Below are 50,550 nucleotides of genomic sequence, written 5' to 3' on the forward strand. Positions count from 1 at the left end.
CCGCGTGATCGCGGTGCGCTTCTCGACGTGCGCCCGAAGGGACTCGAACCCCCAACCTTCTGATCCGTAGTCAGATGCTCTATCCATTGAGCTACGGGCGCGCGGCCCCGCAGGGCCGGAGACGACGATACAGGCCACGGGCCCGCAGGCCCAAACCGTGGTGCCGTGACCCCAGACACGCTCGTGGCAGGATCGCGCGCATGGCGACGGCAGGCGCAACCACCGGACGACTCGGCACCGGAGGCGGCCGCTGGGGCATGCGCGCCGACGTGCTGCGGCACGGCGACGGGCGCGACAGCAGCCGGGTCGGCTACGTCGAGCTGTTCTTCGACCTGGTGTTCGTCTTCGCGGTGACCCAGCTGTCGCACAGCCTGATCGCGCACCCCGACCTCACCACGCTGCTGCACACGCTGGTGCTCGGGTGGGCGGTGTGGTGGCTGTGGATCGACACCACGTGGGTGACCAACTGGCTGGACCCGGACAAGGTCCCGGTGCGCGCGATGCTGTTGGTCCTCATGCTGCTGGGCCTGCTCATGTCGAGCGCCATCCCCGAGGCGTTCGAGTCCAAGGCCCTGCTCTTCGCCGTCCCGTTCGTCGCCATCCAGCTCGGCCGGACCCTCTTCACCGTCTGGGCGATGGGCCGGCACTGGCCCGAGAACGCCGTCAACTTCGTGCGGATCACCGTCTGGCTCGGCGTCTCCGGGGTCTTCTGGATCGCCGGCGCCCTCGTCGACGAGCACGCCCGGCTCGTGCTCTGGGTGATTGCCGCCCTGCTCGACCTGGCCGGCCCCCGCGCCCTGTTCTGGGTGCCGTTCATGGGCCCGACGGACCCCACGACGTGGGCCGTGCGCGGCGACCACATGGCCGAGCGGGTGTCCCTCTTCCTCATCATCAGCCTGGGCGAGTCGATCATCGTGACGGGCACCGCGTTCGCGGAGCTGGACGTCTCGGCCACGACCCTGCTCGCGTTCCTCGCCGCCTTCGTCAGCACCGTGCTCATGTGGCTGCTCTTCTTCGACCGCTCCGAGCAGTCCGCCACCGCCTACTTCTCCCGGCAGTCCGAGCCCGGCATGGTCGCGCAGACGGCCTACACCTACGTGCCGTTCCTGCTGATCGCGGGCATCGTGCTCACGGCGGTCGCCGACGAGCTCGTCCTGCTGCACCCGCTCGGCCACACGAGCACGTGGACGGCCGGCCTGGTCTGCGGCGCGGCGGCGGTCTACCTGCTGGGCAACGCCTTCTTCCGACGAGCGACCGGCGGCCGGTGGTCGGCCCCGCACCTCGCGGGCGTCGTCGTGGTGCTCGCGGTGTTCCTGCTCCGCGACGCCCTGACGCCCCTGGCCCTGAACTGGGTGTCGAACGCGGTGATGCTCGCCGTGATCGTCGGCGACGTGATGCTCGGACGACGGCGGCAGGGATGACGAAGGCCCCCGCCGGCACCAGGTGCCGACGGGGGCCTCGGGCCGGTTCGCTCAGGCGCGAGCGTTCCGGCGGACGAGCACCAGCGTCGCGCCGGCGATCAGGGCGATCGCCGCGACGAGGCCCGGGGCGAGCAGGCTCGCACCAGTGCTGGCCAGCGCGGCCGGGCGAGTGACGGTGATCGCCGCCCAACCGACGATCGAGCCGTCGGCGGCGGTGACGACCACGCGGTGCGCACCGGCGGTCAGGTTCGCGGGGAGCTGCGCCGTGAACGTGCCCGAGGCGCTGACCGTCCTGGTGCCGAGGAAGGTCGGCGTCGAGAAGACGTAGGCGCCCAGCGTCTGGCCGGAGTAGGACGCATCGACGCGCACCGTGATCGTGCCGCCCGGCACGAAGGAGCCCGTGACGGTCACGCCGCTGTGGTTGGTGGTCGTGAGGTCACCCTCGGCCGGTCCGGCGGTTGCGCCGGCGGTCGGAGCAGCCGTCGTCGGCGCGGACGTGCTCGGCGTCGCGGGCGAGGTCGTCGTCGGGTCCGGCGTCGGGGTCGCCGCCGGCTCCTCGTAGCCGAACGTCGACGTCGTGCAGCCGACGGTGACGGAGTTCACGGTCGTCGAGGCGGCGGCCGGGTTGGTGTAGAGCACCCGCACGGCGGTGACACCCAGCGTGGGGTTGGCAGCGACGATGTGGGCGAAGGTGTCGAACGTCGCATAGCCGAGGCCGGACGCGACATTCAGCGCGGTGGTGCTCCACCACTTGCCGTTGTAGCTCGCCTCTTTCTCGTAGACGAGGTCGGCGCCGTTGGACAGCGTCAGGTGCACGCCGAGGTACTGGCTCGAGGTCGCGTCGAAGTCGACGACGCTCCCCATGTCCGCCAGGGTGCCGTCGACGTCGTGCTGGACGCCCGCCTCGGCCCAGTCGCCCGGGACGTCGATCCGGATGCCGCCGTCGACCCAGGTGACGTCACCGTCGCCGAAGGCGGTCCAGCCGTCGGCGTCGAGGTTCGTCGACGCGACCGCGTCGGGCTCGCACACGGTGGAGAGGGCGTCGGAGAACGTGGTGGTGACGCAGCCGAAGGTCACCGAGTGCACGGTCGTGACGGAGCCCGCGTTGTTCTTGCCCTGGCCGAGGCCGTTGGCGATGACGAGCGCCTGCGGGTACATCTCCGAGAGCGCCGAGAGCGTGATCGGCTGCGCCTGGCTGCCCGGCGCAGGGTTGGCGATCTTCGACGACCACCACTTGCCCTGCTCGATCGACGTGTACGTCTCGATCGAGCCGGTCCCGCCGAGCGGGGCGCCGTTCACGTAGGGCTCGTAGACGAACGTCGCGAAGCTGCCGGGGACGCCGGTCGTGAACACCTCGAGGTCGTAGGCGGCCTGCGGGCCACCCGTGTTGCTCAAGGAGTACCCGAGACCCGTCACACCGGCGAGCGGCACGGTGCGGTTGTGGAACCAGTTCTGCTTGTCCGACGCCGTCGGCGTGCTGAACACGAGGCCGTCCGCGCTGGGCGTCGGCGCACCGTCCTCGGTGCGCCAGTCGGCGTCGCTCGCGGAGGAGACGGCGAAGTCGGTGCACGCTGCGCCGATGCCCCCGACCCCGGTGTCGGTGGCGGCGAACGCCGGCGCGACCGCGAAGGCGCCCGACAGGCCGAGCGCCGTCGCCAGGATCAGTACTTTCTTGCCTCGCATGGAAACCCTTTCGAAGATCGACGGCGCGTGGTTTTCGTCGCGCGATCGGCATGCCTGTTCGCGCGTGAATTGCGCGCGACCGGCGTGCCCGCTCGCGCGGGTCGCCGCGCGATCGGCATGGTGCGGGCCACCATATGGGCGCCGGAGGCAACCAGATGACCCTGGGCCGCTCGGCAAAAGCACCCATCGGCGGCACACCCAGACATAGACGCGCCCGGCCACCGGGTGAACTTGGGGCCGGCTGCGTCGCACGCCCGGGGCTTTTGTCGTGGCCCGGGCCTTGTGTCGCATTCGAACGGCCGCGGGCATGCGAGCCCGGGAAATGTGCGACGACGACGAAAGCCCGGTCCGAGGACCGGGCTTTCGGGGAGCGGAGACGGTGGGATTTGAACCCACGGAAGGCTTACGCCTTCACGACCTTAGCAGGGTCGCGCACTAGACCGGGCTATGCGACGTCTCCAGGACCAGCACAGGGTACCCGTGCGGGTGGCCGACCTCCAAAGCGGCTCCTGACCTGCGACGGGGGGCGTTTCATTCCCGCCGACGGCCGTGAACATCGCCACAGCTTGCGGACCGCAACTTTCTGAGGAACGGCTGAGAGGATCGCTGCAGACCCGGCCGATAACTCGTTGACCGGCCCTGGCGGCACTGCTGTGCTGAGCCCGGGCGCCCGGCACGTCGGGTCCGCTCCCGGACCGTCCCGCGGTCCCCTCTCTCCCCTGGCGACGCCGCCCCCCTCTCCTCATCGGAGTTCTCCATGTCCGAGCCTGCCCTCACGTCCGTCGCGGTCACGCCGTCCGCGACCGAGACCCCCGACCCGCGGCGCTGGCTGATCCTCGGGATCATCGCCGTCGCGCAGCTGATGATCGTGCTCGACTCGTCGATCATGAACATCGCCCTGCCGTCCGCCGCCAAGGACCTCGGCATCGCGTCGGCGGACCTCCAGTGGGCGATCACGTCCTACACGCTGGCCTTCGGCGGCCTGCTCCTGCTCGGCGGGCGCATCGCCGACTACCTCGGCCGCAAGACCACGTTCGTGATCGGGCTGGTCGGCTTCGCGTTCGCGTCCGGCCTCGGCGGAGCCGCGGCGACGGAGGGGCTGCTCTTCGCTGCGCGCGCTCTGCAGGGCGCGTTCGCCGCGCTGCTGGCCCCGGCCGCCCTCGCGCTCATCACGGTCACCTTCACCGAGGGCCGGGAGCGCGCCAAGGCGTTCGGCGTGTTCGGTGCGATCTCCGGCGGTGGCGCCGCGATCGGCCTGCTGCTCGGCGGGGTGCTCACCGAGTACCTCAACTGGCGCTGGTGCCTCTTCGTCAACCTGCCGATCGCACTGGTCACCGGCGCGCTCGCGGTCCGCTACCTGCGCGAGTCGAAGGCCCCCGGCGACACCAAGCTCGACGTCCCTGGCGCCATCCTGGCCAGCCTCGGCCTGGCCACGCTGGTCTTCGGGTTCACCGAGGCCGCCAAGCAGGAGGTCGGCGCCGACGGCACCCTGGCGGCGGTCGGCTGGACCGACCCCACCGTGCTCGGCTTCCTCGGTTTCGCGGTCCTCTGCCTCGTCGCGTTCGTCGTCGTCGAGACGCGCGTGAAGAACCCGCTGCTGCCCATGCGCGTCGCCCTCGACCGCAACCGCGGCGGCTCCTACCTGGTGTTCTTCCTGGTCGGCGCCGGCCTGTTCTCGATGTTCCTGTTCATGACGCTCTACTTCCAGAACGTCCTGGGCTACACGCCGCTCAAGGCCGGCTTCGCGTTCCTGCCGTTCAGCCTCGGGATCATCGCCATGGCCGGCGTGGTCGCCCAGCTGCTGCCGCGCGTCGGGCCGAAGCCGCTCATGCTCGTGGGCCTGGCCCTGGCCACCACCGGCATGCTCCTGCTGCTGCGCACCACGCCCGAGTCGTCCTACGCCACGAGCGTGCTGCCCGGCATCGTCGTCATGAGCCTCGGCATGGCCGCGGTGTTCATCCCGGCGTCGAGCACCGCGCTCGTCGGGGTGGGCAAGCACGACGCCGGCGTCGCCAGCGCCCTGCTCACCACGTCGCAGCAGGTGGGCGGCTCGTTGGGCCTCGCGCTGCTGAGCACGTTCTCCCTGTCCGCGACGGCGACCAAGCTGTCCGACCTCACCGCCGGTGGAGCCGACGCCGCCGCCCAGACGACGCTCGCGACCGCGCAGGTCGCCGGGTTCCACGTCGCCTACCTCGGCGGCGCCATCCTGCTGGCCCTGGGCTTCCTCGCGGCGCTGACGCTGATCACCGCCAAGAAGGACGACCTGCCGGCGGAGTCGGCCGTGGCTGCCTAGCCTTTCCGCACCCACTGGTTGGCCCGGATGTTCTGCGACGCGAGCCGCGCCGTCTCGTCGAGACGCGCGGCTCGCGTCGTCTCCCGCTTCGCCTGGACGATCCACTCGAGCAGGGCGCGGCGTGCGGACGGCGGGAACGCGTCGAAGTACTCCCGCGATCCCGGGTAGCGCGCGAAGGCGGCGGCCAGGTCGTCCGGGACGATCAGGTTCTCGACGTCGTCGAGCAGCGTCCACGACCCGTCGGCCTTCGCCGCGTCGATGAGCGCGCGGCCCGCATCCGTCATCCGGCCCTCGGCCTCGAGGCGCAGGATCCTCTCCTTGTTGGTCCGCGCCCAGCCGCTGCCCGCCTTGCGGCGCGTGAACCAGAGGGCGTGGCGCTCGTCGTCGATCGTGCGTCCCGACGAGTCGATCCAGCCGACGCAGAGCGCCTCCTCGACAGCCAGCTCGTACTTCACCGACGGGCGACCGGTGGGCGACTTCCACGACACCAGCCACGCCCCGGTCTCCGTCGCGTGGTGAGTGAGCAGCCAGTCCCGCCACTCCTCGACCGTCTCGGCGTGCACCCACGGCGCGTCGTCCCTGCCCACCTCTGTCCTCCCTCGGTCATGGCGCTGCACCCGGCGTGGGTGGCTAGACACCCTTGTCGACGGCCTCGCGGGCCGCGGCCGCGGTGTCACGGGCACGGTCCGCCCGGGTGAGCTCGCGCTCGGTCGTCGAGACCTCGCGGTCGTCGTGACGCAGGTTCTGCTGCGCGAGGCCGACCTCCCGGTCCGCCGCGGTCGCGGTCTTGCCCGCAGCGGCGAGCCGGCGGCGGACCTCGGCCAGCTCGCGGACCAGGTCGTCCTCCTCCTCGTGGGCGCGGGCGGCGGCCTCCTCCGCGCGGGCCACCTGCGCGGCGCTCTCGTCGCGCGCGGTGACGGCGGCGTCGTGGCGCGCCTGCGCCTCCCGCGCCGCCCGGTCCGCCTTCTCCCACGCGGCCTGGGCCTCGTCCCGGGCCCGCTGCTCGCGCTCCTCGCGGCGCTGCCGGCGCTCGCGCTCGGCGCGCGTCTCGCCGCCCTCTTCGGGCTCGGGCGCCTCGGTCGCCGTGCGCGTGGGACGGGAGGACCCGGAGCCGCCGACGACGGTCAGGCGCGGCGGGGCGGGCGCCTTCGCAGGCTGCTTGTCCGCGCGCACCGCACCCGTCGACGCGCTGCCCCCGCCGCCCGTCGTGACGGTCCCTGCGCCGGCCGTGCCGAAGCCCGAGTACTCGCGCGCCGCCGTGAGCCGACCGGAGACGACGTCCCGGGCGACGTCCGGGTCGGCCAGGGCGGCGGTCAGCGTCGCGTCGAGCTCCTGCGTGACCGCGTCGCCGATCCTCTGCCCCGTGGGTTGCGCCAGGCGGCGCGCGCGGGCCACGAGCGAGCGGACCAGCTGGCGGCGTTGCGTCGACAGCTCGCGCAGCGCCGGACCGTCGAGAGACTTCTCCGCCTCGCGCAGCCCCTCGCCCAGGGCGACGATCTGGCTCGCGAGCGCGGGGTCGTCCCGGACGAGGAGGTTGACCAGCCAGGCCGAGACCGTCGGCTTGCGCAGCTCGCCGATGGCGGCCGCGAGCTCTCGGTCGCCGTCCGACCGGGCGGCCTTGGCCGCGGCGGTGCGCCGCGCGATGAACTCGCCCGGCGGCCCCGCGTAGAGGTCGTCGGCGACGTCGTCCAGCTCGCTCATCGGATCCGTCCGGCACCAGGGCTCACGGTCCGACCCTGCCCTGCCGGGGGCCGCACGTCCACGACCGGACAGGCTCGGGTCGCGCGCGTGGTGCGCCGCGGTGATGATCCTGGGACGACGGGTCGAGCAGCGGCCCCGGCGCGGGTGCTCTCGAGGGTGGCGGCGATGATCGGCAGGGCGGTGAGCCTGGCACCGTTCGGCGCGCCCGGACGCGGGCCGGCGGTGCCCGACCTGCCGGCGACCGTCGACGGCGCGCTCGCCGCGGTCACCACGTGGCCCGGCGACCTCGTGCCCGGCGAGGGCCGCACGGCCGACCTGTGGGAGCTGCTGGCGACGCTCGGCGCCGCCGACCTGGCGGTGGCGCGCGCCGTGGAGCCGCATCTCGACGCCCGCGCCATCCTCCGGCAGGCCGGCGGGGACGACGGCCGCGGTCGCACCTGGGGCGTCTTCGCGGCCGAGGGGTCCGGGGTGAGGCTGGACGCGGCCGACGACGACGGCTGGCGGCTGACGGGGACCAAGCCGTGGTGCTCGCTGGCGGCCGTGCTCGACGCGGCGCTGGTCACCGCGCACCTGGCCGACGGCGAGCGCCGGCTGTTCGCGGTGGACCTGCGCGCACCCGGGGTCCGCGTGCTCGACCAGCCCTGGGTGTCGCGCGGCCTGGCGGAGATCCCGAGCACGGCCGTGGCGTTCGACGGCGTGCCCTCGACGCCCGTGGGGCCGGCCGGCTGGTACCTGGAGCGGCCGGGGTTCTGGTGGGGCGGCATCGGGGTCGCGGCGTGCTGGTTCGGGGGTGCCGTGGGGATCGGGCGACGGGTGCACGCGCAGGCCGCGGCCCGCGACGACGAGCTGCTCGCGATGCACCTCGGAGCGGTCGACCAGCGCCTGGAGTCGGCCCGCCGCGCGCTCGAGGAGGCGGCCCGGCTGATCGACAAGGACGTGCTCGACGCCGGCCAGGGCCGTGTCCTGGCCAAGCGGGTGCGGGCGACCGTCGCCGCGGTGTGCGAGGACGTGGTGGCCATCGCCGGCCACGCGCTGGGGCCCGCGCCGCTGGCGCTCGAGGAGGAGCACGCCAAGCGCGTGGCCGACCTGCAGGTCTACGTCCGCCAGCAGCACGCCGAGCGCGACGACGTGTCGCTCGGCCGGGCCCTCGCCGCGTCGCAGGAGCCGCCGTGGTGACGTTCGACGGCCGCGCACCCGGCACGCCCGCGGCGGTGTGGTCGGCCGACGAGAGGTTCCGGGCGCTGCCCGCTCTCGTGGTGCGGCGCACCGGTCGCACGGTCGTCGTCGCCGCGCACCCGGACGACGAGACGCTGGGCGCGGGCGGGCTGCTGGCCGAGCTCAGCGACGCCGGCCACCCCGCCGAGGTCGTCGTGGTGTCCGACGGCTCCGCGTCCCACCCGGGTTCGCCGACGCTGGACCCGCCGGACCTTGTCGCGCGGCGCCGGGCCGAGGTGCTCGACGCGGTCCGCCTGCTGTCCCCGGGCTCGCGCGTGACGCTGCTCGGGCACCCCGACGGGACGCTGCGCGAGGCGCGCGACGCGGTCGAGGCCGACCTGCGCGCGGTCCTCGCCGACGGACCGCCGGTCGACCAGCTCATCGCGAACTGGCGCGGCGACGGGCACCGCGACCACCGCATAGTCGGCGAGGTGTGCGCGACCCTGGCCGACGAGCTCGGCTGCGCGCTGCTCGAGTACCCGTTGTGGCTGTGGCACTGGGCGACCCCCGACGACCCGCGGGTGCCGTGGGACGCGCTCGGGGTGGTGGAGCTGACCGACCGGTCCATCGTCCGCAAGCACCGCGCGCTCGCCGCGCACGTCACGCAGGTCACCGCGCTGTCGGCCGACCCCCGCGACGCCCCGACGCTCCACCCGGCGTTCCTGCGCGCCTTCGACCGGGACGTCGAGGTCTTCGTCGGCGCACGCAGCACTCCCCTGGAGACGCTGCCGGGCGACTTCTTCGACGCCACCTACGCCCGGCACGACGACCCGTGGGGCTACACCGACCGCTGGTACGAGGAGCGCAAGCGCGCGCTGACCCTCGCGGCGCTGCCGGATCGGCGGTACGCACGGGCGCTCGAGATCGGATGCGGCATCGGGGTGCTGACCGCGGAGCTGGCGCGGCGCGTGGACGACCTGCTGGCGGTCGACGTGTCGGCGGCGGCGGTCGACCGGGCGCGGGAACGAGTACCCGGGGTCCGGTTCGAGGTGGCCGACGTGTCGGCCGGGCTGCCCGACGGCCCGTTCGACCTGATCGTCCTGTCCGAGGTCGGCTACTACTTCTCGCGGCCGACGCTCGCGCGCGTGCTGGCCGGCCTGCGGGACCGTCTGGCGCCCGGCGGCACCCTGCTGGCCTGCCACTGGCGGCACCCGGTCACGGCGTACCCGCTGAGCGGCGACGAGGTGCACCGCGTGCTGCGGCGCACCACCGACCTCACCCTGCTCGCCGGCCACCGGGAGGCGGACCTGCTGCTCGACGTCTACGGCGACGACCCGCGGTCGGTGGCGGAACGGACGGGGCTCGCGTGAGCGCCCGGATCGAGCACGTCGTGGTGGTGGTCCCCGCCCGGGACGAGGAGAGGCTGGTCGGCCGGTGCCTCGCGGCGCTGCAGGCCGCGCGCCAGGCCGCGCGGGCGGTCCTGCCGGACCTCACGGTCGACCTCGTCCTGGTGCTCGACCGCTGCACCGACGGGACGCGGTCGGTCGCGCTGGGCCACCTCGACGTCCGGCTGCTCGACCTCGACGAGGGCCAGGCAGGTGCGGCGCGCGCGGCCGGCGTCCGCGACGCCCTGGGCCGGTCCACGGCCGACCCCGCGCGCACCTGGGTGGCCTCCACCGACGCCGACTCGGCGGTGCCGCCGGGGTGGATCCTCGACCAGGTGCGTCGGGCGGACGCCGGCGCGGACGTGGTCGTCGGCACCGTGCGCCCGGACCCCGCCGACCTCACCGCGGACCAGCTCGCCGCCTGGCGCGCCACCCGCGTGCCCGGTCGGCCCAACGGGCACGTGCACGGCGCCAACCTGGGTGTCCGCGCCGACGCCTACCTGCGCGTGGGCGGCTTCCTCGACCAGCCGGAGCACGAGGACGTCGAGCTGGTCGGCGCGCTGCGGGCGTCCGGCGCGCGCGTCGTCGCCTCCGACGCCTCGGACGTGCTCACCTCGGGCCGGATGGTCGGCCGGACGCCCGGTGGGTACGCGGGCTACCTGCGGTCGAGGTTCGGGGCGCCGGCGGAGGACGACGAGGCCGAGTCCGCCTGAGCGTCCGCGAGCGCGAAGCGGACCTTGCGCTGCTCCACCGACGCCTCGAGCAGCCGCACGCGGACGTCCTCGCCGAGCGGCAGGCCGACGCCCTCGAGGCGGCCCCGGACCACGGGGTCGCGCAGCTGGACGATGCCCGCGTCGCGGTCGGCGCGCACGTCGACGACCGCCCCGTCGAAGACCTCGCCCTCCCGGCCCGTGAGCAGGGCGGCCTCCACCAGGTCGACGCAGCCGCGCTCGAACTCGGCGGCGTGCTTGTCGCCGGACGCCATGAGCCCGGGCAGCTCCGGCAGCGCGTCGCGGACCCAGGCGGGAACGGGCGTGCCGGCGCTGAGCGCGAGGCACGTCTCGCCGACGAACCGGTCCACCAGCCGGCGCAGCGGCGCCGTCGCGTGCGCATAGGGGGCGGCGATCGCCGCGTGCATCGTGAACGCCGGCAGCTCGCCGTCGAACGCGACGTAGGCCGCGCCGCGCAGCAGCGACGTCGCATCCGTGAGGAGGGCGGCGTGCGCCGGGTTGCCGGCGTCCAGGTCGCGGATGACGTCGCCCGGGGTGGCGCCGTCGGGCCACGGCACGCCGAGCGCGTGGGCGGACAGGCGCAGCCGCTCGACGTCGCGCGGGTCCGCGTCGGGCAGCGTCCGCAGGATCCCGACCTTGCCGTCGAGCATCAGCCGCGCCGCGCACATGCCGGTGAGCAGCGAGATCTGCGCGTTCCACTCCTCGACCGGCAGGGTCGCGCGGCTGCCCAACGTCCAGACGCCGTCCGCGCGCTGCTCGACCATTTGCTCCGGCGTGGGCAGCGTGATGCCGCCGCGCTCGCGTTCCGCCGCCTCGCGCAGGGTGCCGATCTCGCGCAGGAGCAGCAGCGGCTCGTCCGCCGAGCCGTCGTCGAGAGCGGTCTGCGCGCCGACGTACGTGAGCTGGGCGCGGCTCCGTACAGAGGCACGCACGACCGTCGTGGACACGGGCTGACCCGTGGCATCGAGGTCGATCGTCCAGAGCAGCGCGGGTGTCACCTGCCCCGGCAGCAGGCTCGCGACTCCCTCCGACAGCTGCGGCGGGTGCAGCGGCGTGCGCCCGTCCGGTGCGTACAGGGTCTCGACCCGCACGCGCGCCTCGTCGTCGATCGCACCCCCGGCCCGGACCCACGCGGCGACGTCGGCGATCGCGTACTGCACGCGGAAGCCCTCGCCCTGCCGGGTGAGGTACACCGCCTGGTCCAGGTCCTTCGAGCCCTCGGGGTCGAGCGTGACGAACGGGATGTCGGTGGCGTCGACCCGCGGCAGCGGCGGAGGATCGTGGATCACGGCCGCTGCCTCCGCGAGGACGCGCGGCGGGAAGTCGGCGGGGACGTCGAGCTCGTGGCGGAGGGCGTCGAGACCCCGCCGCACGAGGACGTCGACGGCCTCCCCCTGCGCCTCCTGCGGCGGGCGGGCGTGCAGCTGGACGTGGCGTCGGGGCACGCCGTGAGCCTAGGCGGGCGTCGGGGTGGACGCCCGTCGTACGCGGTCGTCCACCCCGTCGCGAGGGCTACGGGACCAGGGTGATGCGGCCGCCCGTCGGGACCGGGTACGGCGCGGCCTGGCTCGAGTGCTTGCCCAGGTAGGCGACGAGCACGTCGAGGTCGCTCTGGCCGACGAACGCCTTGGTGCCGTTGCGGATGGCGGTGAAGCCGTCACCGCCGCCGCCGAGGAACTCGTTCATGGCGACGCGGTAGGTGCTCGTCGGGTTCACGGGCACGCCGTTGATCGCGACCGACACGAGCCGGTTCTCGTTGAGCGCCCCGGTCGCCCGCACGACCTCGCTGACGTTCGCGGAGACCTGCAAGGTCTTGGGCGCGGTGCCTTGGCCCACCCACTGCTGGCCGAACATCGTGAGGACGTCCGCGCCCTTCATCGAGACCACGTTCATGACGTTGGTGAAGGGCTGGACCGTGAACGCCTGGCTGTACGTCTGGGCGCACGGCGCCGTGGCGGGGACGCAGACGAAGTCGGCGCGGATCCCCCCGGGGTTCATGATCGCGAAGTCGGCGCCCCCGATGTTGAGCGGGTCGGTCTTCACGCCCTCCAGCTGCGCGTCGGCGATGAGGTCGCCCGCCGGGGTCTCGCCCGACGCCGCGCAGAGCGCGGCGGTGCAGCCGCGGCCGAGGATCGTCCCGCCGATGTAGCCGACGACCGTGTTGGCGATCGGGCCGAGGTAGGTGGTGTAGCGGCCGATGAGGTCGGTCTCGGCCGGCGCAGCCGGGACGTCGCGCGTGACGGGCATGTTCGTCGCGACCACCGACGGCCGGACGATGTCCTTGGTCCGCGGGTCGTACTTGAGCTCGATGTCCGTGTACAGACGCCCGAACGACGAGCCGCTGGTCACCATGCGCGGCTGACCCTGGGGGTCCGGGATGTTGCAGGTGTACGCGGTGTGGGTGTGCCCCGTGACGATCAGGTCGACGGCCGGGCTGATCTGCTGGGCGATCGGCACGATCGGGCCGACCAGGCCGAGGCCGCCGCCGGCGTTGCAGTCGTAGTTGTAGGCGCCGCTCGCGGGGGTGCCGCCCTGGTGCAGCAGGACGACGATCGACTGCACGCCCTCGCGCTGCAGCTCCGCCGCGTACTTGTTGGCGGTGGACACCTCGTCCAGGAACGAGAGGCCCTGCACGCCTGCCGCGGTGACGATGTCCGGCGTGCCCTTGAGCGTCATGCCGATGAAGCCGATCTTCACGCCGTTGACCTTCTTGACGACGTACGGCTGGAACAGGGTCTTGCCGGTCGCGTCGACGACGACGTTCGCGGAGAGGAACGGGAAGTCGGCTCCCGTGAACGATCCGGGACCGGCGGGGCAGCTGTCGGCCGCGGGCGTCCCGTCCGGGTTGGTGCGGCACCCGCCGTTCTGCATCCGCAGGAGCTCGGTCGAGCCCTCGTCGAACTCGTGGTTGCCGACGGTGGTCACGTCGAGCTTGAGCGCGTTCATCGCCTCGATCGTCGGCTCGTCGTGGAACGCCGCCGAGAGCAGCGGGCTGGCGCCGATCAGGTCACCGGCGGCGACGGTCAGCGAGCGGTCGTGGCCCTGGCGCGCCTGCTCCAGGTGCGTCGACAGGTAGGCGACGCCACCGACCGTCTGCGCCACCGTCGTGCCGTCCGGCTGCAGTCGCGTCACCGAGCCCGACGACCCCGTCGGAGGCTCCAGGTTGCCGTGGAAGTCATTGATGGCCAGCAGCTGGATGTCCTTGAGCCGCTGGTCGCCGGGATTCCCGCCTGGCCCGCCCCCCGCGAACGCCGGCGCCGCCAGCAGTCCGGAGGCCGCCACCAGTCCGGCCGCAGCAATCGTCGTTCCGAGCCGCACGGGCCACCGAGACATGGTTCCTCCGACGTCGTTGTCGCGAGCGTGATCCAGCGGGTCCGATGGTGCCACTGCCGGGCCCGTATTGTCATTTGGGGCATTCGCACGCATCGGAACGCGTTGGTCCCGCTCGGACGTTTCGTCACGCAGCACGCCCCAACGCGCCGAACACTCCCGGGTCTCCTACCCTGCGGAGGTGCTTGCGCCGACGTCCCGCCACCGTGCCCTCCTGCCGGCCGTCGCCTTCGGCGTGGGCGTGTCCGCCCCGGTCTTCGTCCTCGCCTACCTGGTGCGCGCGGAGGCGCCGGGGCTGGCCCGGTTCGACGAGGAGACCATCGCCGCCGCGACCGCCTTCACCCGTGCGCACCCCGCGTTCTTCCGGGCGCTCGTGGTGTGGCAGGAGCTGCTCCAGCCCGTGTGGGTCAACCTCGCCGGTGCGCTGGTGTGCCTGTGGGTCTGGCGCAGGCACGGCCTGGGCACCCGCGCGCTGTGGGCCCTCGTCACGCTGATGTCGGCGTGGCTGGTGCAGATCGGCGCCAAGGGGCTCGTGCAGCGGGCCCGCCCCGTGGTGGACGACGCCCTCGAGCACGCCCCCGGGTCCAGCTTCCCCTCCGGGCACGCGACGAACACCGCCGCCGCGGCCGTCACGCTCACGCTTCTCGTCTGGCCCTTGCTCGGACGGCGCGGCCGGGTCGTCGTCCCCGTCGCCGCCGCCACCGTCACTCTCCTCACCGCCGCGGACCGCGTGCTCCTCGGCGTGCACTACCCGTCCGACGTCGTCGCCGGCATGCTGCTCGGCACCTCGCTGGCCGGCGCCTCCTACCTCGGCTACCAGGGGTGGAGCCCGCGGCCCCCCACGAATGGGATCTCATGACCCTCCTCGTCGGCGACACGACGAAGCCCCGCTCCGTCCGGACGTTCGTGCACCGCTACGAGCTCGACACCTCCCGCCCCACGTTCCGCTCGGCGTGCCGCGATCTCGCCACGCGGGCTCTCCTGCCCGGCGCCCTGTGGTGGCTCGTCATGGTCGGGATCGGCCTGCTCATCGTGGGCCCGCTCCACGACCTGCCCTCGGAGACCTCCGTCAACAGGTGGTTCGAGGCACGCCGCGGCGCCACCCTGAACTCCCTCACGCTGTGGCTGTCGAACTTCGGCCAGACCCAGTACGCCATCGCCGTGTGCGTGGTCGTCGTGGCGCTGTTCTGGTGGCGTACCAGGCAGTGGTGGCTGGCCGTGGTCCCCGCGATCGCGCTCGGACTGCAGGCGATCCTCTTCTACACCTCGTCGTTGCTGGTCGGCCGCGGGCGGCCCGACGTCGCGCTGCTGGACAACTCGCCCCCCACCACGGCGTTCCCGAGCGGGCACACCAGCGCGTCGGCGGCGCTCTACGTGTCGCTCGCGCTGCTCTGCCAACGGATCACGCGGCCGTGGCTGCGGTGGGGGCTGACGGCGATCTGCCTCCTCGTCCCGTTCGCCGTCGCGACGGCGCGCCTCTACCGCGGCATGCACCACCCCACCGACGTGCTCGTCGGTGGGCTGAACGGCCTCGTGTGCGCGGTCCTCGCCTGGTGGTACCTGCGAAGGGATGCGTGAAGCAGGGGACTCGAGGGGCGGAGGGCGTGGGATTCGAACCCACGAGAACGGGGTTGTCCCGCTCCAACGGTTTTCAAGACCGTCTCTTTCGGCCGCTCAGACAGCCCTCCCGTGCGGGCGTCGCGCCCGCAGCGGCACGAGTCTCCCACAAGCACTCGCGCCGACATGGTCTAGACCAGTAGAGTCACTAGGGTCATCGTCGACCCGTCCTGGAGGCAGGCCATGCAGCGTTCCGTCGTCGTCGCACTTCCCGAGGGGCTGCACGCCCGTCCGGCCGCCCAGTTCGTCGCCGCGGCCGGCAGGCTCCCAGCGAAGGTCACGATTGCGAAGACCGGCGGGGCGCCCGTGGCCACGGCATCGATCCTCGCGATCATGACGCTGGGCGTGGGGGCGGGCGACGAGGTCGTGCTCGAGACGGCGGACGACAGCGCCGACGCCGCCGCCTCGATCGACGCCCTCGAGGAGTTTCTGCGCCAGACCGCCTGACGGCGGGCCGGTGCCGGCGTCAGAGCCCGAGCTCCTCCAGCACCGGGAGACCGGCGCGCACGGCGGACCGGGCGTCGTCGGCCGTGCGCTGCGCGAGGGCTAGCGTCGCCAGCGCACGGCAGTCCTCCAGAGTCACCGACGCGAGGACCGCGCCGACGTCCGCGAGCGCGCGGGCGGTCATCGACAGCGACGTCGCGCCGAGGCCGACCAGCACCGGCGCGAGCACCGGGTCCGCCGCGGCCTCGCCGCAGACCCCGACCGGGCGGTCGCGCGCCGCGCCCCCGGCACAGGCCAGTGCGACCAACGACAGGACCCCCGGCTGCCACGGGGTGGACAGCTGCGCGAGGCCGGCGAGCTCGCGGTCCGCCGCCATGGCGTACTGCGTGAGGTCGTTGGTGCCGAGGCTCGCGAACCGCGCGCGCTCGAGCAGGTCGCCGGTGCGCAGCGCCGCGGCGGGCACCTCGATCATGACCCCGGCCTGCGCGAGGCCGTGGTCGGCGCACAGCTCGACGAAGTCGTCGGCCTCCGTGGCCGTCGCCACCATCGGCGCCATCACCCAGACCCCCGCCGACGACGCTGCAGCGGCCAGCGCGATCGCCGCGAGCTGGTCGGCGAGCACTGCCGGGTGCGACCACGAGGTGCGCAGGCCGCGGACGCCGAGCGCCGGGTTGGGCTCGCCGGCGGCGGTGACGAAGGGCAGCGGCTTGTCCGCGCCGGCATCGAGCGTACGGATCACGACGCGGCGGCCGGGGAAGGCGTCGAAGACCTGGGCGTACGCCGCGACCTGCTCGGCGACGCCGGGCGGCGTGGTCCGTCCGAGGAAGCCGAACTCTGTGCGGAACAGCCCGATCCCCTCGGCCCCCGCCGCCGCGGCGGCGACGGCTCCGGCGGGGTCGCCCACGTTGGCCAGGAGCGCGACGGGGTGGCCGTCGGACGTGCGCCCCGCGTGCTCCAGTCGGGTCGGGCGGGGCCTCGCGTGCGACGCGCGCTCGACGGCCTCGGCCGACGGGTGCCGCACGACCTCCCCGGTGGAGCCGTCGACGAGGACGGTGTCACCGTCGGCGAGGCCGAGCGCACCGGCGACCGCGACGACGCACGGGATGCCGAGCGAGCGCGCCAGGATCGCCGTGTGGGCGGTGGGGCCGCCGCCGGCCGTCACGATGGCCAGCACCTGTGCTGGATCGAGCCGCGCGGTGTCCGCGGGAGCGAGGTCGCGCGCCACCAGCACGAACGGCCGCCCGGGGCTCGGCACCCCGGGCGGCCGCAGGCCCAGCAGCTCGGCGATGATCCGGTCGCGCACGTCCTGCACGTCGCGGGCGCGGTCGGCGAACATGCCGCCCAGCGCACGCAGCTGCTCCGCGACGAGCTCGGCGGCGTCCCACACCGCCCGCGCCGGGCTCGCCCGAGTCTCCACGACGCGCCTCCTGGCCTCGTCGGCGAGCGACGGGTCCGCCGCCATCGCCGCGGTCACCCCGAGGATGTCCGCGGCCTCGCCGGTCGCCGCCTCGGCGGCGTGGGCCAGGGCGTCCCTGACCTGCGCCGCCGCGTGGTCCACCGCGGCCGCCGCTGCTGCCAGGTCCGTGCCCGGAGCCGAGGGCTCGGGCGACGGCGCCGGGGGCGCGTCGGGCATGCGCGCCACGACGCCGACCCGGCGTCCCGGGCTGACCCCGAACCCCCTCAGGGTCAGCGGGGCGGCGGCGACCGCGGTGGTCATCGTGCGACGGCCGTCTCGTCGACCAACGCGTGGGGCTCCTTCGCCTGCGCCGCGGCGTCGTCGGCGCGGACCTGCTCGTCGGCCGGGGAGATCGCCACCGTGTCGTCGTCGTCGTCCTCGCGGCCCGGCGTCCGCAGGTTCCAGCGCGTGATGACGAACCGGAACAGGAAGTAGTAGACGGCGGCGTAGCCGAGGCCGATGACGATGAGCAGCAGCGGCATCGTCGCGATCCGGAAGTTGAGGACGTAGTCGATGGCGCCCGCGGAGAAGCCGAAGCCGTCCTTGATGCCCAGCGCGTTGACCAGCGCCAGCGACGTGCCCGTGAGGATCGCGTGGATGACGTACAGCGGGTAGGCGACGTAGACGAACGCGAACTCGAGCGGCTCGGTCACGCCCGTGACGAACGAGACCAGCGCGGCCGAGCCCATGATGCCCGCGATGACCTTGCGGTTCTTCGACTTCGACGTGTGGACGATGGCGAGGGCCGCGGCCGGGAGCGCGAACATCATGATCGGGAAGAAGCCCGTCATGAACGTGCCGGCCGTCGGGTCGCCGATGAGAAAGCGGTTGATGTCGCCGTGCGCGACCACGCCGTCGGCGTTGGTGTAGGTGCCGAACTGGAACCACGGCAGCGAGTTGAGGATGTGGTGCAGGCCCAGCGGGACCAGCAGCCGGTTGAGCGTCCCGTAGACGAACGCGCCGATGATCGTCGAGCCCGTGACCCAGTCGCCGACCGCCGTGAAGCCGGTGTGGAACGCCGGGTAGATCAGCGCGCCGGCGACGGCGACGAGCACCGAGACCCCCGCCGTGACGATGGGCACGAAGCGGCGCCCCCCGAAAAAGGCCAGGTACGGCGGGAGCTTGATCCGGTAGTACTTCTGGAACAGCAGCGCAGTGACCAGGCCGATCACGATGCCGCCGAGCACGCCGTAGTCGATGAGCTCCTGCGTCTCGCCCTCGCCCGCCTTCTCGAGGACGTAGGGCGACAGGGCGTCGCTGACGCCCTTGAAGACGAGATAGCCGATGACGGCGGCGAGCCCCGTCGAGCCGTCGGCCTTGCGGGCGAACCCGACCGCGACGCCGACCGCGAAGAGCAGCGGCAGGTTGGCGAACAGCGCGTTGCCGGCGGCCGCGAGGACCGCGGCGACCGGGATCATCCACGGCAGGTGGGCGCCGAGGCCGTCGGCGCCCAGCATGTCGGGCTGGCCGAGCCGCAGCAGCAGCGCCGCGGCGGGGAGGGACGCGATGGGAAGCATGAGCGAGCGGCCGATGCGTTGCAGCTGCGCGAGGCCGGGGATGCCTCGCTTCTCGGCGGTGTCCGCGGTGACGGTGGTCATGGAGCACTCCTCGTTGGGTGGTCCGGAAAGCTCTGGGGGGATGTCTGGTCTGGACCAGTTGCGAGCAGACTGGTCTAGACCTCATGATGTGTCAAGGGTCACGTCGCGAGGCAGCCCCGCGGGTCCCGGCTGCCGCCGGACCGCGCCGCACGAGGGAGTGGGCCGCACGTGGACGAGCTGGAGCACGGCACCGCGCACAAGTACCTCGTCGTGCGCGACCACCTCGCCGGGCTCGTCGCGCAGGAGCTCCGGGTGGGCGACGCGATCCCCTCCGAGCGTCACCTCAGCCAGCAGTTCGGGCTGTCGCGGATGACCGTGCGGCAGGCCGTCGACACCCTGGTGACCGAGGGCGTGCTGGTCCGCGAACAAGGGCGCGGCACCTTCGTCGCCCCCCAGCGCATCGACTTCGAGATGCGGCTGACGACGTTCGGCGAGGAGATGCGCCGCCGCGGCATGGAACCCGCCACGACGGTGCTCACCGCGCAGGTCGTCGCCGCGACCCCGGACGTGGCGACCGCCCTCGAGATCGAGCCGCGCCAGAAGGTGCACTTCCTCTACCGCGTGCGCAGCGCCGACGGCACGCCCATCTGCATCGAGCAGGTGTGGGTGCCCGTCGCGCTCGCGCCCACGCTCTTCGACGCCGGGCCACCCCCGAGCATGTACGAGGCGCTGCGCGACCTGGGCCTCGCCCCGGAGTGGGGGGAGGACACGCTGTCCGCCGACGAGGCCACGGACACCGAGGCGTCACTCCTGGGCCTCGGGGACGCCCGGGCCGTGCTGCGCGCCGAGCGGCGGACCTACTCGGTCGACGCGGCGACCATGTTCTCGCGCGCCTGCTACCGGGCCGACCGGTACAGCGTCTGGGTGCCCCTGCGTGCCCCGCGACCGGCGCTCGTGCCCCGGCGCCGGCCCGCGCTCGACGTGTCGTGGGCCGCACCCACGGCGCCGGACGCGGCACCCCCCGAACCCGTGTCGCCCGCCCCTGTGCTGGCCGACGAGACCCCGACGACTGCAGGAGGACGGCGATGAGGCCGGAAGGCAGAGACCAGGCGGCGGCGATCCTCGCGGCGCTCGGCGGCGTGGACAACATCGACGAGATCGAGCCGTGCACCACCAGACTGCGCTCGCTCGTCCGCGACGCCGGCCGCGTCGACGCGGCCGGGCTGCGGGCGGCGGGCGCGTTCGGGGTGATGATCTCCGGGCGCGTCGTGCAGGTGGTCGTCGGTCCGCACGTCGACCTCATCGCGACCGACCTCGACGAGCTGATGTGAGGAGAACCAACATGACCAAGGCGGAGCAGATCCTCGCGGCGCTGGGCGGGGACGCCAACGTCCTCGATCTCGAGCCGTGCATCACCCGGCTGCGGGTGGAGGTGGAGGACCCGTCGCTCGTCGACGAGCCCCGGCTCAAGGCCGCGGGAGCGATCGCCGTGGTCCGCTCCGGGGTCGCCGTGCAGGTGATCGTCGGTCCCGAGGCCGACACGCTCGCCTCCGACATCGAGGACCTGCGCTGATGGCGTCCCTCACCGTCCTCGCGCCCGTCGCCGGCCAGGTGCTCGGGCTGTCCGAGGTGTCCGACCCCGTCTTCTCGGCCGAGCTGGTGGGTCCGGGTCTTGCGCTCGACCCGCAGCGCGCCGCCGCGGCCGAGGTGATCTCGCCGATCGCCGGGACGATCCTCAAGCTCCACCCGCACGCGTTCGTCGTCCAGCACGAGGACGGCCGCGCGGTGCTGGTGCACCTCGGGATCGACACCGTCGAGCTGGGGGGCTCCGGGTTCACGCTGCACACCGCGGAGGGAGAGCTGGTGACCGCCGGTCAGGTCGTCATCACCTGGGAGCCCGCGGTCGTGGCCGCCGGAGGTCGGTCGCCGGTCTGCCCGGTCGTGGGTCTGGAGGCGCCGAGCGACTCCGTCACACGGCTCGCGCAGCCGGGCGACACCGTGGCGGCCGGCGAACCTCTGCTGTCGTGGGAGTGACCCGGCTCGAGATCGCGGTCCAGGACGTCGCCGGCGCGGCGGCCTCCGCCTTCCTGGGGGCCGACCGGCTCGAGCTCTGCGCCGCCCTCGCCGCGACCGGGGGCATCACACCGTCGGTCGGCCTGCTCGACGCCGTCCTCGCCACGGTCCCGGCGGCGGTCGGCGTCCACGTCCTGGTCCGGCCGCGCGCCGGTTCCTTCGTCTACACGGCGGAGGAGCTCGACGTGCAGGTCAGGGACGTGCACGCGGCAGTGGCGGCGGGCGCGGCCGGCGTGGTGGTCGGCGCGCTGACCCCCACCGGCGCGGTGGACGAGCCGGGTCTGCGACGGCTGGTCGAGGCCGCGGACGGGCGCGAGGTCACGTTCCACCGGGCGCTCGACACGGTGCCGTCGCTGGCCCCCGCGCTCGAGGCGCTCGCGTCGGTCGGCATCACCCGCGTCCTGACCTCCGGCGGTGCCGCGCGCAGCATCGACGGGGTCGAGCGGCTCGCGGCGACCGTCGCCCTGGCCGCCGGCCGCCTGCAGGTCATGGCCGGCGGCGGGGTGCGCCCGGCCGACATCCCGGCGCTGGTCGCCGCCGGTGTCGACGCCGTCCACCTGTCCGCCAGCAGGCACGTCGACGAGTCGGGCGGCCCGGGCGGAGGGTCGTCCGGGTACACCACGACCGACCCCGCGCTGGTGGCGGAGGCGGTTGCTGCCCTCGGCCGTCGCTGACGGCTCAGGTCAGACGCCCGTGACCGCCTCGAGCCGGCCGGACGCGATGGCGTCGACCAGCGCCGCGTGGTCCTTCTCGGTGCGGTCCGCGTAGCCCGACGCGAACTCGGCGAAGGCCTCGTCGGCCGCCTTGGAACCACCGAGGTACGCGGCGATGGCGACCCGGTCCCCCGAGCGTGCGTGCGCGCGGGCGAGGGTCCAGGCGCACAGCCCGCCGTAGTCGCGCATGCCGGCCGGCACCATGGCCTCGACCACCGCCGAGCCCTTCCAGTCCCGCAGCTGCCGGACGTAGAAGTCCCGGGTGACCCCGTCGATGCCCTCGTTGCGCTGCCAGCCCAGCATGGTGTCGCTGGCAGCCTGCATGAGCCGCTGGCCCTCGACCACCCGCTGCCCGGACTGCGTGTACTCGCTGGCGCCGAGGAACTGCTCCAGCACCGAGGCCTGGGCCTCCTTGGCCTGGAGGATGAGGTAGTCGTCCGCGTCGACCCCCTCCAGGAGCAGGATCCAGGCCCGCGTCCCGACGCTCCCGACCCCGACCACCTTCCGAGCCATGTCCACCACGCGGTACTGACCCACCAGGTGCCGGCGGTCGGGCTGCAGGCTCGCCTGGTAGGCGCGCACCAGGTCGTTCATGCCGGTGGCGAACCGTGCGGCACCTTCCACGCCCAGCAGCTCGGTCATCGAGGTGACCAGTGGGGGGTCCGAGAGGAAGCGCCGGTGGCCGTCGACCATCTCCGTCAGCTTCGCCACCGACTGCAGGTGGTCGCGCGTGCGCGCCTTCTTCACGGTGGACTGCGCGGTCTTGGACTGCGTCTTGCCGAACGAGCTCCCGTTCTTCGCCATGAAGTCGTCCACGTCGAGGCGGGCGTACCAGACCTCGATGTTGGGCTTCGCGGCGAACTCCCGGATGGTCGTCCGGTACACCTTGGCCACGCTCAGCAGCAGGTCGCGGCGCTCCTTGCGGCCGAAGCCGTTGCCGCGCGCGGCGATCTCGATGCTGGCCAGCAGCCGCTTCACGTCCCACTCGAACGGGCCGGGCAGGGTCTCGTCGAAGTCGTTGAGGTCGAAGAGGAGGCGGCGTTCCGGGGTGCCGTACAGGCCGAAGTTGGACAGGTGCGCGTCGCCGCACAGCTGGACGTCGAGGCCGGAGTCGTGCGTCGCGGCCAGGTCTGACGCCTGGATCAGCGCGGCGCCGCGGTAGAACGTGAACGGGGTGGCCACCATCCGGCCGTACCGGAGCGGCACCAGCTCGGGCAGCCGCGTGTGCCCCTGGGAGACCAGCAGGTCGATGGGGTCGGGCCGCGAGAAGCCCGACCCCACGTCGGCGAGCGCCTCACGCGGGAGCAGCACCCGCGCAGCGGCACCGCGGGCCGCGCGCTCGTCGCGCGTCAGGTGGGTGACCGGGTCGGCGGCACGCCGACGGTGCGGCCGCAGCGGCGGTGCCGGGCGAGGGCTCAGGACTTCATCGGTCGACGTGCCGGCACTGTCGGTCATTTCCTGAAACTAGGCCGCACGAGCCCCGCGGGGAAGGGGGCTGAGCGGCAGGTTCACCCGGACCGCTCCCACCACAGGGCCGGCCAGCCCGGCGACACGACCGCCAGCCCGTGCAGCGCCGAGACCTGGGCGAGCTGCACGTCGTACGTCGCCACGCTCGCGACGTCCGGGTGCGCGAGCGCGGCACCGATGTGCAGGGCGATGAACGGCGGGAGCACGCCCGAGACCTTCGTCGCCGCGCGCAGCGTCTGGTCGGAGAAGCGGATCACCTCGACCCGCTCCTCCACCTCGTGCGCGACGCCGCTCGCCTCGACGCCCCTCGGCCGGGCGACGCGGCGCAGCTCGGTGAGACCCAGGGGTGTGGTGATCAGCTGCGCCTCGTGCTCCGCGGTCCACGCGAGCCACTGCCTGCGGCACGGCGCACCGTCCAGGTACCGGGAGAGCGCCGACCCGTCAGCGTAGACGCGCTGCGTCGGGGCCGCCGCGGGACGCGGTGCGCGGGTCGGCGGCGTCGAGGGCAGGAGCTCCTCGTCCCGCGCCGCGCGCGGCTGCGGGATCACGCCCGCGCCGTCGTCGCCACGCGGACGTGGCGACGGGACGGACGACGAGTCGGGCACGCCCCCATGATCCCCCACGACGCCGGCACACGACTGCGGCCGACCCCCCTGCAGGGGCCGGCCGCCGTCAGGTGTGACCTCGAGGGTCACCGGCTGCGCAGACGCTCCATCGCGAGCTGCACGAGCGAGATGAGCGCCTGCTTCGTGGCCGCACGCGACCGGGCGTCCGTGTAGAGGACCGGCACGTGCGCGGGGATCGCGAGCGCCTCGCGGACGTCGTCGAGCTGGTGCTTGGCGACGCCGTCGAAGCAGTTGACACCCACGACGAACGGGATGCCACGGCTCTCGAAGTAGTCCACGGCCGGGAAGCACTGGTCGAGCCGGTCGGTGTCGACCAGCACGACGGCACCGATGGCGCCGCGAACCAGGTCGTCCCACATGAACAGGAACCGGTCCTGGCCAGGGGTGCCGAACAGGTACAGCCAGAGCGACCCCGGCAGCGCGATGCGACCGAAGTCCATCGCCACCGTCGTGGTGGTCTTGCGGTCGGACACACCGCCGGCGTCGTCGACGCCGACCGAGTGCTCTGTCATCGCGGCCTCGGTGTTGAGGGGCTCGATGTCGGAGATGGAGCCGATGAAGGTCGTCTTGCCGACGGCGAAACCGCCGGCGACGACGATCTTCACGACTGTGGGTGCGACGCTTCCTGCCGTGCCCGCCGGAGCGGCCACAGCGGCGTCAGAGGGCGGAAATGCCATTGAGAACACTCTCCAGCACGCTGAGGGACAGGGCAGGGGACTCACCGGTGTTGACCTCGACCGGCTGTGAGGTGTGCACGCGCACGTACTGCTGGTCAGAGAGATCGGATACGAGGATCCGGATCACGCCGAGCGGCAGGTGGAGCAGAGCGGAGAGCTCTGCCACCGAGATGTAGTTGGACGCTGCATGCTGCAGGATCGCCCGCTTCTCGGGCGGCAGACCCTGGCTCGCGACGGCGCCGGGCATCACCTCGACCAGTGCCTCGAGAGGCAGGTCGGAGCGCGCCGAGCGCACGCGGCCACCGGTCACGGCATAGGGCCGGACCGTTCTGGCCTCGTACTCGATGTGCTCGCTCATGAGTCAGTCTCTCCTCGTGGCTGTCAGGCCACCGGCGCGCGCGTCGCGCCGTCGACGGGGAGCTGACCACGCATCTCGGAGATGAGCTGCGGCGTGAGGGTCGCCTCGGTACGAGAGACGAGCATCGCCATCTCGTAGCCGATGAGGCCCACGTCGCAGCTGGACTCCGCGACCACGGCGAGGACGGAGCCGTTCGAGACGCTCATGAGGAAGAGGAACAAGTTGTCCATCTCGATGATCGCCTGACGCACCTCCCCCGCACGAAGCTGGCGCGCGGCGCCACGGGTCAGGCTCGACATCCCGGAGACGATGGCCGCGAGCTGGTCGCCGCTGGTGCGGTCGAGCTGCTCGGACATCGCCATGAGAAGACCGTCCGCAGACACCACGAGTGTGTGGCGGGTGCCGGGCACGGTCCGGACGAAGTTGTCCAGGAGCCAGCCGAAGTTGGCTGCCTCGGTGCTGAGCGCGGTCACACTTCCTCCTTGCTGGTGCAGTCGATGACTGCGGGGTCAGACGCCACCATGGCGGTGACGACGGTTGTGGGGTCGGGGGCAGTCATCAGCTCACGCCGTTCTGGCCGGACGGGTCCTCCGTGGCGCGGCGGCCACGAGAGGTCCCGGACTGGAAGCTCGACAGACGCGACCGGAGCTGGTCCGCGTCACGCTGCACGGGCTTCCCTTCGTCCTCGGTGACGGTCGTCGCCGGGACAGCTGTGGGGACTCGCTTGGTCAGGCGCTCCGCGTTGCCGCCCGACGCCGCCGGCCGGTAGGCCGAGAGCTGGGAGAGCTCGGAGAGTGCCTGCTCCTGGATGTCCGACCGGAGGGCGAGCATCGCCGCCACCTCGTCGTCGAGCGTGCCGACCCGGGGGGCGACCGACGGCGGCAGCGTGGGCTGCGGGACCGTCGACGCGGGTGCGGGGTTGCCACCCGGACGGGCGGCCCACTCGGGCGGCTGCCAGGAGCCGGTCGGTGCGGGCTCCAGGGGAGCCGGCGCCTTCGGGGCCTGGACCGGTGCGACCGGGGCCGGAGCCACGGGGGCCGACCACGCGGTCGACGCCATCCACGACTGCGATGAGTCGGCGCCGACCGGCGACTGCGGGGCAGCAGCCTCCGCGGTCCACGCCGAGGTGCGCACGGGGGCGGCCTGGCTGACCGGCTCCGGGGCCGGGACGGCCACCGGAGCCTGGGCGACCGGGGCGGCGAGCTCGGGAGCCTCGTCCGCCTTCTTCTTGCCGAACAGGCTCCAGCGGCGACGCCCCTTGGCGTCGTCCGACGGCGTCTGCACGAGCTCGGCGAACGGCGCCTCGGGCGCTGCCGGTGCGGCCGGAGCGGCGGTCGGTGCCCACACGGGGGCGGCGACCTGCTCGGGAGCCGCGAACGCGACCGGAGCCTCCTGGTACACCGGTGCCTGCGGCGCGTAGGCCACCGGCTCCGGCGTGACGGCGGCGGCTGCCTCGATCGGGGTGAACAGCTGCGTCGGCGACTCGACCTCGGCCTGCGGCGCCTGGAAGGTCGGCCAGGCCGGTGCCTCCTGGGCGGGAGCCGCCCAGACGGGCGCCTCCTGCTCGGCGACGGGCTGCGGCTCGGGCGCTGCCTCGTACTCGGTCGCGACCTCGGCCTCAGCCTCGGTGTCGAACGCGGGCTCGGGGTCCGGCTCGAGGTAGACGCGACGGAACGCGACACCGTCGACGACCGCCAGCTCGGGCTCGGGCTCGGGCTCGGGGGCGACCTCGGGCTCGGCGACGGCCTCGGCGGCCTGCTCCTGCCACTCGGGCGCCTGCCAGGTGGGCGGCTCCCAGGCGGGGGCCGGCCAGGCGGCGTCGTCGGTGGCCGGCTCTGCGGCCGGCTGCTCCTGGACGGGGGCGGCGGGCGCCGCGACCTGCGCAACGGGCTCGGGCACGATCGGCATGGCGCCGGTGTGCCAGGCACGGGCCTCGTCGAGCGTCCGCTCGAACGGGACGTACGGCGCGGGCACGTCGGACGCCGGAGCGCCCCAGCCCGCGTAGCCGCTGTAGGACGTGAAGGTCTGGACCRGCACGGCAGGCGCGACGGGCTCGTCCGCGGCAGCGACCTCGGCGGCCTCGGGCTCCGACGCAGCGGCCGGAGCCGCGCCCCGGGCTGTCAGGGCGGCGGGAGCCTGCTCGGAGACGACGGGCGCCTCCCAAGCCGGCTCGTCGTCGACGACCGTCTGGTCCCACGCCTGCATGTCGGACGCGGCGGGAGCCTCCCAGGCGGGGGTCTCCTGCGCGACGGGCGCCTCCCAGGCGGGAGTCTCCTCGGCGACAGGCGCGTCCCAAGCTGCAGCCTCGACGGGCGCCTCCCAGGCCGCAGCCTCAGCTACAGGCGCCTCCCACGACGAGGTCTCCTCGACGACGGGCGCCTCCCAGGCCGCAGCCTCAGCGACAGGCGCCTCCCACGACGAGGTCTCCTCGACGACGGGCGCCTCCGAGGCCGCAGCCTCAGCGACGGGCGCCTCCCACGACGGGGTCTCGTCGGCGACCGGTGCCTCAGCGGTGTCCCACGCGGGGGTCGGTGCCCAGGCCGGAGCCTCGGCGGTCTCGGTCTCGGCGGAGTCCCAGGCGGGGGTCGGCGTCCACTCGGGAGCCTCCTCGGCCTCGGGCGCGACCTCGGCGAGCGCAGCGGCGGCGGCGACGTTCTGCGCCTCGCGGTTCTCGGCCTCCTGGGCCTCCCACGAGTCCTCGTCGTCGACGAGCTTGGGGACCACCATCGGCTCGACCGGCGCCGCGTGCGCACCGCTCGACATCCAGGGGGCGCGGACGGCGTTGGACTGGGCGGGCGGCATGGCGCGCTCGTCGTCCGTCGCCAGGCCCGGCACCACGAGGTTCTCGTCGGTGTTCGTGCTCACGGCGGGCGTCTCGGTGCGACCGCGGAAGCCGGAGAACAGGCCGGCGCGGGCGGCAGGGGCGGGTGCGGCGGCGGACGCGGTGGACGTCGGCTCCTCCGGCTGCGCCCAGGCGGACGTCGAGGCGCGGCTGCGGCTCGGCAGGCCGCCCTTCTCGGGGGCGACGGTTGCCGGCATCCAGTCGGAGCCTGCGGCCTGGATCTCGGGTGCGATGCGGCCGTCGGGCGCCTCGGGCAGGACCAGGTTGTCCTCGTCGAACGTCTTCTTCGACCGCGTCGGCAGTCCGGTGGACTGCGCGAGCTCGGTCACCGGGACGGCGCCGACCTGCTCGTCCGCGCCGTCCTCACGACGACGACGGTGGGGCAGGCCGAGGGACGTCTGACCGTCGGTCAGTGCCGCGAGGTCGACCTCCTCGACGACGGGCGCCTCGATCTGCGGCATGCCGGGGTCGACGCGGGGCGCCGCGAGGGCAGCCGGTGCGCCGGCGCCGTAGAGGGCGGTCTCGGTCGCGACGAAGAGCGTCGCGGGGAACTTGACGATGGTCTCGGTGCCGGTGCCGTGCGCCGCCTTGAGCAGCTTCACCTCGGCGCCGAGGCGCTGGGCGATGCGGCCGACGACGAAGAGGCCGAGTCGCTGGTTACCGAGCGAGTCGCTCGCGGAGGTCGAGTAGATCTTCGCGTTGGCGGCCTCGAGCTCGGCGTCGCTCATGCCCAGGCCCTGGTCGAGGACGCGGACGACGACGAACTGGCCGGAGACGCCGGTGCTCACCGTGACGGGCGTCTCCGGCTCGGAGAAGATCGTCGCGTTCTCCAGCAGCTCGGCGAGCAGGTGCGCCGCGCCGAGGGCGTTGAAGCCGTGCATGTGCGGGTCGACCTGCAGGTCGAGCTCGACGCGGTCGTACTGCTCGATCTCCGACGAGGCGGTGCGGACGACGTCCGAGAGGGGCATGGCGTCGCGCAGGCGGCGGCCGGAGTCGATGCCGGCGAGGACGAGGAGGGACTCCGCGTTACGACGCATGCGGGTGGCGAGGTGGTCGAGGCGGAACAGGTTCGCCAGGGTGCTCGGGTCTTCCTCAGCACGCTCGAGCGAGTCGATGAACGACAGCTGGCGGTTGAGGAGCACCTGGTCGCGCCGGGCGACGTTGACGAACATCTCCGCGATGGACCCACGCAGGGCGGCCTGCTCCTGGGCGACCGAGACGGTGGTCTGGTTCACCGCGTTGAACGCGGCGGCCAGCTGGCCGACCTCGTCGCGGGACGTCACGGGGATGGGCGCCAGGGTGATCTCGGGGCCCTCACCGGGGACGGCCACCTGCTCGACCAGTCGCGGCAGCTGCTCGCGGACGTCGGCGGCGGCCTTCGTCAGACGACGCAGCGGGACGATGATCGACCGGGAGACGACGAGCGCGAGGAGCAGCGACAGGGCTGCGGCGAGGACAGCGGCACCGACGGTGATCAGGGCCCGCGTCTGGGCGTCGGTCACGGCCTGCTCGGCGACGGCGTCGGCAGCGGCGAGGACCTTGCCGTTCACCTCGGCGAGCGTGGCCAGCTGGGTCTGGATCTCCCCGGCGAAGACGGTGGGGTCGACCGCGGCGAAGCCCTGCGCGTTGCCCTGCGACAGGAGCGACCGGATCTGCGTGAACTTCGACGTCGGGTCCTTCTGCGGAAGCGCGAGGTCGGTGACGCCCAGGCCGGCGACGGCGTTGCGGGCGCGGCCACGGGAGAGCTCGGTGGCGGCGCTGCTGTTGGTGAACGTGCGCAGCAGTGCGGGCGACTCAGCCTTCGCGGTCCACAGCGCGATTCCGTTGATGAGCTCGGCGACCAGGTTGTCGGCCGTCTGGCTCGTCTCCTTGTAGGCCGTCACGTAGGACGAGAGCTCGCGGTTGTGCAGGGAGTTCGACACCTGCTCGACGAGGGAGATCTGGCCGGAGATCAGGTCGCCGTAGTTGCGCTGGATGAGCGCGCGCTGCGCCTTGGTGTCCACGCGGGTACGCAGCGACGGGAGCATCGTGTTGTACGCGGACTGGACGGCGAGGAACTGGTTGACCACCGGCTGCGGGAACTGCGACAGGTCCAGCTTCGCGGTGGAGGGCCGGACGGACGCCAGCGCGGCGTCGGTCTCGGCGCGGGCCGCGGCGATCTGCTCGGGCGTCCCACCGTTGAGGGAGAGGAGTCGCTCGGTCTGCACCGCGCTCGCGAGCGGGCCGTAGGCCTCGAGGGTGCTGATGACGCCCTCGGCCGCCTTGGCGTACCGGAGGTCCTGCAGGGCCCCGTAGGAGATGTACGCACCCGCGCCGAAGATGACGAGGATAGGGACGGCAAGGACAGCCATCACTTTGGCGCGGATGCCGAGCCGTCGCAGCATGTCGTTCCCTTCCGTCTTCCGACCGCAGGTATCGCCAGCGGCCGTACCGGTCGTGCCCCTCTGGTCAGTCGACCTGCGAGGTGTCCCGTTGCCCTTCATCGGCTCCTGGACGCCAGACCATTAGCCCGCGGCAGAGTTTGCCATGGACCTCACCCGCTGGGATACGGCGACATGGCACCCCTTTCGGGTGCCGTGTGCTAGCAGCGGGACGTGCGGTGTGCAGCGGCGTCCTGGGGTTCCCTGCGGGTTACTGTGCGGACGTGCGTGCGGTGGTGATCACGAAGCCGGGCGATCCGGACGTCCTCGCAGTCGACGAGGTGGCCGAACCCGCCCCCGGACCGCTGGACCTGATAGTCGAGGTCGCGGCGGCCGGAGTCAACAGGGCGGACCTGCTCCAGCGGGCCGGTGCCTATCCCCCGCCTCCCGGCGCGCCCGCGTGGCCGGGCCTCGAGGTGTCGGGCACGGTCGTCGCGCGCGGGGACGGCCTGGGTGCGGACGACCTCGCGGTGGGCGACCGGGTCGCCGCCTTGCTGGCCGGGGGCGGGTACGCCGAGCGCGTCGCCGTGCCGGCCGCGCTCGCGCTGCGCCTCCCGGACGGCCTGCCGACCGTCGACGCCGCCGCGCTGCCGGAGGCCCTGGCGACCGTCTGGTCCAACCTGCGCGCTGCCCGCCTCTCGCCGGACGAGACCCTGCTGGTGCGCGGCGGCTCCGGGGGCGTCGGGTCCGCCGCCGTCCAGCTGGGGCACGCGCTCGGCACCCGGGTGATCGCGACCGCCGGCGGCGCCGAGCGGTGCGCGCGGGTCCGGGAGCTGGGCGCCGACGTGGTGGTCGACCACCGCGAGCCCGGCCTCGTCGACCGGGTGCTCGACGCGACCGACGGCCGCGGCGTCGACGTCGTGCTCGACGTGCTGGGTGCGGGCGGCCTGGCGGAGAACCTGGCGGTGCTCGCCGACGACGGCCGGCTCGTCGTCATCGGGATGCAGCAGGGCCGCCGCGGCGAGCTGGACCTGTCCGTGCTCCTCGGCAAGCGCGCGAGCATCCTCGGCACCATGCTGCGGTCCCGTCCGCACGACCAGAAGGTCGCGATCATGGACGGCGTCCGTCGGCACGTGTGGCCGCTGGTCGCCGACGGCTCCGTGCGGCCGGTCGTGCACGCGCGGCTCCCGTTCGAGCGGGCCGCCGACGCCCACCGCCTGCTGGAGAACGGCGAGGCCTTCGGCAAGGTCCTCCTGCTCCCCTGACCCGCGCATCGCGAGCACAACGTCCGAAGATCCGGTCGCCAGGACAGCCGCTTCTTCGGACGTCCCGGAGCCGGGTGTGCCTCAGTCCAGGAGGCCTGCGGCGAGCGCGGGGGCGATCATCGGTGTGAGGGGCAGGCGCGGGATCAGGGTGGCCTGCACCGCGTGGTAGAGGTCCGCCTTGCCGGCCCAGACCGTGCGGGACACCCGGTTGTCGGTGCCGAGCTCGTGCCACCACGACCCGCCGACGCGGTCGAGCACGTGCTCGCCGATGTACTCCCACCACTGCGTGTAGGCGGCGTCGAACCGCTCCTCGCCCGTCGCGGCGTGCAGCGCGGCCGCGGCAGCCACGGCCTCCGCGGCCACCCAGTGCATGCGCTCGCGCACCACGGGCGCGCCGGACCAGTCGACCGTGTAGACGAAACCGGGTGCCCCGTCGACGTCCCAGCCCTCGCGGACCCCGGCGTCGAAGAGCGAGATCGCGTCCTCGATCAGCCAGGCGGGGGCGACGTCGCCGCGCGCGGTGACGGCGGCGCGGGCGTGCAGGGTGAGGCGGGCCCACTCGAACCAGTGGCCGATGGTCGCGCCGTAGGGACGGAACGGGTGCGCGGGGGTGTCGACGTTGTACTCGAGGTCGGGTGCCCAGTCGGCGTCGAAGTGCTCGGGGATGCGCCACTCGTTGCCCGCGGCCCAGCCGTGCACGACGCGCTCCACGATCCGTAGCGCGCGGTCCAGCCAGACCCGCTGCCCGGTCACGTCCGCGGCCGCCAGGTACGCCTCGACGGTGTGCATGTTGGCGTTGACCCCGCGGTAGCCGTCCAGGGTCGAGAACGTCCGGTCCCACTCCTCCACGACCATGCCGGCCTCGTCGTCCCAGAACCGCTGCTCGGACACGGCGAGCGCCTCGTCCAGCAGCGCGCGGGCGCCGGGCCTGCCGGCCGCGACGCCGCTCGACGCCGCGAGGACGACGAACGCGTGCGGGTAGGCGGCCTTGGCGGCGTCGCGGGGGGTGCCGTCCCGCTCGACCTCCGCGAACCAGCCGCCGTGCTCGTCGTCGCGGAACGTCGTGGCCAGAGCCGCGAGGCCGTGGTCCACCAGCGCGGCCGAGCCCGGGCGGCCCAGCAGGTGACCGATCGCGTAGACGTGCGTCATGCGGCACGCGATCCACAGCTCCAGGGGGCCGTCGACGGCGTCGCCCGCCTCGTCCTGCCGGGCGAACCCGCCGGGGACGACGGAGGCCCGTCCGAACGCGAGGAGCCGGTCGGTCTCGGCCTCGAGCCATCGGGCGTGTGCGGAGGTGGTGAGCCAGGCCATGGCGACCACCCTAGCGACGCGGCCGCACCCCCTGCGCCGAGCCCCCGAGTCGGACAGAATGCCCGGGTGAGCGACAACGACCCCCAGACCTCCGCCCCGGACGAGCAGCCTCGCGTAGTGGTGCTCGACGCGGGCCAGGAGGACGACGCCCCCGAGGACATCACGTCCCTGGTCGGCCAGCCCGCGAAGGTCATGCGCATCGGCACGATGATCAAGCAGCTTCTCGACGAGGTGCGCAGCGCGCCGCTCGACGACGCCGCCCGCGCCCGGCTCGCGGAGATCCACGAGCGGTCGCTGCACGAGCTCGAGGAGGGCCTGTCGCCGGAGCTCGTCGCGGAGCTGCACCGCATCACGCTGCCGTTCGTCGAGGACCAGGCGCCGTCGGACGCCGAGCTCCGGATCGCGCAGGCACAGCTGGTCGGCTGGCTCGAGGGTCTGTTCCACGGCATCCAGACGGCGCTCGTCGCGCAGCAGATGGCGGCGCAGTCCCAGCTGACCGGCATGCGTCGCCAGCTGCCCCCCGGCCAGGTTCCGGCGCCGCAGGCGGACGTCGGGCGCCGCGACCCGTCCACGGGGCAGTACCTCTAGCGCGCGGTCACGCCGGCGGCGGCGCCTCGCCGGCCGGCTCCTCGCGGTCGAGGCCCGTGAGCACGATCGCGCCGGACACCAGCAGCAGCCCGACCACCTCGAGCCCGTGCGGCACCTGCCCGAGCACGACGGCTCCGACGACGGCGGCGGTCGCGGGCAGCATCGCCAGGAGCACGGCGAACGTCGCCGCCCGGACCCGGCGGAGCACCACCTGCTCGAGCGCGTAGGGGATGACCGACGAGCACACGGCGATCGCGACGACGAGCGCGGCGAGCCGGGCGTCGTGCAGCACCGGCCCCGCGCCGCCCGCGAGGAACGGCGCGAGCACCACGGCCCCCGCGGCCATGGCGACCGAGAGCCCCGTGATCCCCCCGGACGCGGCACGCGCCACGCGGCGGCCCAGCAGGATGTACGCCGCCCAGCAGGCGGCGGCCACGAGGATCGCGACGAGCCCGATGACCGCGTCCGGGCCGGCGTCCAGGCTGACCCCGGCCAGCAGCACGACCCCGACCGCGGCGATCGCGATGCCCACGCGGTCGCGCCACCCGCGGCCCGTCACGGCGGCGACGGCGACGGGCCCGAGGAACTCGATGGACACCGCGGTGCCGAGCGGCAGGTGGTCGATCGCGATGTAGAACGCCACGTTCATCACGCCGAGCACCACGCCGAACACCACGGCCGTGCGCAGCTCGGTGCGCGTCCACAGGGCGCGGGACCGCCACGGTCGTCGCCAGACGAGCAGGACGACCGCGGCGACCGCGATACGCAACCACGCCACCGTGCCCGCGGCGACCGTGCCGAAGATGCCGACCGCGAGCGCCGCCCCCAGGTACTGGGTCAGCCCCGACAGGACGAACAGCAGGGGCGCGGGCACGGCCCCAGGCTAGGTGGTTGTGCTCACCCCTTCACGGACCCGGCGAGCAGCCCGCGGACGAAGTACCGCTGCAGGCTGAGGAACACGATCACCGGCACGATGATCGACACGAACGCCCCGGCGGTGAGCAGGTACCACTGCGTGCCGCGCTGACCCGTGAGGTTGTAGAGGGCGACCGTCAGCGGCGCGACCTTCTGGGACGACCCGGCGAACGTCAGCGCGACGAGCAGGTCGTTCCACACCCACAGGAACTGGAAGATGCCGAAGGCCGCCAGGGCGGGCTTGAGGATCGGCAGCATGAGCCGGAAGAAGATCGTCACGTGCCCGGCACCGTCGACGCGCGCGGCCTCGATGAGCTCGCCGGGGATCTCCTTCATGAAGTTGTGCAGCAGGAACACCGCGAGCGGTAGGGCGAACATGGTGTGCGACAGCCAGATCGCCCAGAACGTGCCCGCGATGTTGATGTCCGCGTAGATGGTCAGCAGCGGGATGAGCGTGACCTGGATGGGCACGATCTGCAGTGCGAACACGGCGACGAACAGCGCGTTCTTGCCCCAGAAGTTCATCCACGCGAACCCGTAGGCGCACAGCGACGCGATGAGCAGCGGGATGAGGACGGCCGGGATCGTGATGACGATCGAGTTGATGATGTACGGCGCGAGCGACGACGAGCTGTCGGACGACAGCACCGTCTGGTAGTTCTCGAGCGTGAAGTTCGGGTTGGTGAAGACGGTCCACCAGCCCGACTTGTTGATGTCCGCGGCCGGCCGGAACGAGCTGATGAACAGCCCGAGCGTCGGCACGGTCCACACGACCGCCAGGACCACGGCGGCGAGCGAGGCCCACGGCGACGTCAACCGCTTCTTCGTGGCCTCCGCGACACCCCGGACGTCGCCGGCCTGGTCGTCCGTGCCGCGGACGATCCCGGTCGTGTCCAGCTGGGGTCCGACGGTGCTCATCGTGCCTCCGATCGCCGGATCTGCCGGATGTTGTAGACGATGATCGGGATCACCAGGATGAACAGGAGCACGGCGAGGGCCGCACCCAGTCCCTGGTTGCCCGCGCTGAAGCTCTGCGTGAAGAACTCGTTCGCCACGACGCTGGTGCCGAACTGGCCGCCGGTCATGGTGCGGACGATGTCGAAGACCTTGAGGCTGCCGATGGCGATCGTGGTGAGGACGACCACGAGCGTGGGCCGGATGGTCGGGATGGTGATGAACCGGAACATCCCCCACGACGACACCCCGTCGAGCCGCGCGGCCTCCACCATGTCCTGCGGGATGGCCTTGATCGCCGCCGACAGGATCGTCATGGCGAACCCGGCCTGGATCCAGATCATCACCACGATGAGGAACAGGTTGTTCCACGGCTGGTTGATGAGGAACTGCTGGGGGCTGCCGCCCAGCCACACGATGATCTGGTTGAGCAGGCCGATCTGCTGCGGGTTGACCTTGAGCGTCGGGTCGTAGAACCGGTACTCGTACACGAACTTCCAGATGATCGACGCCCCGACGAACGAGATGGCGATGGGCAGGAAGATCAGCGACTTCGCGAGCGCCTCGCCCCTGGCGCCGTCGACGATGATGGCGTAGACGAGGCCGACGACCGTCGCGACGACCGGCGCCACGAGCACCCAGAGCACGGTGTTGCGCAGGACCACGAGCTGGTCGGGGGACGTGAAGATCGCCGTGTAGTTGTCGACGCCGATGAAGGCCTTGCCGGCGGCGTCGAAGAACGAGCGGATGACGGTGCGCACGGCCGGGTACACCAGGCCGAGCAGGAGGAGCAGGAACGTCGGCCCGACGAAGAACCAGGCGACCCGCTTGACGCCTCGTTTCTCCAGGAGCGAGACGACGAACAGGATCAGACCGATCACGACGGTGAACGCGAGCAGCGCGATCACCATCGCTCCGAGCTTGTCGGCGAGCTGCATCGGACCTCCGGACGGGGACGACGACGGACAACGGCGGCCGGCGACGGACGACGGCACTGTCGGAGTGCAGGCCGGTCCCCGGGAGCCGCGCACGACTCCCGGGGACCGGCCTCAGCTCAGGACGTCGGCCAGGCGGCCTCGATCTTGTCGAGCGTCGACTTCGTGTCCTGCCCGGTGATCCAGTTGGTCGCTTCCTTCCAGAACACGGAGTTCGCGGCGGCCGGCATGCGGTCCGAGCCGTCGAAGCGGAACACCGTGTTCGGGTCCTGCAGGATCTTGGCGGAGAGCAGGTCGATCGGGTTCACCAGGTTGGCGGTGTCGAGCCCCTTGTTGGCGGAGATCCAGCCACCGCCGGTGTCCTCCGAGCTCGCCTTCGCCTTGATGTTCGCCCAGGTGTCGGTGGACCAGAACTCCTGGAGCGCCTGCACCTCGGGACGGTCGCTGAACGCGGTCACGAACTCGCCGGCGCCGAGCACCGGGTGGTCGTCGGCCTTCATGCCCGGCAGGTAGAACGCGAAGACGTCGCCGTCCTCGGCCACCTTGGTGCCCTCGGGCCAGTTGGCCGCGTAGAACGAGGCCTGGCGGTGCAGCGCGCACTGACCGTCGAGGATCGGCAGGCCGCCGTCCTGGAACGCGGTGCTCGCGATGGACGTGACGTCGCCGAAGCCACCGTTCACGTACTTGGTGTTCTTCAGGTAGTCGCCCACGGCGTCGAGCGCCTTGGTCGGGTCGGCGGAGTTGAACGCCTCCTCGTGCGAGACCCACTTGTCGAAGGACTCCGGGCTGGCGACCCGGAGCATCATGTCCTCCATCCAGTCGGTGATCGGCCAGCCGGTCGCGTCACCCGAGGCGATGCCGGCGCACCACGGCTTGATCCCGGTGGCCGCGATGTCGTCGGAGAGCTTCTGCAGCTCGTCGAGCGTCGTCGGGACCTCCCAGCCGTTGTCCTTGAACTGCTTCGGCGAGTACCAGACGAGCGACTTCACGCTGGCGCCCGACGGTGCCGCGTAGAACGTGCCGTCGACCGAGCCGTAGTCCTTCCAGGACGGGTCCCAGAACTTCTCGACGTTGTCCGCGACGGCCTGGGGCGCGGCGACGACGGTGCCCGTCGCCACCAGCTGGGCCAGCAGGCCGGGCTGCGGGACGATGGCGATGTCCGGCGTGTTCTTCGCCTGCGCCTGGACCAGGATCTGCTGCTCGAAGCTCTTGTCGGCCTGGTAGTCGACCTTGACGCCCGTGCAGTCCTCGAACGCCTTGAAGGAGTCCGTGTAGGGCTTGTCCTCCGGGGTGGTGATGCCGGCGTAGATCGAGACCGTCTTGCCGCTCAGGTCGCCGTACGAGTCGTAGAGGGAGCAGTCGGACGTCGCGTTGTCGGTGCTGCCCCCGTCTCCGCCGTCGTCCCCGCCGCCCGAACACCCCGTCAGCACGAGCGCGAGCCCTGCGCTCGCTGCCGCTGCTGCCACGTACCCGCGACGCTTTCGCGTGCCGTTCATGAGACCTCCACGTCGTCATGCACCGGTTGAGCGCAGGTGAATGCCCCGCGCCCTTGCAAGCGATGCAAGCCTTTACGTAAGACGGGCGCAACCGATAAGCCGGTGCAAACCGGTCACGATTCAGTCACGGCGAGGGCACGGCGGACGGGAACGGTCGAGATGGCCCGGAATCATGCGCCGGACCGACGAGATCGGCAGAGCGTGCCTTTCCTCACACGAGCAGGCTGCGCAGGACCGGCAGGGCGCCGTCGTCCTCGATCCCGCCCGTGACCTCGTCGGCAGCCGCGCGCACCGCCTCGGGGGCGTGGCCCATCGCGACCCCACGGGCCGCCCAGCGCAGCATCTGGACGTCGTTGCCGCCGTCCCCGATCGCCACGGTCGCGTGGGGCTGCACGCCCAGGTGCTGGCGCACCTCCTCGAGCGCGCTGGCCTTGGAGATGCCGCCGGGCGTGAGGTCGAGCCAGGCAGACCAGCCGACGGCGTACTCGACCTCGTGCAGGCCGACCCGCTCGACCAGCTCGTGGAACATCTCGGGCGTGCTGTCGGGGCTCCGGATGACCACGCGGGTGGCCGGGGTCGACGTCAGATCCTCCCAGGACACCACCTCGAGGTCGCCGGCGAGCTCACCGTCGGGGAAGTCGGCCGAGACGCGGAAGCCCAGGCCCAGGTCCTCGACGGCGTACAGGGCGTCCGGCAGCTCGAGCGCGATCGCCCGCAGGGCCGGGCCCGGGTCGAAGGTGACCACGCGGGCAATCTCGTAGCCGACGTCCATGGTCGGGTCGAGCCGCGCGGTGACCGCACCGTTGGAGCAGACGAGCCAGCCCTCGGTCAGCCCGAGGTCGGCGGCCACCGGCGCCGCCGAGTGCACCCCGCGGCCGGTCGCGAGCACCACGTGCAGCCCGGAGTCGCGGACCGCACGGACCGCCTCGCGCACCTCGTCGGAGATCGTGCCGTCGTAGGACATGAGCGTCCCGTCGACGTCGAGGGCGACGAGGCGGCAGCGGGTCATCGCACGGGCTCCAGCACCTCGAGGCCCCCGAGGTACGGCCGCAGCCCCTCCGGCACCCGCACCGACCCGTCGGCCTGCTGGTGGTTCTCCAGGATCGCGACGATCCAGCGGGTCGTCGCCAGCGTGCCGTTGAGCGTGGCCACCGGGCGCATCGACCCGTCGGCGGTGCGCTCGCGGACGCCGAGGCGGCGGGCCTGGAACGTCGTGCAGTTCGAGGTCGAGGTGAGCTCGAGGTACCGCTGCTGGCTGGGCAGCCACGCCTCGCAGTCGAACTTCCGGGCGGCGCTCGAGCCCAGGTCGCCCGCCGCGGTGTCGATCACGCGGTACGGCAGCTCGGCGAGGGCCAGCATCTCCTCCTCCCAGCCGAGGATGCGGCGGTGCTCGTCGTAGGCGTCCTCGATCGTCGTGTAGCTGAACGCCTCGACCTTGTGGAACTGGTGCACACGGATGATCCCGCGGGTGTCCTTGCCGTACGAGCCGGCCTCGCGCCGGTAGCAGGCCGACCAGCCGGCGTACCGCTTGGGGCCCTTCGACAGGTCGAGGATCTCGCCCGAGTGGTAGCCCGCGAGCGCGACCTCGCTGGTGCCGACGAGGTACAGGTCGTCGGCCGGCAGGTGGTAGACCTCGTCGGCGTGGGCGCCGAGGAACCCGGTGCCGGCCATGATCTCGGGCTTGACCAGGGTCGGCGTGATGACGGGCGTGAAGCCGGCCGACAGGGCCTTGTCCACGGCCGCGTTGAGCAGCGCGAGCTCGAGGCGCGCACCGATGCCCGTGAGGTAGTAGAACCGCGCGCCCGAGACCTTGGCGCCGCGCTCGGTGTCGATGGCCGCGAGGCCCTCGCCCAGCTCGAGGTGGTCGCGCACCGGGAAGTCGAAGTCGCGGGCCTCGCCGACGTGCTTGAGCACGACGTAGTCGTCCTCGCCTCCGGCCGGCACGCCGTCCTCGACGATGTTCGAGATGCGCCGGCTCAGCTCGGTCGCGTGCGCCTCCGCCGCGGAGGCGTCGGCCTGGAGGGCCTTCACCTGCTCGGCCAGGTGCTTGGTGCGCGTGAGCAGCGCCTGCTTCGCGTCGCCCTGCGCCTGGGCGACCTGCTTGCCCAGGGACTTCTGCTCGGCCCGCACGGTCTCGTACTCCGTCAGCGCGGAGCGCCGCCGCGCGTCGGCGTCGAGAACCTGGTCGACGAGGTGGGGGTCGTCCCCCCGCGCCACCTGGCTCGTCCGGACGAGGTCGGGATCCTCCCGCAGGAGCCGCAGATCGATCACCCGAGAACCCTACCGACCCACCCGGAACGCCCGGCACGCGCATCCACCGCCCCGCGTCCCGCCTCGAGAACGGCACTTCGCCGCGAGAACGGCACCTCACAGTGCCGTTCTCGCGGGAAAGTGCCGTTCTCCCGGCCGGGCGGACGTCGGGGGCGCGACGGGCGCGACGGGCGGGGCCGTAGATTCTCCGCATGACGTGGGAGGCGTGGGTCGCCGTCGCGGCGGGCATCGCGGCGCTCGCGGCGCTCCTGCTCGTGCTGCTGCTGTGGATGCGCCAGCGCGAGCTGCGCCGCCGGATCGAGTCCCCGCGCGCGGGGACCAGCGCACGGGCGCTGCGCCTGGCGCGGGACGTCCAGGAGGCCGGGCAGGTGGTGGCCTTCGTCGCCAACCCCTCCAAGTCGGACGTGCCGGCCCTCAAGGCGGCGATCCTGCGCAACCGGCAGGCCCAGGGGTACGCCGAGCCGCTCTGGTACGAGACCACGGTCGAGGACCCGGGCGTCGGGCAGACGCGGGCCGCCGTCGCCGCGGGTGCGGACGTCGTCGTGGCCATCGGCGGGGACGGCACGGTCCGGGCCGTCGCCGAGGCGCTCGTCGGCACCGGGGTGCCCATGGGCCTCGTGCCGCTGGGCACGGGCAACCTGCTGGCCCGCAACCTCGACCTGCCGCTGAGCGACCCGCTGGCCGCCATGCAGGTCGCCCTCGAGGGCCGCGACCGGACCATCGACGTCGGCTGGCTGCGCGTGCTCCGGTGGGAGTCGGACGTCGACGACCCCGTCGCCGAGGCGGCCGACCAGCTGCCCGACCTGCCCCGCGACCACATCTTCCTGGTCATCGCCGGCCTGGGCTTCGACGCCGCGATGGTGGCCGACACCGACGAGCAGCTCAAGCGCCGCGTCGGCTGGATCGCCTACTTCGTGTCGGGCATGCGGCACCTGCACGGCCGCCGCACGCGCATGCACGTCCGGCTCGACGACCAGGCGATGACGACCACCCGGCTGCGCAGCCTGCTCATCGGCAACTGCGGGAAGCTGCCGGGCGGGATCACCCTGCTCCCCGACGCGGTGCTCGACGACGGCTGGCTGGACGTCGCGGCGATCGACACCCGCGGCGGGGTCGCCGGCTGGGCACAGCTCTTCGGCGAGGTGGTGCTGCAGGGCGCCGGGATGCGCAACGACCTGCCGGCCAAGATCGGCCGCATCGACCACACCCGCGCGCAGGAGGTGCGGGTCGTCGTGCAGGGTGGCGAGCACGTGCAGGTGGACGGCGACATCGTCGGCCGCGTCACCGAGCTCTCCGCGCGCGTCGACCCCGCCGCGCTCGTGGTGCGGGTGCCGGTCTGACCGTCAGGTCGCCGAGCCGCCCCGGACCGCCTGCAGCCACGCGCGGGCACCGACGAAGTCCGTGTCGGCCGTCCCCACGTGCACGGTCGGCTCGACCGCGTCGGCGCGCGGGTAGGAGCCGAGGAACCGCACGTACGGGCAGCGCCGGTGCAGTCCCATGACGGCCTCGCCCACCCGCTCGTCGGTGATGTGGCCCTCCGCGTCGAGGGAGAACGAGTAGCGGCCGAGGGCGTCGCCGATGGGCCGCGACTCGATGCGGGACAGGTTCACGCCGCGCACGGCGAACTGCTCGAGCATGGCGAGCAGCGCGCCGGCCTCGTTGTCGGGCAGGTGCACCACCAGGGTGGTCTTGTCCGCGCCGGTGGGCGGCGGCACGTCGCCAGGGTGGCCGACCACGACGAACCGGGTCTGCGCGGCGGCGTTGTCCGCGACGTCGTGCGCGAGCGGCACCAGCCCGTAGGACTCGACGGCCGCGGGCGGCACGAGCGCCGCGTCGAAGCCCAGGTCTCCCGCGGGCCGCTCCGCCAGCAGCGCCGCGGGCGCCGTGTTGGAGGTGGCGGGCACGTGCACGACGGTCGGCAGGTGGTGCGCGAGCCAGCGCCGGCACTGCACCCACGCGTGGGGGTGCGCCGAGATGCGCCGGACGTCCTCGAGCCGCACGCCCGCCGAGGCCGCGAGCGTGAACTGCACCGGCACGAGCATCTCGCGCAGGATCACCAGCGGGTCGCCTCCCGCCAGGCTGTCCAGCGTCGCGGTCACGCCGCCCTCCACCGTGCTCTCGATGGCGACCACCGCGAAGTCGGCCTCGCCCGTGCGGACCGCCTCGATCGCCGACGCGACGTCGGAGACGGGCAGGTCGACGCACTCGCCGACGGGCACCACCTGGCGCAGGGCGGCCTCGGTGAACGTGCCAGACGGGCCCAGGTAGGCGTACCGCGGCAGCCCCTTCGACATGGCGTCCCTCCCGTGCAGATGATGTGCACGCTGCACGGATACCCCGCAGCGCCGCCGGGGTCGAGGGTAGTGCGCCCGTAGGCTGGAACGGTGCTGACCCCTGCCCGCCCGCGCGCGTCCCTGCTCCGCGGCGTGGCGCTCACCCTCCTGCTGGGCGTGGCGGGCCTGCTCCTGGCGACGCCGGCGCGGGCGGCCGACGAACCCCCCGTGCTCCTGGTCGGGGTGACCGGGGTCCGGTGGGACGACGTCACCACGCTGACGACGCCGGCGCTCTGGAGCCTGTCGCGCGAGGGCTCGGTCGGCCTGGTCGCCGCCCGCAGCGTGGCGTCGCGCTCCTGCCCGGCCGACGGCTGGCTGGCGGTCTCCACCGGCACCCGAGCGGCCGACGTGCGCGCCGACGACGGCACGTGCCGGACCCTGCGCGGTCCCGGCGAGGACGGCACCGTGCCGGGCTGGGACGACTACGTCGCCGCGGCGGACGCCGAGTCCTACGGCGCGACCCCGGGGCTCCTGGGCAACATGCTGGCGGACGCGGGCTCGACGGCGACCGGCATCGGGCCCGGCGCGGCGATCGCGCTCGCCGACGAGCAGGGCGTCCCCGTCGGCACCTACCTCGACCTGCCCACCTCCGGCTCCGGGATCACGCGCGCGGTGCGGGACGCCCTGGGCACCTCGCAGCTGGTCGTCCTCGACGCCGGCTCGCTGCGCGACCCCGGGTACGCCACGACCGCCCGACCGAGCACCCCGCAGCCCACCGAGACCGCCCCCGGCGACGACGTCGACGAGCCGGTGACCCCCGAGGTGTCGACGCCCGACGCGATCATCGAGCCCGCGCGCGCCCTGCAGGCGCAGGCCATCGACGACCGGATCGGCGCCGCGATCGCCGGCGCGCAGCGCTCCGGCGCGACGGTGCTCGTCGTCTCCCTCGCCGACTCGGGCCGGACCGCGCTGCAGCTGGCCGCCGCGACCGGGCGCGCGCCCAACGGCGCCCAGTACGCCGAGAGCCTGCTGACGTCGGGATCCACCCGGCAGGCCGGCCTCATCCAGACCGTCGACGTCACCCCGACCCTGCTCGCCGGCATCGGGCTCGACGACAGCGCCGCGGCGCTGAGCGGGGCGGAGATCCTGCCCGGGCCGTCGACCGCCGCCGCGACCGCGCGCGTGGACCGGCTGCTCGACGTGCAGCGGCACGCCACCATGATCACGCGCGTGGCCGGCGCCTACTCGACGCGCCTGGTGCTGGTCCAGGCCGTGCTGTTCATCGCCGCCGCCATCGTGCTGACGCGCAAGGGCCGCTCGGACCGGCCGCCCCTGCGGCCCGCCCTGCGGGTGCTCCGGGTGGCGGCGCTGGCGCTCGCGGCCGCGCCCGTCGCGTCGTTCCTCACCAACACGGTTCCCTGGTGGCGCTCCGACATGCCCGTGACCACGTTCTGGTGGGTGCTGCTCGGGTGGATCGCGGTCATCACGGTCGCGGCCCTGGTCGGGCCGTGGCGGCGCAACCTGCTCGGCCCGACGGGCGTCGTCGCCGGCGTGACCGTCCTCGTCCTCGTGGTCGACGCCTGCACCGGCTCGACCCTGGTCATCGACTCGCCCATGGGCGCGCACCGCATCCTCGCGGCCCGGTTCTACGGCATGAGCAACCAGGCGTTCGCGCTGCTCACGGCCGCGGGGCTGCTGCTCGCGGTCGCGATCGCGGACCCGCTCCTGCGGCGCGGGCGCCGGGGGCTCGCCACGGCCGCGGTCGCGGGTCTCGGGCTGCTGCTGGTGGTCGTCGACGGCACGCCGGGGCTGGGCAGCGACTTCGGCGGCCCCCCGGCACTGATCCTGGCGTTCGCGATGCTGACGATCGTGGTGAGCGGGCGCAAGGTCAGCTGGAAGTGGATCGGGCTCATCGCGCTGGTGGGGGTCGTGGTCGTCGGCGGCTTCGCCGTGCTGGACTGGCTGCGCCCGCCCGCCGACCGCACCCACCTCGGCCGGTTCTTCGCCACGGTGCTCGACGGCGGGCTGTGGGACGTCGTGGGGCGCAAGATCGCGGTGAACCTCCGCGTCCTCACCTCGTGGCGCTACCTCGTGCTGGCCGTCGGCGGCGTCCTGCTGACGTGGCTGGTGATCGCCGGCGGCCGGCCACGCCGCGGTGCGCTCATGGGCACGGGCAGCTCGATGGCCGGGCTGCAGCGCGCGGTCCCGCTCCTGCGTCCCGCGGTGGCCGCGATCGCGGCGGCGCTGACCGTCGGGTTCCTCATGAACGACTCCGGCATCGTCGTGCCGGCCACGGGCATCGCGGTCGCGGTGCCCTGCCTGGTCGCCGCGGCCGCGCAGTGGCGCCTCGGCGCACCCGGGGGCGAGCTCGAGGAGGACGCCCCGTCGGCTACCGGTGAGTCTGCGGAGGCTTCTGCGCCGGTGTGACGGTCCGCTTCACGGCACCCGCCGCGCGGCGCACGCGACGCGCATTGACCGCGAGCTGCACGTCCCGGTACTGGGCGGCGCGGTGCATCTGACCCTTGAGGTCCGACCCCGATGGCCGGTGCTTGAGGTCGCACGGGATCTCGACCACGCGGAAGCCGCGGCGCAGCAGGTCGATGGTCATGCCCGTCTCGACGCCCCACCCGTGCGCCAGGGGCGTCGCCGCCTCGAAGGCGGCACGAGTCAGGCAGCGCATGCCCGACAGCGGCTGGGTCGGCGTCCAGCCGGTCATCGACGCGATGGCCCGACGGGCCGCTCCGACGACGATGCCCCGCCCGCCCGCCCCGGGCTGCGGCGGGATCAGGGCGATCGCCAGGTCGGCGTGGCCCTCGAACACGGGCGGCACGAGCGGCGCGGTGTTCACCGCCGTCTCGCCCAGGTCGCCGTCGATGAACAGCAGGATGCGCGGCTGCCGGTCCGGGGCGTCGCGCATGGCGACCACGGCCGCGCCCGTCTCCATGGCGGCGGCCTTGCCGCGGTTGTGCGAGTGCCGGACCACGACTGCGCCGGCCTCGCGCGCGACGTGCTGAGTGTTGTCCTCGGAGCCGTCGTCGACCACCAGCACGAGATCCACGTGCGGGATCGCGCGGGCCGACCGGACCGTGGCCGCGATGCGTCGAGACTCGTCCTTGGCGGGGATGATCACGGCGACGCGCTGCCGGGCCTTGTGCGCCGCGGCCTTGCGCTCGTCGACCGCCGCCTTGCGGACGTCGGCCACGGTGGGCCGGGCGTCGACGACCTCGGACGGGGTGACGTCGTCGGGGGTCGGCACGGACGTCCCCGCCGGCTGGTCGGCGGCCCGTCGGCCCTTGCGCATCACGTCCGCCACCCTATCCATCGCCGCGAGCAGCGCCCGCGGGAACACCGGTCTGTGGACGACCCCGTCAGCGCAGCGTGACCTGGCGGGCGACCAGGCCCGCGCGCGCCCGGCGCTCGTTCGCGTCCAGCGGCGACGAGTCCTCCAGCGCCGCCGTGAAGCGGGGCAGGAAGTCGGCGACGGGCTTCTCGATGTCCTCGGCCTCCGACCCCTTCGCCAGCTCCCACACCGGGACGACGAGCCCCGCGGAGCGGAAGTAGCCGACGAACTTCGCGCCCTCGAACCCGGACTCGCGCTTGGCGTGCAGGCGGGCGAGACCGTCGAGGACGACCTGCTCCTCGTGCGGCTGCGCCCAGCGCAGGAACTCGCGGGCGCCCATCCGGCACCAGTACGCCGCGTCGGCGGACTCGAGCTTGACCGTGTCGATGATGCCGCCGTCGGCCTCCTCGATCGCGGCCTGCAGGTCGGGGGTGCGCTCCGTGTCGGGGGCGAGCCAGTACGCGAACGAGTCCTGCACGGTCACGTCGAACGGCACGGACAGGTCAAGCACGTCCTGCAGGCGCGGGCCGGGCTCCGGGAGGCCGATGGTCTCGACTGCGGTGCCGGCCTCGACCTCGAGCGCCTCCAGCAGCGCGTGCGCGAGGTCGCGGCTCACGTCGTTGGAGCTGCTGGTGGTCTGCAGCGCCAGCAGGATCACGCCGTCGGCGCGGTGCAGCGCGGGCCAGCTGGTCGGCAGCACGGTGGTCACCAGGACCTCGCGCGCGCCGTGCTCCTTCGTGGTCCGAGCGGTCGCGGTCGCCGCCGGGACCAGCTCCTTGAGCGCCACCCAGTCGGGCTCGCCGGGGAGCCCCTCGAACGGGCGCAGCACGAAGTCGGACGAGTTCTTGGCCATGCGGGAAAGGCTACCCGGCCCGCCGGGCCCGACCAGCCGGTCGGGGGGTCGCGGGACACCGGGCGTTAGGGGAGGATCGCGACATGGACCCGCGCGCCGGAACACCCGCCCAGCCGTCCGACCTCGTCGACCTCGACGCCCTGACCAGCGCGTACTACGACCGCCAACCCGACCTCGACGACCCCGCGCAGCGCGTGGTGTTCGGCACCAGCGGCCACCGCGGGTCGGCCCTGGACACCGCGTTCAACGAGGCGCACATCGTCGCCATCACCGCCGCGATCGTCGAGTACCGCCGGGACCAGGGCACGGACGGGCCCCTGTTCATCGGCCGCGACACCCACGCGCTGTCCGACCCGGCGTGGCGGTCCGCGCTCGAGGTGCTCGCCGCCGCCGGGGTCGAGGTCCACGTCGACGCGCGCGACTCCTGGACACCGACGCCCGGGGTGTCGCACGCGATCCTGCGGCACAACGGCGCGGGCAGCTCCGAAGGCGTGCGCACGCAGGGCCCCGGGCTGGCCGACGGCATCGTCGTGACCCCGTCGCACAACCCCCCGCGCGACGGCGGTTTCAAGTACAACCCGCCGCACGGCGGCCCCGCGGGGTCCGAGGCCACGGGGTGGATCGCCGACCGGGCCAACGAGATCCTGGCGTCAGGCTGGAAGAACGTCCCGCGGCTGAGCGCCGAGGCCGCGCTGGCCGCCGACACCACGCGCAAGCACGACTACCTGTCGTCGTACGTCGCGGACCTGGTCAACGTCATCGACGTCGAGGCGATCCGCGCTGCCGGCGTGCGCATCGGCGCCGACCCGCTCGGTGGCGCGTCCGTCGAGTACTGGGGCGAGATCGGTGAGTACTACGGGCTCGACCTCACGGTGGTGAACCCGACGGTCGACCCGCGCTGGGCGTTCATGACGCTCGACTGGGACGGCAAGATCCGGATGGACTGCTCGTCTCCGTACGCGATGGCGTCGCTGGTCAGTCGCATGGCCGGCGACCCCGCGCCCTTCGACATCGCGACCGGCAACGACGCCGACGCCGACCGGCACGGCATCGTCACCCCCGACGGCCTCATGAACCCGAACCACTACCTCGCCGTGGCCATCGCCTACCTGTACGGCGGGGCGCGGGAGGGCTGGCCGGCCGGGACCGCCATCGGCAAGACCCTGGTCTCGTCCAGCCTCATCGACCGCGTGGCCGCCAAGCTCGGGCGCACGCTGCTCGAGGTGCCCGTGGGGTTCAAGTGGTTCGTCCCGGGCCTGGTGGACGGGTCGGTCGGGTTCGGCGGCGAGGAGTCCGCCGGGGCGTCGTTCCTGCGCAAGGACGGCACGGTGTGGACCACCGACAAGGACGGCATCCTGCCCGCGCTCCTCGCCTCGGAGATCCTGGCGACCACCGGAAAGTCGCCGTCGGCGCACCACCGCGACCTCGTCGCCGAGTTCGGCGAGTCCTGGTACGCGCGAGTCGACGCGGCGGCCTCCCGCGAGGAGAAGGCGACGCTCTCGAAGCTCACGCCCGACCAGGTCACCGCCACGTCGCTGGCCGGCGAGACCATCACCGCCAAGCTGACCAACGCGCCCGGCAACAACGCCGCGATCGGCGGGCTCAAGGTCACCACGCAGAACGCGTGGTTCGCCGCCCGGCCGTCCGGCACCGAGGACGTGTACAAGATCTACGCCGAGTCGTTCGTGTCCGCCGAGCACCTCGCGCAGGTGCAGGCCGAGGCGAAGGACGTGGTCTCCGCGGCGCTCGGCGGGTAGCCGACCACGACGGCCCCGGGGATCCGCTCCCCGGGGCCGTCGGTGCGTCCGGCCTACGCCGCGGCCGCCCGGCCCAGGCCCGTGAACGTCCACCCCGCCGCGCGCCAGCGGCCGGCGTCCAGCCTGCCACGGGCGTCGATGACGGCCGGCTGGTGCGCGATCGTGGCCAGGTGCGCGGGATCGGCGTCGAGGAACTCGTCCCACTCGGTCAGCACCAGGATCACGTCGGTGCCCTCGACGGCCTCGTCCACGCTGGTCGCGTAGCCGAGGGTCGGGAACATCGAGCGCGCGGTGTCGCCTGCCTGCGGGTCGTAGACCGTGACCTGCGCGCCGCGCAGGTGCAGGGCCGCCGCCACGTTCAGCGCCGGGGAGTCCCGGACGTCGTCGGTGTGCGGCTTGAACGCGGCACCGAGCACGCCCACCCGCCGATTGAGCACCGAGCCGCCGCACGCCTGCACGGCGAGGTCGATCACGCGTTCGCGCTGGCCCATGTTGATCTCGTCCACCTGCTGGAGCAGCCCGGCCGCGCGCCCGGCCCCGAGCTCGTTGGCGCGGAACATGAGCGCCCGGATGTCCTTGGGCAGGCACCCGCCGCCGAACCCGAGACCGGCGTCGAGGAACTGGCGGCCGATGCGGGCGTCGTGCCCGAGGGCGTCGGCCAGCACCGTGACGTCGGCCCCGGCCGCCTCGCACACCCCGGAGATCGCGTTGATGAACGAGATCTTCGTCGCCAGGAACGCGTTGGCGCTGACCTTGACCAGCTCCGCGGTCGGGAGGTCGCAGACGACCACGGGCGACCCCTCCGCGATGGGTCCCGAGTACACCGTGCGCAGCAGCGCCTCCGCCTCGGCCGACGCGCCGCCCAGGACGATGCGGTCGGGGTGCAGCGTGTCGGCCACGGCCTTGCCCTCGCGGAGGAACTCCGGGTTCCACACCAGCTCCGCCCGCACGCCGGAGGGTGCCTCGCGCGCCACCAGCGCCCGGAGCCGGGCACCCGTGCCGACGGGCACCGTGGACTTGCCGACGATGAGCCCGTCGTGCGTCAGGTGCCGCGCGATGGCCGTCGTCGCCGCTTCCACGTAGCGGAGGTCGGCGGCGTGGCTGGTCTTCGACTGCGGCGTGCCGACGCACACGAAGTGCACGTCCGCCCAGCCGACCGCCTCGGCCACGTCGGTGGTGAACCGGAGCCGGCCCGTTGCCATCTGCTCGGACAGGAGCTCGGGCAGCCCCGGCTCGTAGAACGGCACCTTCCCGGCCGCGAGCATCTCGACCTTGTGCGGGTCGGTGTCGACGCCGACCACCTCCATGCCCAGCTGGGCCATGGCCACCGCGTGGGTGGCGCCGAGGTAGCCCGTGCCGAGGACGGCGATCCTCGGAACGGGGCCGCCGGGCTCGAAGGGGCGACGGCTCTCGGTGGTGTCGATGGGACGGAGGTCGTCCACGCGTGGTGTCTTCATCACGGCTCCTGGGTGGTCGTCGGGCTCGGGGTGGGCTCCGGTGTCGGTGTCGGTGTCGGGGTCGGGGAAGGGGTGGTCTCCGGCGTCGGGGTCGTCTCCGGCGTTGGCGTCGGGGTCGGGGTSGGGGTGGGCGGCGGCGTCGGTGCCGGAGTCGCAGGGGGCGGTGGCGCCACCGCCTCCGGTGCCGCGAGCGTCGTGACGGGAGGCCCGTCGACGAAACCCGCCGCCGGGTTGGTGATCCCGTCGATGAACGCCTGCTGCGAGTCGCGCCGGGACGTGATCCGCCAGTCGTTGGTGACGCGCTGGCCCCCGGAGATCGTGGTGACCGTGTGGTTGAACCACGCGAACCCGAGGACGTCGGCGTTCTCCGGCTTGGCCAGCGCCGTGAAGAGGTCGGCGACCCAGGCCGGCTTCTGCCCGCCCACCTCCGTGGCACCGATCTCCGCGAGGAGGATCGGCTTCCTCGTGATCGACCGCAGCTGGTTCAGCGACCTGTCGTACGTGTACGAGAACGTCGGCGTCTGGTCCGCCTTGAACGGCGGGCGGTAGTAGCCGGACAGGCCAACCCAGTCGACGTAGTCGTCGCCCGGGTACAGGGACCGCATGTACCAGGACGAGTTCTTGGCCCAGTCCGGCAGCGAGTTGACGATGTTCGGCGCCCACACCCAGATGACGTACTGGTTGGCGCCCTCGGCCTCGAAGATGTCGTGCACGTGACGCCACATCCTCACGAAGTCGCCCTTGCCGTTGCCGTTGAGCGAGTTGCCGCCCCACGCCCGCTCGCCCCACGGGTACCAGCTGCCGTTCATCTCGTGGTCCAGGCGGATGGCCATCGGCAGACCCAGGCTGACCACGTCCTTGGCGTACTGGTGCAGGTAGTCGTCGTACTGCCCGGCGATGATCTTGGGCAGCGAGTAGTTCGGGTCCACGGCCTGGTCGTTCGCCGCCTTCAGCGGGCGCGACTCCCAGGTGAGCAGCGGGAGCATGCCCTTCTGCCAGGACCGCGTCACCGCGTCGGGCCGGAAGGGCCCGTCCCAGCCCTGGAAGTAGCCCGAGATCGTCGGCTTCACGCCGACGGTCGAGCTGACGTTGTCGAACTCCGCCCAGTTGAACGGCGACTGCGCGGTGTACAGGCCGAACTGACGCTTGGTGGGGGCCATGAGCTCCGACAGCGGGGGCGCGGTCGGCTTGGCGACGACCGCGGCCGGCTTGGCGGCCGGGGCGGCCGCCGCCCTCGCGTTGGCCCGGGCCGTGGCTGCCTCGGC

General features: G+C 73.2%; 43 protein-coding genes and 3 tRNA genes. 18 read left to right on the top strand and 28 right to left on the bottom strand.

Going from position 1 to position 50,550, the window contains the following annotated elements; translation table 11 throughout:
* Positions 1–28 precede the first annotated feature (28 nt).
* Positions 29–101: transfer RNA gene (locus AC1DQC_RS15705), tRNA-Arg, on the bottom strand.
* Positions 102–200: 99 nt separating this feature from the next.
* Here AC1DQC_RS15705 and AC1DQC_RS15710 point away from each other — a divergent pair.
* Complete coding sequence (locus AC1DQC_RS15710; protein WP_477052181.1) at positions 201–1,421, top strand: low temperature requirement protein A; 1,221 nt, start codon at positions 201–203, stop codon at positions 1,419–1,421.
* Between the two features lie 51 nt (positions 1,422–1,472).
* Here AC1DQC_RS15710 and AC1DQC_RS15715 read toward each other — a convergent pair whose 3' ends face one another.
* Together AC1DQC_RS15715 and AC1DQC_RS15720 are read right to left on the bottom strand one after the other, a co-directional pair.
* Positions 1,473–3,104 (bottom strand): hypothetical protein, encoded by a 1,632-nt coding sequence (locus AC1DQC_RS15715; RefSeq protein WP_477052182.1) that lies wholly within the window; start codon positions 3,102–3,104, stop codon positions 1,473–1,475.
* 371 nt (positions 3,105–3,475) lie between these two features.
* Positions 3,476–3,564: transfer RNA gene (locus AC1DQC_RS15720), tRNA-Ser, on the bottom strand.
* A 297-nt stretch (positions 3,565–3,861) separates the two neighbouring features.
* On the opposite strand from AC1DQC_RS15720, the gene AC1DQC_RS15725 reads away from it, so the two are divergent.
* Positions 3,862–5,397, top strand: a complete 1,536-nt coding sequence (locus tag AC1DQC_RS15725; RefSeq protein ID WP_477052183.1) for an MFS transporter — start codon at positions 3,862–3,864, stop codon at positions 5,395–5,397.
* Here the strand turns inward: AC1DQC_RS15725 and AC1DQC_RS15730 are convergent.
* Positions 5,394–5,984 (bottom strand): YdeI/OmpD-associated family protein, encoded by a 591-nt coding sequence (locus tag AC1DQC_RS15730; RefSeq protein WP_477052184.1) that lies wholly within the window; start codon positions 5,982–5,984, stop codon positions 5,394–5,396. The genes AC1DQC_RS15725 and AC1DQC_RS15730 overlap by 4 nt on opposite strands.
* Before the next feature lie 43 nt (positions 5,985–6,027).
* On the bottom strand, positions 6,028–7,098 hold the full coding sequence (locus AC1DQC_RS15735) for a hypothetical protein (protein ID WP_477052185.1): 1,071 nt from the start codon (positions 7,096–7,098) through the stop codon (positions 6,028–6,030).
* A 165-nt stretch (positions 7,099–7,263) separates the two neighbouring features.
* On the opposite strand from AC1DQC_RS15735, the gene AC1DQC_RS15740 reads away from it, so the two are divergent.
* Genes AC1DQC_RS15740 through AC1DQC_RS15750 form a run of 3 tightly spaced genes read left to right on the top strand, consistent with a single transcriptional unit; the run spans position 7,264 to position 10,351 of the window.
* Positions 7,264–8,274, top strand: a complete 1,011-nt coding sequence (locus AC1DQC_RS15740) for an acyl-CoA dehydrogenase family protein (RefSeq protein WP_477052186.1) — start codon at positions 7,264–7,266, stop codon at positions 8,272–8,274.
* Complete coding sequence (locus tag AC1DQC_RS15745) at positions 8,268–9,623, top strand: PIG-L family deacetylase (RefSeq protein WP_477052187.1); 1,356 nt, start codon at positions 8,268–8,270, stop codon at positions 9,621–9,623. The genes AC1DQC_RS15740 and AC1DQC_RS15745 overlap by 7 nt, the downstream gene beginning before the upstream one ends.
* Positions 9,620–10,351 carry a glycosyltransferase family 2 protein gene (locus AC1DQC_RS15750; RefSeq protein WP_477052188.1) on the top strand — a complete coding sequence of 244 codons (732 nt, stop codon included), beginning with the start codon at positions 9,620–9,622 and terminating at the stop codon, positions 10,349–10,351. The genes AC1DQC_RS15745 and AC1DQC_RS15750 overlap by 4 nt, the downstream gene beginning before the upstream one ends.
* On the opposite strand, the gene AC1DQC_RS15755 is transcribed toward AC1DQC_RS15750, so the two are convergent.
* Both AC1DQC_RS15755 and AC1DQC_RS15760 read right to left on the bottom strand, forming a co-directional pair.
* The gene (locus tag AC1DQC_RS15755) at positions 10,294–11,814 is read right to left on the bottom strand and encodes an RNB domain-containing ribonuclease (RefSeq protein WP_477052189.1); all 1,521 of its coding nucleotides are present in this window, start codon (positions 11,812–11,814) and stop codon (positions 10,294–10,296) included. The two genes, AC1DQC_RS15750 and AC1DQC_RS15755, sit on opposite strands and share 58 nt — an antisense overlap.
* A 67-nt stretch (positions 11,815–11,881) precedes the next feature.
* Entirely contained in the window at positions 11,882–13,702 is a 1,821-nt protein-coding gene (locus tag AC1DQC_RS15760) for a bifunctional metallophosphatase/5'-nucleotidase (protein WP_477052190.1), read from the bottom strand.
* A 178-nt stretch (positions 13,703–13,880) separates the two neighbouring features.
* On the opposite strand from AC1DQC_RS15760, the gene AC1DQC_RS15765 reads away from it, so the two are divergent.
* A complete protein-coding gene (locus tag AC1DQC_RS15765; RefSeq protein WP_477052191.1) occupies positions 13,881–14,558 on the top strand; it encodes a phosphatase PAP2 family protein in 678 nt (225 codons plus the stop codon).
* Complete coding sequence (locus AC1DQC_RS15770; RefSeq protein WP_477052192.1) at positions 14,555–15,277, top strand: phosphatase PAP2 family protein; 723 nt, start codon at positions 14,555–14,557, stop codon at positions 15,275–15,277. The genes AC1DQC_RS15765 and AC1DQC_RS15770 overlap by 4 nt, the downstream gene beginning before the upstream one ends.
* A gap of 18 nt (positions 15,278–15,295) precedes the next feature.
* Here AC1DQC_RS15770 and AC1DQC_RS15775 read toward each other — a convergent pair.
* Positions 15,296–15,387, bottom strand: a tRNA-Ser gene (locus AC1DQC_RS15775).
* A 112-nt stretch (positions 15,388–15,499) separates the two neighbouring features.
* On the opposite strand from AC1DQC_RS15775, the gene AC1DQC_RS15780 reads away from it, so the two are divergent.
* Entirely contained in the window at positions 15,500–15,763 is a 264-nt protein-coding gene (locus AC1DQC_RS15780; protein WP_477052193.1) for an HPr family phosphocarrier protein, read from the top strand.
* Between the two features lie 19 nt (positions 15,764–15,782).
* Here AC1DQC_RS15780 and ptsP read toward each other — a convergent pair whose 3' ends face one another.
* The gene (gene ptsP, locus AC1DQC_RS15785) at positions 15,783–17,477 is read right to left on the bottom strand and encodes a phosphoenolpyruvate--protein phosphotransferase (protein ID WP_477052194.1); all 1,695 of its coding nucleotides are present in this window, start codon (positions 17,475–17,477) and stop codon (positions 15,783–15,785) included.
* Entirely contained in the window at positions 17,474–18,814 is a 1,341-nt protein-coding gene (locus AC1DQC_RS15790) for a PTS transporter subunit EIIC (protein ID WP_477052195.1), read from the bottom strand. Before AC1DQC_RS15790 ends, ptsP begins: the two co-directional genes overlap by 4 nt.
* 168 nt (positions 18,815–18,982) lie before the next feature.
* Between AC1DQC_RS15790 and AC1DQC_RS15795 the strand changes: the two genes are divergently transcribed.
* The 5 genes from AC1DQC_RS15795 to AC1DQC_RS15815 are packed head-to-tail and all read left to right on the top strand — an operon-like array spanning position 18,983 to position 21,501.
* A complete protein-coding gene (locus AC1DQC_RS15795; protein WP_477052196.1) occupies positions 18,983–19,843 on the top strand; it encodes a GntR family transcriptional regulator in 861 nt (286 codons plus the stop codon).
* Complete coding sequence (locus AC1DQC_RS15800; protein ID WP_477052197.1) at positions 19,840–20,085, top strand: PTS sugar transporter subunit IIB; 246 nt, start codon at positions 19,840–19,842, stop codon at positions 20,083–20,085. The genes AC1DQC_RS15795 and AC1DQC_RS15800 overlap by 4 nt, the downstream gene beginning before the upstream one ends.
* An 11-nt stretch (positions 20,086–20,096) precedes the next feature.
* Positions 20,097–20,327 (top strand): PTS sugar transporter subunit IIB, encoded by a 231-nt coding sequence (locus AC1DQC_RS15805; RefSeq protein ID WP_477052198.1) that lies wholly within the window; start codon positions 20,097–20,099, stop codon positions 20,325–20,327.
* Complete coding sequence (locus AC1DQC_RS15810) at positions 20,327–20,788, top strand: PTS sugar transporter subunit IIA (RefSeq protein WP_477052199.1); 462 nt, start codon at positions 20,327–20,329, stop codon at positions 20,786–20,788. The genes AC1DQC_RS15805 and AC1DQC_RS15810 overlap by 1 nt, the downstream gene beginning before the upstream one ends.
* Positions 20,779–21,501 (top strand): copper homeostasis protein CutC, encoded by a 723-nt coding sequence (locus AC1DQC_RS15815; protein ID WP_477052200.1) that lies wholly within the window; start codon positions 20,779–20,781, stop codon positions 21,499–21,501. Before AC1DQC_RS15810 ends, AC1DQC_RS15815 begins: the two co-directional genes overlap by 10 nt.
* A 9-nt stretch (positions 21,502–21,510) precedes the next feature.
* Here AC1DQC_RS15815 and AC1DQC_RS15820 read toward each other — a convergent pair whose 3' ends face one another.
* The 6 genes from AC1DQC_RS15820 to AC1DQC_RS15845 all read right to left on the bottom strand — a co-directional run bounded on the left by AC1DQC_RS15820 (position 21,511) and on the right by AC1DQC_RS15845 (position 29,894).
* Complete coding sequence (locus AC1DQC_RS15820) at positions 21,511–22,995, bottom strand: DUF2252 domain-containing protein (RefSeq protein ID WP_477052201.1); 1,485 nt, start codon at positions 22,993–22,995, stop codon at positions 21,511–21,513.
* 53 nt (positions 22,996–23,048) lie between these two features.
* Positions 23,049–23,612, bottom strand: coding sequence for a type II toxin-antitoxin system VapC family toxin (locus AC1DQC_RS15825; RefSeq protein ID WP_477052202.1), 564 nt, complete (start codon positions 23,610–23,612; stop codon positions 23,049–23,051).
* Positions 23,613–23,698: 86 nt separating this feature from the next.
* The gene (locus AC1DQC_RS15830) at positions 23,699–24,310 is read right to left on the bottom strand and encodes a GTP-binding protein (RefSeq protein WP_055916480.1); all 612 of its coding nucleotides are present in this window, start codon (positions 24,308–24,310) and stop codon (positions 23,699–23,701) included.
* On the bottom strand, positions 24,291–24,668 hold the full coding sequence (locus tag AC1DQC_RS15835; protein ID WP_456824043.1) for a DUF742 domain-containing protein: 378 nt from the start codon (positions 24,666–24,668) through the stop codon (positions 24,291–24,293). The genes AC1DQC_RS15830 and AC1DQC_RS15835 overlap by 20 nt, the downstream gene beginning before the upstream one ends.
* Before the next feature lie 23 nt (positions 24,669–24,691).
* Positions 24,692–25,141 (bottom strand): roadblock/LC7 domain-containing protein, encoded by a 450-nt coding sequence (locus AC1DQC_RS15840; protein ID WP_028051268.1) that lies wholly within the window; start codon positions 25,139–25,141, stop codon positions 24,692–24,694.
* Positions 25,142–25,226: 85 nt separating this feature from the next.
* Positions 25,227–29,894: an ATP-binding protein gene (locus AC1DQC_RS15845; RefSeq protein ID WP_477052203.1), complete on the bottom strand. Its 4,668-nt coding sequence runs from the start codon at positions 29,892–29,894 to the stop codon at positions 25,227–25,229.
* Positions 29,895–30,154: 260 nt separating this feature from the next.
* Here AC1DQC_RS15845 and AC1DQC_RS15850 point away from each other — a divergent pair, with 260 nt between their 5' ends.
* Entirely contained in the window at positions 30,155–31,135 is a 981-nt protein-coding gene (locus AC1DQC_RS15850; RefSeq protein WP_477052204.1) for an NAD(P)H-quinone oxidoreductase, read from the top strand.
* An 81-nt stretch (positions 31,136–31,216) separates the two neighbouring features.
* Here the strand turns inward: AC1DQC_RS15850 and AC1DQC_RS15855 are convergent, their stop codons facing one another.
* Positions 31,217–32,446, bottom strand: coding sequence for an AGE family epimerase/isomerase (locus tag AC1DQC_RS15855; RefSeq protein WP_477052205.1), 1,230 nt, complete (start codon positions 32,444–32,446; stop codon positions 31,217–31,219).
* Positions 32,447–32,512: 66 nt separating this feature from the next.
* Between AC1DQC_RS15855 and AC1DQC_RS15860 the strand changes: the two genes are divergently transcribed.
* Complete coding sequence (locus AC1DQC_RS15860; protein ID WP_477052206.1) at positions 32,513–33,034, top strand: bacterial proteasome activator family protein; 522 nt, start codon at positions 32,513–32,515, stop codon at positions 33,032–33,034.
* A 7-nt stretch (positions 33,035–33,041) separates the two neighbouring features.
* Here the strand turns inward: AC1DQC_RS15860 and AC1DQC_RS15865 are convergent, their stop codons facing one another.
* From AC1DQC_RS15865 to serS, 6 genes are all read right to left on the bottom strand, one after another.
* On the bottom strand, positions 33,042–33,908 hold the full coding sequence (locus AC1DQC_RS15865) for an EamA family transporter (protein ID WP_477052207.1): 867 nt from the start codon (positions 33,906–33,908) through the stop codon (positions 33,042–33,044).
* 23 nt (positions 33,909–33,931) lie between these two features.
* On the bottom strand, positions 33,932–34,867 hold the full coding sequence (locus tag AC1DQC_RS15870) for a carbohydrate ABC transporter permease (RefSeq protein ID WP_477052208.1): 936 nt from the start codon (positions 34,865–34,867) through the stop codon (positions 33,932–33,934).
* Positions 34,864–35,841: a carbohydrate ABC transporter permease gene (locus tag AC1DQC_RS15875; protein WP_477052209.1), complete on the bottom strand. Its 978-nt coding sequence runs from the start codon at positions 35,839–35,841 to the stop codon at positions 34,864–34,866. The genes AC1DQC_RS15870 and AC1DQC_RS15875 overlap by 4 nt, the downstream gene beginning before the upstream one ends.
* Positions 35,842–35,957: 116 nt before the next feature.
* On the bottom strand, positions 35,958–37,334 hold the full coding sequence (locus tag AC1DQC_RS15880) for an ABC transporter substrate-binding protein (RefSeq protein ID WP_477052210.1): 1,377 nt from the start codon (positions 37,332–37,334) through the stop codon (positions 35,958–35,960).
* A 211-nt stretch (positions 37,335–37,545) separates the two neighbouring features.
* Positions 37,546–38,343, bottom strand: coding sequence for an HAD family hydrolase (locus AC1DQC_RS15885; RefSeq protein ID WP_477052211.1), 798 nt, complete (start codon positions 38,341–38,343; stop codon positions 37,546–37,548).
* Positions 38,340–39,605 carry a serine--tRNA ligase gene (gene serS, locus AC1DQC_RS15890; RefSeq protein ID WP_477052212.1) on the bottom strand — a complete coding sequence of 422 codons (1,266 nt, stop codon included), beginning with the start codon at positions 39,603–39,605 and terminating at the stop codon, positions 38,340–38,342. The genes AC1DQC_RS15885 and serS overlap by 4 nt, the downstream gene beginning before the upstream one ends.
* Positions 39,606–39,796: 191 nt before the next feature.
* Between serS and AC1DQC_RS15895 the strand changes: the two genes are divergently transcribed.
* Positions 39,797–40,945 carry a diacylglycerol/lipid kinase family protein gene (locus tag AC1DQC_RS15895; RefSeq protein WP_477052213.1) on the top strand — a complete coding sequence of 383 codons (1,149 nt, stop codon included), beginning with the start codon at positions 39,797–39,799 and terminating at the stop codon, positions 40,943–40,945.
* 3 nt (positions 40,946–40,948) lie between these two features.
* Here AC1DQC_RS15895 and pheA read toward each other — a convergent pair whose 3' ends face one another.
* On the bottom strand, positions 40,949–41,899 hold the full coding sequence (pheA, locus tag AC1DQC_RS15900) for a prephenate dehydratase (RefSeq protein ID WP_477052214.1): 951 nt from the start codon (positions 41,897–41,899) through the stop codon (positions 40,949–40,951).
* A 90-nt stretch (positions 41,900–41,989) separates the two neighbouring features.
* Between pheA and AC1DQC_RS15905 the strand changes: the two genes are divergently transcribed.
* Positions 41,990–44,305, top strand: a complete 2,316-nt coding sequence (locus AC1DQC_RS15905; protein ID WP_477052215.1) for a hypothetical protein — start codon at positions 41,990–41,992, stop codon at positions 44,303–44,305.
* On the opposite strand, the gene AC1DQC_RS15910 is transcribed toward AC1DQC_RS15905, so the two are convergent.
* Positions 44,268–45,179, bottom strand: a complete 912-nt coding sequence (locus tag AC1DQC_RS15910) for a glycosyltransferase family 2 protein (protein WP_477052220.1) — start codon at positions 45,177–45,179, stop codon at positions 44,268–44,270. The genes AC1DQC_RS15905 and AC1DQC_RS15910 overlap by 38 nt on opposite strands.
* 67 nt (positions 45,180–45,246) lie before the next feature.
* Positions 45,247–46,071: a DUF5926 family protein gene (locus tag AC1DQC_RS15915; protein WP_477052216.1), complete on the bottom strand. Its 825-nt coding sequence runs from the start codon at positions 46,069–46,071 to the stop codon at positions 45,247–45,249.
* 83 nt (positions 46,072–46,154) lie between these two features.
* Here AC1DQC_RS15915 and pgm point away from each other — a divergent pair, with 83 nt between their 5' ends.
* The gene (pgm, locus tag AC1DQC_RS15920; RefSeq protein WP_477052217.1) at positions 46,155–47,828 is read left to right on the top strand and encodes a phosphoglucomutase (alpha-D-glucose-1,6-bisphosphate-dependent); all 1,674 of its coding nucleotides are present in this window, start codon (positions 46,155–46,157) and stop codon (positions 47,826–47,828) included.
* Between the two features lie 53 nt (positions 47,829–47,881).
* Here the strand turns inward: pgm and AC1DQC_RS15925 are convergent, their stop codons facing one another.
* Positions 47,882–49,285 (bottom strand): UDP-glucose dehydrogenase family protein, encoded by a 1,404-nt coding sequence (locus tag AC1DQC_RS15925; RefSeq protein WP_477052218.1) that lies wholly within the window; start codon positions 49,283–49,285, stop codon positions 47,882–47,884.
* Positions 49,285–50,550 (bottom strand): glycoside hydrolase family 26 protein (locus AC1DQC_RS15930; RefSeq protein ID WP_477052219.1); only part of this gene is annotated, 1,266 nt, incomplete at its 5' end. The genes AC1DQC_RS15925 and AC1DQC_RS15930, both read right to left, overlap by 1 nt.

It is taken from the genome of Cellulomonas sp. P4_H12 (assembly GCF_056400905.1).

Bases quoted from the DNA above. Each gene is read 5' to 3' on its own strand.
- AC1DQC_RS15710 (WP_477052181.1), top strand. From the start codon at position 201: ATGGCGACGGCAGGCGCAACCACCGGACGACTCGGCACCGGAGGCGGC.
- AC1DQC_RS15715 (WP_477052182.1), bottom strand. From the start codon at position 3,104: ATGCGAGGCAAGAAAGTACTGATCCTGGCGACGGCGCTCGGCCTGTCG.
- AC1DQC_RS15725 (WP_477052183.1), top strand. From the start codon at position 3,862: ATGTCCGAGCCTGCCCTCACGTCCGTCGCGGTCACGCCGTCCGCGACC.
- AC1DQC_RS15735 (WP_477052185.1), bottom strand. From the start codon at position 7,098: ATGAGCGAGCTGGACGACGTCGCCGACGACCTCTACGCGGGGCCGCCG.
- AC1DQC_RS15740 (WP_477052186.1), top strand. From the start codon at position 7,264: ATGATCGGCAGGGCGGTGAGCCTGGCACCGTTCGGCGCGCCCGGACGC.
- AC1DQC_RS15760 (WP_477052190.1), bottom strand. From the start codon at position 13,702: ATGTCTCGGTGGCCCGTGCGGCTCGGAACGACGATTGCTGCGGCCGGA.
- AC1DQC_RS15770 (WP_477052192.1), top strand. From the start codon at position 14,555: ATGACCCTCCTCGTCGGCGACACGACGAAGCCCCGCTCCGTCCGGACG.
- AC1DQC_RS15780 (WP_477052193.1), top strand. From the start codon at position 15,500: ATGCAGCGTTCCGTCGTCGTCGCACTTCCCGAGGGGCTGCACGCCCGT.
- ptsP (WP_477052194.1), bottom strand. From the start codon at position 17,477: ATGACCACCGCGGTCGCCGCCGCCCCGCTGACCCTGAGGGGGTTCGGG.
- AC1DQC_RS15790 (WP_477052195.1), bottom strand. From the start codon at position 18,814: ATGACCACCGTCACCGCGGACACCGCCGAGAAGCGAGGCATCCCCGGC.
- AC1DQC_RS15800 (WP_477052197.1), top strand. From the start codon at position 19,840: ATGAGGCCGGAAGGCAGAGACCAGGCGGCGGCGATCCTCGCGGCGCTC.
- AC1DQC_RS15805 (WP_477052198.1), top strand. From the start codon at position 20,097: ATGACCAAGGCGGAGCAGATCCTCGCGGCGCTGGGCGGGGACGCCAAC.
- AC1DQC_RS15810 (WP_477052199.1), top strand. From the start codon at position 20,327: ATGGCGTCCCTCACCGTCCTCGCGCCCGTCGCCGGCCAGGTGCTCGGG.
- AC1DQC_RS15820 (WP_477052201.1), bottom strand. From the start codon at position 22,995: ATGACCGACAGTGCCGGCACGTCGACCGATGAAGTCCTGAGCCCTCGC.
- AC1DQC_RS15830 (WP_055916480.1), bottom strand. From the start codon at position 24,310: ATGGCATTTCCGCCCTCTGACGCCGCTGTGGCCGCTCCGGCGGGCACG.
- AC1DQC_RS15835 (WP_456824043.1), bottom strand. From the start codon at position 24,668: ATGAGCGAGCACATCGAGTACGAGGCCAGAACGGTCCGGCCCTATGCC.
- AC1DQC_RS15855 (WP_477052205.1), bottom strand. From the start codon at position 32,446: ATGGCCTGGCTCACCACCTCCGCACACGCCCGATGGCTCGAGGCCGAG.
- AC1DQC_RS15870 (WP_477052208.1), bottom strand. From the start codon at position 34,867: ATGAGCACCGTCGGACCCCAGCTGGACACGACCGGGATCGTCCGCGGC.
- AC1DQC_RS15875 (WP_477052209.1), bottom strand. From the start codon at position 35,841: ATGCAGCTCGCCGACAAGCTCGGAGCGATGGTGATCGCGCTGCTCGCG.
- AC1DQC_RS15880 (WP_477052210.1), bottom strand. From the start codon at position 37,334: ATGAACGGCACGCGAAAGCGTCGCGGGTACGTGGCAGCAGCGGCAGCG.
- AC1DQC_RS15885 (WP_477052211.1), bottom strand. From the start codon at position 38,343: ATGACCCGCTGCCGCCTCGTCGCCCTCGACGTCGACGGGACGCTCATG.
- AC1DQC_RS15895 (WP_477052213.1), top strand. From the start codon at position 39,797: ATGACGTGGGAGGCGTGGGTCGCCGTCGCGGCGGGCATCGCGGCGCTC.
- pheA (WP_477052214.1), bottom strand. From the start codon at position 41,899: ATGTCGAAGGGGCTGCCGCGGTACGCCTACCTGGGCCCGTCTGGCACG.
- AC1DQC_RS15910 (WP_477052220.1), bottom strand. From the start codon at position 45,179: ATGCGCAAGGGCCGACGGGCCGCCGACCAGCCGGCGGGGACGTCCGTG.
- AC1DQC_RS15915 (WP_477052216.1), bottom strand. From the start codon at position 46,071: ATGGCCAAGAACTCGTCCGACTTCGTGCTGCGCCCGTTCGAGGGGCTC.
- pgm (WP_477052217.1), top strand. From the start codon at position 46,155: ATGGACCCGCGCGCCGGAACACCCGCCCAGCCGTCCGACCTCGTCGAC.
- AC1DQC_RS15925 (WP_477052218.1), bottom strand. From the start codon at position 49,285: ATGAAGACACCACGCGTGGACGACCTCCGTCCCATCGACACCACCGAG.